Consider the following 56,135-nt stretch of genomic DNA (forward strand, 5'->3'; position numbering starts at 1 on the left):
CCGATCAGCAGATACGCGGCAGCTGCTCACCCAGCGGCAGATCCACCACCCGGGTCCCGCCGAGCCCGGTGGCCACCACCACCATCCCGGGGTGATCGGCGACGCACTCGCCGATCAGTGTGGCCCCGGCGCCCTGCGGGTGGGCGCGCATCGCCGCGAGGACCTCCTCCGCCTCCGTCGGCGGCACGAAGGCGACCAGCCGGCCCTCGTTGGCGACGTAGAGCGGGTCGAGCCCCAGGAAACCGCAGGCGTTCGCCACCGCGTCCGGCACCGGAATGGCCCGCTCCCGCAGCCGCACACCGGTTCCGGAGGCCCGCGCGATCTCGTTGAGCGACGCGGCCAGACCGCCCCTGGTGGGGTCGCGCAGCACATGGATGTCCGGGGTGACCGCCAGCATGGCCGCCACCAGGCCGGCCAGCGGCGCGGTGTCGCTGGCCACCTCCACCCCGAACTCCAGGCCCTCCCGCACACTCATGATCGCCACCCCGTGCAGGCCGATCGGCCCGCTGACGATGACGGCGTCACCGGGCCGGGCACGCTGGGGCCGGATGTCCACCCCGTCGGGCACGACTCCCACCCCGGCGGTGGTGACGTACACGCCGTCGCCGTGCCCGGACTCCACCACCTTGGTGTCACCCGTGGCGATCGTGACCCCGGCCGCCTCGGCCGCCGCGCCCATGGCCCGCGCGATCCGCTCGACCACGGTCAGCCCGACGCCCTCCTCCAGCACGAAGGCGGCGGACAGATACGCGGGCTCGGCGCCGCTCATCGCCAGGTCGTTGACGGTGCCGTTGACCGCGAGGTCGCCGAGGCAGCCGCCGGGGAAGAACAGCGGCCTGACCACGTAGGAGTCGGTGGAGAACGCCAGCCGCGCGCCGCCCAGTTCGAGGACTGCGGAGTCCGCGAGCCCGGCCAGCGTGGCATTGCCGTAGGCGGGGGTGAAGACCTGCTCCATCAGCTCCGCCGACAGCGCTCCGCCGCCGCCGTGCCCCATCACCACCACCCCCTGGTCGCGCAGCGGGGCGGGGCAGGACCAGTTGGCCGGGTCCACCGTCTCGGCGAGTTGTTCAGGCAACGGGGTTCATCTCCTCCCGCGCGGCCCGGTCGGCCTGCGGAGTCGGCGCGTTCATGCGGCGGTACAGGTAGTAGGCCGCGCAGGCACCCTCGCTGGAGACCATGGTGGCGCCGAGCGGAGTGCGCGGAGTGCAGGTGGTGCCGAACGCGGCGCACGCGGTCGGTTTGATCAGCCCCTGGAGGACCTCGCCGCTGCGGCACTCGGCGGGCTCCTCGGTGCGGATGCCGCCGACATCGAAGCGGTGCTCGGCGTCGTACGCACGGAAGGCGTCGGCCAGCCGCCAGCCGCTCAGCGGGATGCGCCCGATGCCGCGCCAGTTCCGGTCGGTGACCTCGAACACCTCCTCGATCATGCGCACGGCGGCCGGGTTGCCCTCCTCGCGCACGGCGCGCGGGTACGCGTTCTCCACCCGGTGCTCACCGCGCTCCAGCTGGCGCACCGCCCGGCGGATGCCCTCCAGGATGTCCAGCGGTTCGAAGCCGGTCACCACCATCGGAACGCCGAACCGCTCGGCGAGCCCCGGATACTCGCCCGTCCCCATCACGCTGCACACATGCCCGGCCGCCAGGAAGCCCTGCACCCGGCACTCCGGCGCCGTCATGATCGCCTCGATCGCCGGGGGCACCCGCACATGCGACACCAGCAGGCTGAAGTTGGTCAGGCCCAGCCGGCGCGCCTGGTGCACGGCCATCGCGTTGGCCGGTGCCGTCGTCTCGAAGCCGATCGCGAAGAACACCACCTCCCGGTCCGGGTTGCGGCGGGCCAGCTCCAGGGCGTCGAGCGGCGAGTAGACCACGCGTACGTCGCCGCCCTCGCCCTTGACCCGGAACAGGTCGCGGTCGGTGCCCGGCACCCGGAGCATGTCGCCGAAGGAGCAGAAGATCACGTCGGGCCGCGAGGCGATCTCCAGCGCCTGGTCGATGACGTCCAGCGGCGTGACACAGACGGGGCAGCCGGGGCCGTGGATCAACTCCACCTTCTCGGGCAGCAGTTGGTCGATGCCGTGCCGGATGATCGAGTGGGTCTGCCCGCCGCACACCTCCATCAGGGCCCAGGGCCGGGTGGCGGTGGCACGGATCTCGTCCAGCAGCCGCCGCGCGAGATCGGGGTCGTTGAACTCGTCGATGTACTTCACCGGGCCTCACTCCCGCTGTCCTGGCGGTCCGCCACCGCGGCCCCGCCCGCCTCCTTGGCCGCCTGCTCCCAGGCGTCCCCGAACTCCTCCTCCAGCAGCCCCAGTTCCTCGAAGAGCTTCAGGGAGGCCAGTGCCGACTCCTCGTCCAGGCGCTGGAGCGCGAAGCCGACGTGCACGATGACGTACTCACCCACCTGCACGTCGCTCACGTACTCCAGACACGCCTCTTTCTGCACCCCACCGAAGTCGATCAGCCCGGTGAGCGGATCCGCGGTGTCGTCGATGGACACGACCTTGCCGGGCACTGCCAAGCACATGGGTCACTCCTTCTGTCGTTCGTGCGCCGCGACCACCAGCTGGCCGAGGGCCAACCCGCCGTCGTTCGGCGGGACTTCGCCGTGCCGGAGCACCGTGACGCCGTCCCCGGTCAGCAGTCGCGTGCACTCCTCCTCCAGCAGCGCGTTGGCGAACACCCCGCCGCTCAGGGCGACGGTGGTCAGTCCGGTGTCCCGGCGCGCCCGCCGGCACACCGCCGCGACGGCCCGTGCCACGCCGCGGTGGAAGCGCGCGGCGAGCACGGGAGCCGGGGTGCCGCGGCGCAGATCGGCGACCAGCGCGCCGAGCACGGGCGCCGGGTCGTAGGCGCCGCCGGCGAGTCCGAAAGCGTATGCCGAGGTATCGGCGTCCCAGGCCGCCCCGGCGGCGGACTCCAGCTCCATGGCCGCCTGCGCCTCGTACTCAGCGCGATGACAGACGCCGACCAGTGACGACACCGCGTCGAAGAGCCGCCCCATGCTGGAGGTCGCCACACAGGCCAGACCGCTTGTCAACTGGCGTTCCAGCAAGGCAAGTTCGTCGGTGGCGCAGGCACCCACACTGGGCAGGTCCGTGTCCCATCGCAGACCTGCCGCCCACAGCCGGGCCAGGGCCAGGCGGCACGGGTTGGCCACGCCCGCGTCGCCGCCGGGGAGCGGGGCCGGGGTGAGCCGGCCGTAGCGCCGGAAGCCGTTGTAGTCGGCGAGCAGGATCTCGCCGCCCCAGACGGTGCCGTCGTCGCCGTAGCCCGTGCCGTCGAAGGCGACCCCGATCACGGGTGTGGTGCCGTCGAGGCCGTGCTCGGCCATCGCCGAGGCGATGTGGGCGTGGTGATGCTGGACGAACACGGGTGAGCGCGCGGGCAGTTGGGAGGCTCTCTGCCGGGCCCAGCGCGACGAGTGGTATCCCGGGTGCCGGTCGGCGGCGACGAGTTCGGGGCCGACGCCGGTCAGTGCCCGCATCTGGGACTCCGCCCGCCGGGCCGCCTCCAGGGTGGCCAGCTCACCCATGTCGCCGATGTGCGGCCCGAACCAGGCGTGGTCGCCCTCGCCGAGGCACAGGGCGTTCTTCAGGTCGCCGCCCACGGCCAGCGCGGGCCGCACCGCGACCGGCAGACGCAGCGGGCGGGGTGCATAACCCCGGGACCGGCGCAGCACCTGCTCCGTACCGTCGGGGCGTACCCGCAGCAGGGAGTCGTCGCACGGCGACGCGATGGGCCGGTCGTGGGCCAGCCAGGCGTCGGCGAGACCGGCCAGCCGGGTCAGGGCCTCGGCGTCGTCCGTGACGATCGGTTCCCCCGAGCGGTTGCCGCTGGTCATGACGAGCACCCGCGGGCCCGGCGGATCACCGGGCAGGCCGAACAGCAGGGTGTGTACGGGGGTGTAGGGCAGCATGACGCCGACGTGCGGGCTGCCGGGGCAGACGCCGGGCGCGAGGGTGTCGTGCTCCGTACTTCGACGCAGCAGGACGATGGGGCGCCGGGAGCCGGTGAGGGCGGCCGTCTCGGGCGTGGACGGTACGGCGATCCGCCGCACGACATCGAGGTCCGCGCACATCACCGCGAACGGCTTGCCGCCGCGCGCCTTGCGGGCGCGCAGCGTGTCGACGGCCCGCGCGTCGGTGGCGTCGCACGCCAGGTGGTAGCCGCCGAGGCCCTTGACGGCGACGATCCCTCCGGCGGCGAGCAGTGCCCGTGCCGCTGCCAGGGCATCGGCGTCGCGCGCGGGCCGGACGGCGCTCCCGGCAGCGGGCACCAGGCGCAGCCGAGGGCCGCAGTCGGGGCAGGCCACGGGCTGGGCGTGAAAGCGGCGGTCGCTCGGATCGCCGTACTCCCGGGCGCAGTCGGGACACATCGGGAAGCCGGCCATGGTCGTGACCGCCCGGTCGTACGGCATGCCCGTGGCGATCGTGAAGCGCGGCCCGCAGTGCGTGCAGGTGACGAACGGGTGCCGGTGGCGGCGGTCGGCCGGATCGGCCAGCTCCCGCAGGCAGTCGGCGCAGGTCGCCGTGTCGGGCGGCAGGAGCGTGCGGCCGGGGGAGCGGTCCGTGGAGCGGATGGTGAAGGCGTCGTCGGCACCCGTGACGGGCAGGTCCTCGAATCCGACGTTGGTGACGCAGGCCAGCGGCGGGGGCTGGGCGGCCAGCCGTTCGCAGAAGTCGACGACACCGTCCGGCGGGCCCTCCACCTCGATGAGGACACCGCTCGCCGTGTTGCTCACGAACCCCGCCAGGGCGAGGTCGGAGGCCAGGCGGTGCACGTACGGGCGGAAACCCACGCCCTGCACCGTGCCGCGCACGGTGACGCGGCGGCGCAACGCCTCAGTGGTGGGCGCCGTCACGAGACGCGGCCGGCCGCGAGGCCGGAAGCGGCGTCCTCATGCGTGTGGGTGTGGATGTGAGTGTCGCTCTGGGTGTGAGCGTGGCTGTGGGGGCGGGGCGCCAGCGGAGGGCGGTGGACCGCGGCCCCGTCCCGCACCGCGAGCACCCGGTCCAGCAGGGTGTCGACCCCGTCGCCGGTCCGGGCACAGGAGAACATCAGCTCCACCCCGGGGTTGACCCGCTGGATGTTGGCGGCGAAGGCGGCCTGGTCGAAACCGGCGGGCCCGGCCAGGTCGGTCTTGGTGAGCACCACCAGATGGGCGGAGCCGAACGCCGTGGGGTACTTCAGTGGCTTGTCCTCGCCCTCCGTCACCGCCATCAGCACGATCCGCAGGCTCTCGCCGAGGTCGTAGGAGGCCGGGCAGACGAGGTTGCCGACGTTCTCCACGAACAGCAGCGAGGTGCCCTCCGGCAGCCAGCTCTCCACATGGCCGCGCAGCTGCCGGGCCTCCAGATGGCACAGCCCGTCGGTCAGCAGCTGCTTCACCGGCGCCCCCGAACGGGCGAGCCGGTGGGCGTCGTTGTCGGTCGCCAGGTCGGCGGTGAGCGCGGCCACCGGGATGGCCCGCTCCACCGCCCTGGCCAGCACACGCCCGAGCAGTTCCGTCTTTCCGCTGCCCGGGCTGGACAGCAGGTTGACCACGCTCACACCACGCCGGGCCAGTTCCTCGCGCAGGCTCGCGGCCAGATCGTCGTTCTTCGCCAGGACGGCCTGAGTGACCTCGTCCAAGGAATCGCACATGAGCGCTGCTCCCAGCGGGGGATCGGGGGCTTCGGACCGCTATCGATCCTCCGCGCCCTCGGCCACCAGGCGCGGGAGACCGGCCGCGCACGGGTCCGTGGATTCCTCCGGGCGGCTCAACGAGGGCGTGGCCGCCGGGTCGGCGAGCAGCACCGGGACCATCGTGTGCAGGGCCGCGACCGCCCGCCCGATGGCGTCACGCACGGTCGCGCTGATGCCCGGCGCGATGTCCTCGTCGCCGCGCGCCCGCAGCTCGGGCTCGCAGGCGAGGACGAGGACGCGTGGGAGCGGCTCGTCGCCCAGGTGGCCGGCCAGCGCCAGGACCTTCGCCGGGTCCATGCCGTGCGCCTCGGGAACGGGCCCGCCCGCGGTGCCGTCGGGCAGCTCCGGCTCGATCAGCGACAGGGTGCCCGGCTCGTGTCCCCGTACGGACGCGTCGACAAGAACGGCCGTGTCGTAGCCGTCGAGCAGCTCGTACGCGAGGTCCATGCCGCGGATGCCGAAGTCCCGCACCCGCACCTCGGGCGGCAGCGGACGCAGGTCCAGGGCGCGGATCACCTCGGGGCCGAAGGCGTCGTCCGCGAGGAAGATGTTGCCGACGCCGGCCACCAGCAGGCGGGTGCTCATCGCGCACCCCCGGTGGCCAGCGGGTTGGCGGAGCCGCTCGGCTGCTTGCGGACAAAGGCCGAGCGCAGGGAGTGGTACGGGGCCCGCGGGTCGAAGAAGATGGCACGCATGCGGGCGAGTTCGTCCCGCCGGTACTCGCCGAGCGGCCGCCGCGCCTCGTCCGCCCGCCGCGCCGCGGCCTTCGCGGCGATCCGTGCCGTGAGGTCCGTGTCCTCGGCGAGGGCGGCAGCCATGTGCTCGACCTCCCCGGTGAACTCCCGCGCCGGGGCCGGCACCAGACGGTCCACCAGGCCGATCCGTGCGGCCGTCGCCGCGCTCACGGGCAGCGCCTCGGTCGTCAGCCGCGCGGCCGTCTCGGCTCCGACGCGGCGTGGCAGCGTGTACGTCCAGTACTCCGACCCGTACAGGCCCATGCGTCGGTAGTGCGGGTTGAGGACGCTGCCCGTGCGGCACCACACCTGGTCGGCGGCCAGGGCGAGCATCACACCGCCGGCGGCCGCGTTGCCGCCGAGGGCGGCGACCACCAGGCGGTCGGTCGTCCGCAGCACCGCCTCGACCAGGTCGTTCATGGCGTTGAGGTTGGCCCACGACTCGCCCGCCGGGTCGGCCGACGCCTCGATGACGTTCAGATGGATGCCGTTGGAGAAGAAGTCGCGGGTGCCGCCGAGCACCAGCACCGAGGTGGGGCGGGTGAGCGCCCGCCGGTACGCGGCGAGCAGCCTGCGGCACTGATCCGTGCTCATCGCGCCGCCGGGGAAGGAGAAGGACAGGAAGCCGACCTCGCCGTGCTGCCGGTAGCGGATGTCGGTCCAGGTGGCGCGGTCCGGGGTCAGTTCGAGCGGGACCGTGTCCTCCGGCAGCCAGTGCGGGCCGCCGTCATGGCGTGGCGTCCCCTGGCCGGTGCCGGACGGAGCCGGGAAGCCGGCGACCACCGAGGCCGCGGGGCGGCGGAACGGCGCCGGGTCGCCGGAGCTCTTGCGGGGGCGCAGCTCCGGGATCCACACCGCGCCGTCCCGGGTGGCCCGGCAGACCGCGCCGGACCGGGTCGCGAGCAGCTCGCCGGGGCGCCCGCGCAGGTGGTCCTCGCCGTGCCCGCCGTGCAGGAACACCTCCCGGCCGCACAGTTCGTCCAGGACACCCGGCTGCGAGTCGGCCCCACGGAGCTTGCGCAGCACCGTCGCCGTGCTGTCGTTCTCCCAGTCGATCCGTCGCCGCTCCTGGCGGAGGAAGTCGCGCCACACCACGGCAATCGTGGGATCGCTCTGTTCCTTCGGCTTGAACGATCCGTCGGCGAATCGTTCCACCGCCAGCAGGACGGCGGCCGAGGCGGCGTCGGAGACCTCGTTGCGGTACAGGTCGCTCTTGCCGGCCGCCGGCACCGGGAAGGCCCCGTCCGCCCAGATGGCGCCCGCGTCCATCGCCGCCTCGGCCTGAAGCACCGTCACACCCCAGTGGGACGCCTCCTCGGCGATCGCCCAGTCGAGGGAGGACGGGCCGCGGTCGCCGGGTGGGCCCGGATGCACGATCAGACAGGTGTGCTCCTGCCACACGTCCTCCGGCAGCGCCGTCTTCAGCATCGGAGCGACGACCAGCTCCGGACGCGTCGCGCGTACGGCGGCCCGGACCGCTTCGGGTCCGTGCGAGGCGAGTACGACCTCCACCCGGTGCCCCTGGTCGGACAGTTCGGCGTACACACGCTGGGACAGGCTGTTGAACGCGCTGGCGACGAGCAAGATGTCCATGACAGGCATGTTCGCCGGTCAGGGGAGGGCCGCGAAGGACCACGGCGGCGTTTCGCGGCTCGCCGCCGTTTCCCGTCCGCCATCCGGATCGCATTCCCGGCCGGTCGCGCGGCTGCCCGGCGCCGTCCGGCTACCCGAACGGGGTGGTCTCCAGCAGTTCGCCGGCCATCCGCCGCGCGGGCAGCTCGGTGTGCTCGGCGACGCGCCGGAAGGTCTCCTGGGCGGCGCGGGCCGGCCACTCGGGGGGAAGGTGCCTGGCGGGCAGCCTCGGGTCGGTGCGGATGGTCCACAGCCATTCGCTGACCAGCCGCAGCCGGGTTCCGATCGGGTCGTCCCCGGCCCCCGCGTCGAGGTGCGCCGTCCACCGCTTGTCGAACGTGACATAGCGAGCGGCGATGCTCTCCAGGTCCCAGGTGCCGTGGATCATCTGCGCGATGTCGGTGCTGTCGTCCGCCAGGGCGTGGAAGATCTTGACGTGGTCGGCGAGATCGAGCTCCGCGACCACCGCGGCGACGTCGACCTTCCCGGGGGCGATCCACAGCCCGCTGTACAGCGCGCCGAATCCGGACCAGGCCAGCCGGGAGCGCAGGTCGTGGCGCCGGCGATGCCAGGAGTCGGGGAGGGAGAAACCGAGCAGCGTCCAGGACCCGTCCCAGTCGTCGTTGACCGCGCCCTGCTTCCAGATGCGGGTACGGCCGTCCTCCAGGACCCGCGTCGCCTGCGGAGTCAGGCCGAAGAACATCTTGCGGCCCTCGCGCCGGCGCCGCAGCAGACCGCGGTTGACCATGCGGGTGAGCGTGGAGCGTACGGCCTGTTCACCCACCCCGACGCGGCCGAGTACCTCGATGATGCTGCCCGAGTAGACGCACAGGTCGCCTTCCTCCAGGACGTGATTGCCGAAGAAGGTGAGCATGAGCGACTGGGGCCGCGGCTGCGGGCCCTCCGCGGTGACCGGGGTGTCCAGGATGTCGTCGTCCTCCACGGTGCACAGCGTACGACCGCCCACCGTCGGCGTGGCGGGCGGTCGTACGGCATCACCGGCCGTCGGCTGGGTGGGCAAGGTCGTAGGGACGCGGGTAGGGGGCCGGACGGTACGGCACATAGCGCGTTGGTGAGGTCGGATCGGCCGCCGTGGCACGGGAGTTGAGGGACACCGGGTCGGTGCCGACCCACCTGCCGGCCGTGATGCGGTCCTCCAGGGTGTGCAGGGCGGCGAGCTGCTCGGCGGGGCTGAAGGTGCAGTGGCCGGCGTTGTCGGTGTACGCCTGCCGCAGCCGGGACGCCGACCCGGCCGCGGTGACGGCCCGCTGCAGGGCGCTCTCCGTCTGGACGGGGACGAGGGCGTCGCCGATGGTGTGGACGGACAGCTGCGGCTTGGTCAGCTTGCCGGTGAAGGAGCTGGTGCCGCCCATCCACGCCACGGCGTTCGGGGCGGCGCCGATGCGCGGGGCGCGCTTCAGGGTGGCGAGGTCGGCGCGCAGGGAAAGCCCGGCCTTCCGGTACAGCTCGGTGACCTCCTTGCGGACGGAGGACCGGCCGAGCAGCTTTGCGTATTCGACGCCGGTGTTCCAGGACATGTTGCCGCCCGCCCGCGCCTCCGCCTCCTGACGCCGGTTGAAGGCGGCGATCTTCAGCAGGCCCTTGACGGCCTCGTACTGGTTGGCCTGCTGGGCGTCCCAGTCGGTCGCGGCCGGCCGGGGCTGCGTGGGCTGGTTCCAGACGGGGATGTTGTGCAGGGCGGCGGCGAGGGCGATCCTGGCCCGCCCCGCGGCCGTCGCCTGCGCCGAGTCGACCACGGTGGTCAGGGCGTCGGCGGCGGCGTCGGCGGCCGACTGGTCGGCGATGTTCACCAGCGGGACGTCGGTGCCGGGCGCGAGGAGCGTCTTGATGGCGAAGACGGGGTCGAGGGTGTTGTTCCAGTTGGCCACCCCGCCGTGGACCAGGCCGCACAGGGAGATCGAACCGTCGATCCGGTCCGGGTTCCGCTCGGCGAGGGCGGTGGTGACGAGTCCGCCGTACGACCGCCCCCAGGCGACGGTGCGCGACGCCGTCCCGAAGCGTTCGGTGAAGGCGGTGAGGGTGGCGAGCTGATCGGGGACCGCGTCCGTCACCGCCCAGCCGGTGGTGGCGTAGGAGGAACCGGCGAGGGCGTAGCCGTTCTTCAGGAGCAGCGCCTTCGTGGCCTCGTCCGGGGCGTCCTGGGCGGGGTTGGCCGGGCCGGTCGCGTAGCCGTGGCTGAACAGCAGGACGGTGCCGTTCCAGCGGGCGGGGACGTCCATCATGTAGGTGGCGCCCGAGGGGAGTCGGCCGTCGACGTGGGTCGTGTCGGAGGCGGCGGCAGCGGTCGTGGTGGGCAGCGCGCCGGCGGCGAGCAGGAGGGCGGCCGCACCGGCGATACGGGTATGGCGGCGGACCCGGCGTACGTGCGTCCGTGAGGCCACGGTCTCGGTGGTCACGCGGAGATCCCCTCCGTCCGGCGGGAGTCGGGGCGTTCGGACGTCGGGCCGGACAGGGACGTACGGCTGGTCTCGCGCACGAACCAGACGGTCAGCGCCGTGATGAGCGAGCCCCCGCAGATCAGCAGGGCGACGGGGGTGCCGTTGCCGCTGCCGGCCACCAGGGTTCCGGCGAGCATCGGGGAGAAGCCGGCGCCGATCAGGGTGGCGCCCTGGTAGCCGAGTGAGGCTCCGGTGTAGCGGACCCGGGTGCCGAACATCTCGGTGAGCAGGGCGCCCAGCGGGCCGTACATCACGGACTGGGCGATGCCGTGGCCGAGGATGACGGCGAGGACGAGCAGACCGGGCGACTTCGAGTCGACCAGGGCGAGGACGGGGAAGGCGAGCGCGGCCGAGGTGAGGGCTCCGGCGAGGACGACCGGGCGGCGGCCGACGCGATCGGACAGCGCGGAGGCGCAGGGCAGGACGACCAGGGCGACGCAGGCGGAGACGGTGAGCGCGGTGAGCACCTGCGGGCGGGCGTATCCGATGCCGGTGGCGTACGCGATCAGGTAACTGGTCAGCAGGGACTGGGCGGTGAAGGCGCCGATGCCGACACAGCAGGCCAGCAGCAGCGGCCGGGGACGCCGCAGGACGTCGACGATCGGCAGCCGCGCCTCGGTGCGCTCCTTCTTCACCTCGGCGAAGAGCGGGCTCTCGACCACCTTCAGCCGGACGAAGAGGCCGACACCGAGCAGCACCACGCTCAGCAGGAACGGCACGCGCCAGCCCCAGGCCGTGAACTGGTCCCTGGGCATGGCGACCACGAAGGTGACGACGAGCGAGGAGAGCAGGGAGCCGAGCGGGGCTCCCATCTGCGTGAAGCTCGACCACAGCCCGCGGCGCTTCTCCCCGGCGTGCTCGACGACCATGAGCGTGGCGCCGCCCCATTCACCGCCGATGGCGATGCCCTGGACCACACGCAGGGTGATCAGCAGGACCGGCGCCCAGACGCCGATCGTGCCGTACGTGGGCAGCAGGCCGATGAGGAAGCTGGCGCCGCCCATCAGGCCCATCGTGAGCAGCAGCATGGACTTGCGGCCGAGCCGGTCACCGAAGTGCCCGAAGACGATGCCGCCGAGCGGGCGGGCGACATAGCCGGCGGCGAACGTGCCGAACGCGGCGATCGTGCCGACGGCCGGGTCGGCGCCCGGGAAGAACAGCTCGCCGAAGACCAGGGCGGCGACCGTGCCGTAGACGAGGAAGTCGTAGAACTCCACGGCGGTACCGAGCAGCCCTGAGAGGGCGACCCGGCGCAGCTGCCGGGCGCGTTCGGGGTTCGGGGACGGGGGTGGTGACGGTGATGCGACGGGGGACGGGGGCATCGCGGTCTCCCTTGACGGGGGGAAGGACAACGCGAAGGTAGGCTCTTTGGTTACTGCCGTCAATAAAGTGCACAACATTGACTTGTGGGTGTGCAGGCTCCGGCGCTGCAGGGACGCGCGCGTCAGGCGCAGGTGTTGAGCAGGACGATGTACACGGCCGTGCCGGCACCCACGCTGAGGACGGTGCGGCGGCCGAAGGCCAGATGGGCGCCGATGGTGACGGCGACGGACCGCCATTTCCACGAGCAGCAGTGCCAGGGAGCCGGCGAAAGCCGCGAGGAAGTGCTGGAGCTGCGCGGGCTCTTCGGGAGCCCCGACTATGTCGTCAAGCCGGGCCCGTAGCGGAGCCGGCCGGCGCGGCGGGGCGCATCCGGTGTCACCTCCAGCCGAAGCGGCGGTCCACCACCGCCGCGAACTCCTCCAGGGTCAGCACCGCGTCGCCGTTCTGGTCGGCTGCGTCGAACAGTGCCGACGAGGCGTACTCGTCTCCCACGGCCCAGATCGGCAGATCTCCCGAAGCGGCCAGCGACGGGCCCTTGCTGCGCAGAGCGATGATCACTTCTTCGCGGGTCAGGGTCCCGTTCTCGTCGAGGTCGAGTGCCTCGAACAGCTTCCGGGCCTTATCGCTCATCCTGTCACCCTCGTTCTTGTCGTCGGCCATCGGGCCGACCCACCCCGTTACCAGATGAGAACGCCTTTTCCCCCGCTCGGGTTCCCTTTCAGCGACGAAGGCGCGTGCGGGCGATGAGCCACATCAGATACGGCGCTCCGACGGCCGCCGTGAGGACACCCACCGGCAGCTCGACAGGGGAGAACATCCGTCGGGCCAGCAGGTCCGCGACCAGCACGATCGTGGCGCCGGTCAGGGCGGAGGACAGCAGCGGGATCTGGGCGGTGCGGGTCAGCCGGTGGGCGATCTGGGGGGCCAGCAGGGCCACGAAGTCGACCGGGCCGGCGGCGCCGGTAGCCACGGAGGCCAGCACGACGCCGAGCGCGGTCAGACCCAGCCGGACCGGACCCAGCCGCACGCCCAGCGCGGTCGCCGTGCTGTCGTCCAGGGACACCATGCGCTGCGCGTGCGCCGCCCACAGCAGGGCAGGGGCCAGGGCCAGCAGGATCCAGGCGAGCGGCGCGGCCTGGTCGTAGCCCCGGCCGTTGAGCGAGCCGGTCAGCCACACCTTGGCCTGCTGGGCGACCAGATAGTCGCCCTTGGTGAGGAACAGCCTGGTCAGCGAGCCGAGCGCGATGGACACGCCGATCCCGACGAGCACGAAGCGCGTCGCGTGCAGGCCGCCCCGCCAGGCGAAGGCGTAGACGAGCGCGGCGGCCGAGAGCCCGCCCAGGACCGAGACGTACGGCAGGACGGTGTACGACGTGAGCCCGAAGGTCATCGCGGTCACCGTCGCCGCACCCGCGCCGTGCGTGACGCCGATGACGTCCGGGCTGGCGAGCGAGTTGCGGGCGACGGTCTGGATCAGCGCGCCGGAAACGCCGAACGCGGCGCCGACCAGCAGGCCCGTCACCAGCCGGGGCAGCCGGAGCGTGCCGACGACGAGCTCGTCGGGGCTCGGCTGCCCGAGCAGCACCCGCACGACCTCCGTGGGGGAGACGTACGACTCGCCGACGCACAGGGACACGACGACCGTCACCGCGAGTACGGCTGCCAGCAGCACGGCGACGGCACACGCCCGGCGGTGCAGCAGAACGCTGCCGTCCCGCATGCGGACGACGGAGTAGCCGGAGGGCCGGAGGCCACGAGGTGCTGGGGCGGTTCGATCGAGGGGCTGGGTCACGCCGGCACCGTCGCCTTCCTGCGTACCAGCGCGACCAGGAACGGCACGCCGAGCAACGCGGTCATCACGGCCACCGGCACCTCCGAGGGCGCGAAGAGGACACGGCCGAGCACGTCCGACACGAGAATCACCGAGGGACCCAGCAGCGCGGACAGGGCCAGCACCCACCGGTGGTCGGCGCCCACCAGGGCCCGCGCGATGTGCGGGACGGCGAGCCCGACGAACGCGATCGGACCGGCGACCGCGACGGCGACCCCGGTCAGCACGGTCGCGGCGAGCGCGCCGACGGCCCGCAGCAGCGCGACCCGGTGACCGAGCCCCCTGGCCACGTCGTCCCCGAGCGCCAGGGCGTCAAGCCCTCGCGCCACGACGGCGACCAGCAGCAGCCCCACGAGGACGAACGGCCAGGTCTGCGCGACCACGTCACCGTCCCGGCCGCCGATCGAGCCGACGTCCCAGAACCGGAACTCGTCGAGGGCGCGGGCGTCGGTCGTGACGATCGCGGAGACGATGGAGGCGATGAACGCGTTCATCGCGGCCCCGGCGAGCGCCAGTTTGACCGGCGACGCGCCGTCGCGACCGCTGCCCGCCACCGCGTAGGCGGCCACCGCGGCCAGCCCCGCTCCGGCGAACGCGAACCAGACATAGCCGGCCGGCGAGTGCACCCCGAGGAACGCGATCGCGCAGACGACGCCCAGCGAGGCGCCCTGGCTGACCCCGAGGACACCGGGCTCGGCGATCGGGTTGCGGGTGATGCCCTGCATGACGACCCCGGCGACCGCGAGGGCGAGCCCGACCATTACACCGATGACCGTGCGGGGAACCCGTAGCGCCCGCACGACCTGCGCGTTGTCGCCGGTGCCGCCGTGCAGCAGGGCGTCGAACACCTGGGCCGGCGGGATCTGCCGGCTGCCGAGCGCGAGGCTCAGCAGGACGGCGACCAGCAGCAGGAGCATGCCCGCGACCGTCCAGGCGACACGACGCCGGGTGGCACGGGACATGCGGTTCCTCTTGCTGGTGCTCATGCCGTGTGGCAGCCGAATTCCCCTGTTCGTACAAGGGCCTTACTTGGTTCTGTGCAAGGGCCTTACTTGGTGAGGTACTTCTCCAGGTCCGCGAGGACCTCGTCGGCCGCGGTGACGCCCAGACCCAGGTACCAGGTCTCGTCCGGGACGTCGTACGCGTGCCCGGCCTTGACCGCCTTCAGGTTCTTCCACAGCGGGTTGCCCTGCGCGCGGGACTTGTCGGTGGCCTTCGCGTCGCCGTACACACCGGTGAAGATGTAGTCCGCGTCGGCCTGGTCGATGTTCTCGGCGCTGACCTCGGCGGCCAGGTCCTCGATGTCCTGGTTCTCGGGGCGCGGGATGCCGGCGTCCTTGAGGATGGTGCCGATGAACGAGGCGTTGGCGTACAGCCGGATCACACCGTCGGGCAGGTAACGCACCATCGACACGGTCGGCTTGTCGGCGCCCAGCTCGGCGTCGAGCGCGTCGACCTTCTTGTCGTAGGCGGCGAGCTTCGCCCTGGCGTCGGCGGTCTTGTCCAGGGCCGCGGCGTTCAGGAGGTAGTTCTCCTTCCACGTGAAGCCGGGCCGGATGGAGAAGACGGTGGGCGCGATCTTCGACAGCTCGTCGTACTTGTCCGCGGCGCGCAGCTGGCTGCCGAGGATCAAGTCCGGCTTGAGGCCGGCGATCGCCTCCAGGTTGAGGTTGTTGATCGTGCCGACGTTCTTGGGACTGCCGGCGTCCTTCTTCAGGTAGGAAGGCAGCTCGGGGGAGCCCTCGGTGGGGGCGAGGCCGACCGGCTCGATGCCGAGCGAGACGACGTTGTCGAGTTCGCCGACGTCCAGGACCACCACACGCTTGGGCCGGGAGTCGATGACCGTCTCGCCCATGGCGTGCTCGACGGTGCGCGGCCACTGGCCCGGCTTGGCGTCGGTGCCCATCGCGGCGGTCTTCTCGGCGGCGGACGCGAAGTCCTTGCCGCCCTTGGCCACGTCCTTCTTGTTTTCGGACCCGGCCGCGGAACCCGCGTCGTCCGAACCGTCGTTGGAGCTGCCACAGGCCGCGAGGGACAGTGCCGCGGCGACGGCAAGAGCGACGGCGGCTGTGCCGCGGCGCCGGTGAAGCATGACAGGGCTCCCTATGGTGCACATGTGACCTTCTATTAGGCCAGCCTCACCTTATCCGCACGGTCTCCGTGTGCCGTACACGGGGACTGTGTGGTTCCTGTCACGGTCCTGTGCCGTGGACGTGGGGCCTCCTTGGCGCCCTGACCTGCCAGGACGCCAGGCAGCGCGAGCGCGAGCGCGTGCGGGTCAGGGCAGGGAGCAGGCGGAGTCGTTCAGCGTGAAGGCGGCCGGGCTCGGATTGGCGCTGCCCTGCGCTGCCGTGAAGCCCAGGGTGACCGAACCTGCCGGGGCGATCGACGCCGTGTACGACGCGGAGGTGACGCTCGCGTCGGCGCCGCTCTGGGTCGCGGTGCCGCCCCACAGGTTGCTGACGCGCCGGCTGTCGGGGAAGGTCCAGCGCAACGTCCAGCCGTTGATCGCCGAGGTGCCGGTGTTGCGGATGACGATCTCGCCCTGGAAGCCGCCGGGCCACTCGCTCACCACCCGGTACGCGACACCGCAGGTCGCCGACGAGCCCGCGGACGACGTCGTGACCGCCACGGTGCCCGAGCGCTGCGAGCGGTTGCCCGCCGCGTCGCGCGCGTAGACGGCGAAGGTGTACGAGGTCGCCGGGGTGAGACCGGTGACCGCTGCGGAGGTGCCCGTCGTCGAGGTGGCGGCGGTCTCGGTCGTGCCGGCGATGCGGACGACGTCGTATAGCCCGTCACCCCGTTCGCGTCCGTGGACGCGCTCCAGTTCAGGGTGGCGGACGAGGACGTCACGGCGGAGGCGGTCGGCGTCCCGGGCGTGGTGGGGGAGTGGTGTCGCCGCCGGAGGAGGAGTAGACGGTGGCCTCCTCGGACGTGGCGGCGATGCCGTCCACGCCGTTGAAGATCCGCTGCCCCCACGACGTCAACTGGTTCGGGTCGAAGTTCGTGACCATGTCCAGGTACTCGACCCCGCCGCCGTTGCCGCTCCAGGACCAGCCGAGATATCCGAGACCGAGCTGCCGGGTCACCGCGAGGATGGTGTCCTCGTCGGGGTCGCCGTCCGAGTGGTCGTGGCCGAACTCGCCCACGACGATCGGGAGTTGGGCCGACACGAAGCGGTTGAGATAGTCGCTGATCTCGGCTGCCGTGTCGAAGACGCCGTACATGTGGATGGAGAAGACCGTGTTGGCGTCCGGGTCCGCCGCGAACACCGAGGCGGCGTTGTCGCGCATCGTGAACGCCCAGTCCTGACCCCAGTTGGGTGCGTCGACCATGATGGTGTGCCGAAAACCGGCGGTGCGCAGCTCCTGGACGGCAGCCTTGGTGTCGCCCGTCCACGCCGCGTAATTCGTGTTGCCGTACGGCTCGTTGCCGATGTTGACGATGACGTAGTCCTCTTGACCGAGCAACGCGTTCTGCACGCCGATCCAGTAGTCGGCGGCCCGGGAGAGGGTGACGGCGCCGCTCTGTTCGCCGTAGCCCGTGGTGTCGTGGACCTCCAGGACACAGATGAGCCGGTTCTGTTTGCACTGGGCGACGACGTTGGCCACGTCGCCGGTGTCGTTGCGGGTCCAGCGGTCCCCGCTGGAGAGGACCACCCGCACCGTGTTGGCGCCCTTGGCCTCGATGTGGGCGAGGGAGCTGACGCGGTCCGGATACCAGGTGTGGGCGTGGTTGACGCCCCGCATGACGAAGTCGTTCCCGTTCGCCTCCAGCAGCCGCCCGTTCGCGACACGGAAGCCCGGCGGCGTGGCATGGGCGGGCGTGACGGGGGCCGGCAGCGGGAGGAGAAGCCCCAGGAGTACCGCGGCTACGGTGACCGGCCGTGGGACGGCCGAGGTGCGTGATCTACTTGCGTCGGCCAACCGCCCTGAGCGTGGCAGGAGTTGTAAGCCTGATCGGCGAGTATCGCGCATGGTGTTCCCTTTCCCGAATGACAGTGGGAGCGCTCCCATGTCTCATCTAGCCCTGTTGTCAGTGACGCGTCAAGGGGTGGGAAATGCGGCTGCGATGCTGAAATGGAGAGACCGACCGAGGAGGCGTCCATGCCCGAGCCGTCCGTCCTTGCCGCGCTGGTGTCCGGGTTGCGGGGTGGATCGATCGAAGTCGTCGACCTCACCTCGCCCCTGTCGTCGTCCACACCGGTGATCCAGCTGCCGCCCCAGTTCGGGCAGACCGCCGTCTTCGAGCTGGAGGAGATCAGCCGGTACGACGACCATGGCCCCGCCTGGTACTGGAACAACTTCCGCAGCGGCGAGCACACCGGCACCCACTTCGACGCCCCCAACCACTGGGTCACCGGCAAGGACCTCGCCGACGTGGCCTCGGTGCCGGCCGGCAAGCTGATCGCACCCGCGGTCGTCCTGGACTTCACCGCCGAGGTGGCCAAGAACCCCGACTTCCTGGTCGAGGTCGACCACGTGAAGGCCTGGGAAGCCGAGCACGGCCCCTTGCCCGAGGGCGGCTGGCTGCTGCTGCGGACCGGATGGGACGCGCGCTCGCACTCCCAGGAGGCGTTCCTCAACGCCGACGAGAACGGCCCGCACACCCCCGGTCTGTCCGTGGAGTGCGCCCGTTGGGTCGCCGAGGAGTCGCCGGTGACCGGCCTCGGCGTCGAGACGGTGGGCACGGATGCCGGGGGCGCGCACTCGTTCGAACCCGCTTTCCCGTGCCACTCCTACTTCATGGGCAGCGGCAAGTACGGTCTGACGCAGTTGCAGAACCTCGCCGCGCTGCCGCCCACCGGCGCCGTCGTCATCGCCGGACCGCTGCCCATCGTCACCGGCTCCGGGGCTCCGGCGCGGGTGCTTGCCCTGGTGGAGCGCTCATGAACGTCGCGGAAGCGGTGGGCCGGGCGCTGTGCGCGGCCGGGGTCGGCCAGGTCTTCGGGGTGGTCGGATCGGGCAACTTCCACGTGACGAACGCGATGGTCGCGGCGGGCGCGCGGTTCGTCGCCGCACGCCATGAGGGCGGAGCGGCGACGATGGCCGACGCCTACGCCCGGACCAGCGGCACGGTCGCCGCCGTGAGCGTGCATCAGGGGCCCGGCCTGACCAACGCGATGACCGGAATCACGGAGGCGGCGAAGAGCCGTACGCCGCTCGTCGTCCTGGCCGCCGAGGTGACCGAGCCCCGGTCCAACTTCTATGTCGACCTGGAGGCGTTGGCCCGCGCGGTGGGCGCGGTCATGGTCCGGGTCACGTCGGCGGAGGAAGCGGTCGAGCAGGCCTGTGCGGCCGTACGGCTCGCGGTGGGGGAGCGGTGTACCGTTCTGCTCAGCCTTCCGCTGCCGGTGCAGGCGCTGGAGGTGCCCGATGGTGCCCTGGCGCAGGCGGCGCCCCCGCCGCAGCGGGCCGCGGTCGAGCCGGACGCCGACGAGGTGGCGGCCTTGTCCCGGCTGCTCGGGCAGGCACGACGGCCCGTCTTCGTGGCCGGCCGGGGAGCACGCGGGCCGGGCTGTCGCGAGGCTCTGGAGTCGCTCGCCGAGCGGCACGGCGCGCTGCTGGCGACCTCCGCCGTCACCCACGGGCTCTTCCACGGCAACCCCTGGTCACTGGGCATCTCCGGCGGCTTCGCCTCGCCCCTGGCCGCCGAGCTGCTCCAGGGCGCCGACCTGATCGTCGGCTGGGGCTGCGCCCTCAACCAGTGGACCATGCGGCACGGCAACCTCATCGCCGCCGACACCACCGTCGTACAGGTCGACGACGAGCCCTCCGCGCTCGGCGCGCACCGGCCGGTCCACCTCGGCGTCACCGGAGACGTCGGGCTCACCGCACGCCGGCTGCTCGCGGCGGGGGACGGACAGCAGCAGCAGGGGTATCGGATCGCGGAGGTCCGTGCGGCCATCGCCGCTCGGGTGCGGCTGCGTGACGTGCCGTTCGAGGACCGGAGCACGCGGGAGCGGATCGATCCGAGGACGTTGAGCATCGCGCTCGACGACATCCTGCCCGCGGAGCGGGTGGTCGGCGTGGACTCCGGCAACTTCATGGGCTACCCGAGCGCGTACTGGTCGGTGCCCGACGAGAAGGGCTTCTGCTTCACGCAGGCCTTCCAGTCGATCGGGCTCGGGCTGGCGACCGCGATCGGGGCGGCGCTGGCACAGCCGGACCGGCTGCCCGTGGCGGCGCTCGGGGACGGGGGTGCGCTGATGAGCGCCGTCGACCTGGACACCGTGCGCCGGCTCGGGCTGCCGATGGTGGTCGTCGTGTACGACGACGAGGCCTACGGTGCCGAGGTGCACCACTTCGGTCCGCATGGGCACCCACTGGACACGGTGCGCTTCCCGCCGACGGACATCGCCGCCGTGGGGCGGGGCTACGGCTTCGAGGCGGTGACCGTGCGGACGCGGGCCGACCTGAAGGCGGTGGTGGACTGGGTCGCCGGGCCGCGGACCGCGCCGTTGCTCGTCGACGCCAAGGTCGTCGCCGATCGAGGGTCGTGGTGGCTGGAGGAGGCGTTCCGCGGCCACTGAGGGCTCGGGCTCCGCGAACGTCGACCCGCCCGCCGCAGGTCAGCGCAGGGCGGGGGCAGGCGGGTCGACGTGGGCGGGATCAGACCGCCGGGGCCGGGTAGGTCGGGTACTCCACCCCGGAGACGTGCTGGACGACGCGGATGACCTGGCAGGAGTAGCCGAACTCGTTGTCGTACCAGAGGTAGAGGATCGCGTTGTCGCCCTCCACCTTCAGCGCGCCGGCGTCGATGATCGAGGCGTGGCGCGAGCCGATGAAGTCGCTGGAGACCGCGTCGGGGGCCGTGATGAAGTCGATCTGGCGGCGCAGCGGCGAGGTCAGCGACACGTCACGCAGGTGGTCGAGGACCTCCTCGCGCGTCGTCTCCCGCTTGAGCTGGAGGTTAAGGATCGCGATCGACACGTCCGGCACCGGGACCCGGATCGAGCTGCCGGTGATCCGCGCCTTGAGGTCGGGCAGCGCCTTGGCCACGGCGGAGGCGGCGCCGGTCTCGGTGATGACCATGTTCAGCGGCGCGGAGCGGCCGCGGCGCTCGGACTTGTGGTAGTTGTCCAGCAGGTTCTGGTCGTTGGTGAACGAGTGGACGGTCTCCACGTGACCGCGCAGCACGCCGTACTCGTCCTCCATCGCCTTCAGCGGCGGGACTATGGCGTTGGTGGTGCAGGAGGCGCAGGACAGGATCTGCTCGTCCGGCTTGAGGGTGTCGTGGTTGACGCCGTGCACGATGTTCGGGACATCGCCCTTGCCCGGCGCGGTCAGGACGACCTTGTCGATGCCGGGGCGCAGGTGCTCGGACAGGCCCTCGCGGTCGCGCCACTTGCCGGTGTTGTCGATGAGGATGGCGTTCTTGATGCCGTACGCCGTGTAGTCGACCTCGGAGGGGTCGTTCGCGTAGATCACCTTGATCGCGTTGCCGTTGGCGAAGATCGTGCTGTTCGCCTCGTCCACGGTGATCGTGCCCTGGAACTGACCGTGGATGGAGTCGCGGCGCAGCAGCGAGGCACGCTTGACGATGTCCTGCTCGCCGCCGCCGCGCACGACGATGGCACGCAGCCGCAGGCCGTTGCCCGAGCCGGACTTCTCGATCAGCAGACGGGCGACGAGGCGGCCGATGCGGCCGAAGCCGTACAGGACGACGTCGCGGCCCTCGCGGCGCTCGATCTTGTTGGCTCCGGTGGCACCGGCGACGGCCTCGGCGGTGAACGCCTCGACGGTCAGACCGCGGTCGTCGGCCTTGTACGTCGCGGCCAGCATGCCGATGTCGATCTGCGACGGGCCAAGGTCGAGCGCGGTGAGGGCCTGCACGAACGGCAGGGTCTCGGTGACCGAGAGCTCCTCACCGGCGATCTGCCGGGCGAACCGGTGCGTCTTCAGGATGCTGACCACCGACTTGTTCACCAAGGAGCGGCTGTGGAGGAGGACGGTGACGTCCCGCTCCCTGTGCAGCTTCCCGATGAGCGGGATCATCGACTCCGCGATCTCCTCGCGGGTCTTCCAGTTGGTGAACGAGTCGTCGTTGACAGTCACGGGGCCTATCTTTCGAGCTAGGTGGCGCTCATATGCTAACCGCAGGGTGCGACGATCGTTCAAAGGGGGGTCGGCGAGATGGGAAACTGTCCAAGTTTGCGGGCTTTTTCCCTGTGTATGGAGAAGGAGTGAGGGTGGAGCTGGAGCTACGGCATCTGCGCGTGCTGTGTGCCATCGCGGACGCGGGGAGCGTGGGCCGGGCCGCGGCCGAGCTGGGCTACTCGCAGCCCGCGATGAGCACCCAACTCCGGCGCATCGAGCGGTATTTCGGTGACGCGGTGTTCGAACGCGGGTCGGCCGGGGTGCGGTTGACCGCGTACGGCTTCGAGGTGGTCGCCCAGGCCCGCGACGTCCTCGCCCGTGCCGACGCGATCGGACGCCGGCCGGCCTCCGGCGCCGCGCCCTCGCGGCGGACCCTGCGGGTGGCGGCGACCAACTCTCCGATGCTCGCGGGCATGCTGTCGGGCGTCCGTGCCCGGCTGCCGGACGTCTCGCTCGCGGTGAACAGCGTGTACGCCTCCTCCCGGATCGTCGAACTGCTGGAGGAGGGCGGGGTGGACGTCGCCATCGCCGCGGACTACCCCGGCCGGGAACTGGAGCACTCCGACGCCGTGGCCCATCGCGGGATCGTCACCGAGCCGAACTTCGTCGCCCTGCCGTCCCGCCACCCGCTCGCACAGCGCGCTCAGGTCGCCCTCGCGGATCTGGCCGAGGAGGCCTGGTTCCTGACGCCTGACGACGGCGCCGGATGGCCGGGCGTCTTCCACGCGGCCTGCGCGGCGGCCGGGTTCAGCCCGTCGGCGGTGCACGAATTCCTGGGCGACCGGCTGGAGTTGCAGGGAATGATCGCCGACGGGCACGGCGTCGCCGTCGTGCAGGCGACGACGCGCCCCATCTCGGAGGTCGTCGTCAAGCCGCTGATCGGTACGCCGTTGTGGTGCCGTTACGTGCTGGCGTGGCGGCGTGACGTGGTCACCGAGGCGACCGCCGACGCCCTGCTGCAGTCCGCCACTGCCGCGTACCGTGAACTCGTCGGCCGCTCCCCGCACTTGAGGACGTGGGCAGCCCGCATGTGGAACGTGAGCGAGGCGTAGCTCCCGACTCCCCATCGGTCACGGCAACGACATGGCGCGTTATGGCCGAACAGTGCAATGTGCTATGTCACACGCCATTGTTGGGCCGGGCGGGCGTTGAGACAGTGCCACACACGCCTCAGCACCCGTAACGAGGCGCATCCATCCGTGGAGGAATCCAGATGCGCTACCGCTTCGTGCTGCCCAGACACCTGGCCGCCGCGCTCGTCGCATGCGTCACCCTGGCCGGCCTGCTGTCGACGCCCGCACTCGCGACACCCGCGGCCGAGACCACCCCGCTCCCCACCCGGTCGGGCAAGTCGACGCCACCCCCGCCCCCGACCGGATCGACCGCCGACGCCACCACCCACCCCGACGTACGCGACCGGCAGCGCACCCCCGCCCACCTGCCGCCCCTGGCACCGAAGCCCGAGCCCGACCACTCCGGCGCGCAGGTCGCCCCGAAGGCGGCCCCGTGTAGTCCCGCCGACTTCGGGAGCAGAACGGGATCCGCGCTGGTGGCCTTCGTCAAGGCCTCGACCACGGACTGCGTCAACAGCCTCTTCGCGGTCACCGGCACCGACGCGCGCGCGGTCTTCCGTGAGGCCCAGATGGTCACCGTCGCCGAGGCGTTCACGCGCACGGCACAGAGCTATCGCGGCGACAACTCCGCCCGCATCTGGCAGCTCGTGCTCTTCCTGCGCGCCGGCTACTACGTGCAGTTCAACAACCCCACCGACGTCGGCCCCTACGGCACACGCCTGGCCCGGAACACCGTCCGCGGCCTGGACACGTTCTTCGCCCGCACATCATCGAGGGACGTCACGGCGGCCAACGGCGACGTGCTGAGCGAGGTCCTCATCCTCACCGACAGCGCCGACCAGCAGGCCCGATATCTGAACGTCTACCGGCGGGTGCTGAACGGATACGGCCGCCCCCACGACGCCATCCCCAGCATGCTCGCGGCCGTCAACGCGGTCTACACCCCGCTGTGGCGCGGCAATTGGAACGCGGAGTACGTCAACGCCGTGGCCGCCGACCCGGCCATCGTCCGGACCCTCCACAGGTTCGCGCTCGACCATCTGGACCTGCTGCCCACCGACCGGGCGTATCTGGCGTCCAACGCCGGGATGAACCTGGCCCGTTACGTCGAACACCCGGCGCTGCGGGCCACGGTGCGACCGCTGACCAGGCAGCTGCTGAGCGCGTCACGGATCACCGGTCCGACGGCCGGGCTGTGGGTCGCGGTGGCGACGCAGGCCGAGTACTACGACACAGCCAACTGCTCCTACTACGCCGTCTGCGACCTCGCCGGCCAACTGACCAGGGCCGCCCTGCCGATCACCCACCCCTGCGACGCGACCCACACCATCCGGGCCCAGGCACTCACCGCGGCCGACCTCGACGCGGCATGCGACAGCGTGCTCGGCCAGGACGCGTACGTGCACGAACTCGTCAAGGACGACGGCCCCATACCCGGCCAGTACCTGTCGACCATCGACCTCGTCGTCTTCGCCGGCCCCGCCGACTACCGCACCTACGCCGGGGCGATCTTCGGGATCAGCACGGACAACGGCGGCATGACCCTGATCGGAGACCCGGCGGACCCCGCCAACCGGCCGTTCGCGGTCATGTACCAGAAGGAGCAGGACAACGGTCACGCCGCCCGCATCTGGAACCTCAACCACGAGTACACGCACTACCTCGACGCCCGCCACAACATGAAGGGCGACTTCGCCCAGCAGATCTCGGTTCCGGACGTCTGGTGGATCGAGGGAGTGGCCGAGTACGTCTCCTACGGCTACCGCGGCATCACCTACGACCAGGCGATCACGGAGGCGGGCAAGCACACGTACCGGCTGAGCACGCTGTTCCAGAACACGTACACCAACAGCGACGTGACCCGCACCTACCCGTGGGGCTACCTCGCCGTCCGCTACATGTTCGAGCGCCACCCGGCGGACGTCCACCGCATGCTCGCCCGCTTCCGCGTCGGTGACTACGCGGGCGGATACGCCGTCTACGCCTCCGACATCGGCACCCGCTACGACGCCGACTTCGACCAGTGGCTGACGGAGTGCGCGGCCGGGGCCTGTACGGCCGGTGCGGCCGTCGGCCGAGGCGGGTCCGAGGTATCCGCACGCGGCTTCTGAGCCCCGTCCCGTGACCCGCGCGGGGCGATCCGCGCGGGCCACGGGATCGCGGGCGTCAGCAGGTGGGGCGCTGGGCGTGGGCCGGGTCGAGAGCGTTGAGGACGAGGCGGGTGGCCAGGGCGTTGTAGCTGATGCCGACGTGGTCGGTCAGGTCGGCGGGACACAGGTCCTGGAGCTTGACGTTGGTGACGTTCGGGGCGGCGTCGAGATAGGCCGAGGTGTACGGCGTGACGACCTCGTCGTACCGGGTGGTGATCACCGTGTAGGTGATGTCAGGGTCGGTCTCGCCTGCCGTGTTGAGGTCCCGGAGGAAGTCCGAGCCGATGAGCTGCTGGCTGCACGCCTTGCAGTTCACTCCGAGGAGTTCGTCGCCGCCGGGTACCGCCAGGGCGAGCAGGCCGAGGCCGGAGAACGTGGTGCCGTGGTTGGACGGGGTGAGGGCGACGAGCTTGCCGACCTCGGCCGAGCCTCCGAGGTTCTTGATGTAGTGGCGCGGCATCATGCCGCCCTGCGAGTGCCCGACCAGGTCGGCCTTCGCGGCGCCGGTGGCGGCCAGCACCTGGTCGACGAAGTCCGCCAACTGCCGGGCCGAGACGGCCATGTCGCCGGTGCCGAGCAGGGCGCCGGAACTGCCGCCGTGGTTGAGCGCGAAGACGCAGTACCCGGCTTCCTCTAGCCGCGGGGCCAGGGCAGCCCAGTTGTCGTAGCGGTTCTCCATGGTGCCGTGCACGAGAACGACAGGTCGCGGATGCGCGGCTGTGGGGCGGCAGTTGAAGTCGTTGGCGCCGGAGGGCACGGCCGTCGGGTGGGCGAGGGAGTAGGCGAACGCCGACGCGAAGTCGGCCTGGGGAGGGCCGACCGGATCGGCCGCGGCCACCGGTGCGGCGTCGCTCGTGTCCGGTGTCGCCTGGGACCGGTCGATCCCTGCCACGCCGATGCAGACGGCCGCGGTGAGTCCGGCCAGGGACGAGGTCAGTAGGCGTCGGCGTCGGGTGCGCCGGAGTCTGCGGGTACGCATGAGGAAATCTCCTCTGCCTGGTCGTGGGGAGCGCCGGCGCATCCGTGAGGCCTGGTCACAAGGGGTTCGGTCAGGAGCGTGTGAAGCCTTTTCACAAGGGCGGGACATGGAAGCTACTGGCGCGTAACGTCGGATCCACACTCGCGTCGCCCGCGGGAGCCGACCAGGAGAGCCGCGGAGGAGAGGGGGAAGATGTCATGGGCGTGACACCTTTCCCGGGCTGTGCCTCACCAGGAGCAGTCTCCGTGCCCGCCACCACCGGCCACCCGCGGCAAGTCCGCCGCTCGGGACGGAGCCACCTCGATGACGTCACAGGCCGAGACGTTCACGCGTCAGCCCTGGCACGAGCTGCCCCAAGAGCTGGCCGCGCTGATCCGTTCGCGGGCCGAGAGCATCGTCCGCGACATGACCCGCGCGATCCGTGAAGAGGTGCCCGCCTATCGCCGCTCGCTCGGCTCCGCCGTCGGCCGTGACCTGACGGAGTCGATCCGGCGTGCCGTGCGGCAGTTCGCGGAGCTGATCGAGCACCCCGACAGCCCGCAGGACCATCACATCCGTCACTTCCGGCACCTGGGCCGTGTCGAGTTCCTCAACGGCCGTACGACGGACGGACTCCAGGCCGCCTTCCGCGTCGGCGCGCGCGTGGGCAGCCGGCGGTACGCCGAGATCGTGCAGGAGGCCTCGCTGCCGCCCGAGACGGTCCTGACGCTCCATTAAGCCGTGCTGATCCACATCAACGCCCTGTCCAACGAGTCGGTGAAAGGGTTCCTCACGGCCCAGTCGCGCTCGGAGGGCGAGGTGAAGCGCGCCCGCCGGGCCCTGGTGGAGCGGCTGCTGGAGCCACCGAGAGGGCAGGAGAGGGCAGCGCTTGGACCGCTGGCCGAGCGTGCCCGCTGGGCGCTGCCGGGTGCCGTCGCCTGTGTGGTGGTGCGGTCGGCGGGGCACTTCTCCGTTTCCGGGGCCGACGGTGAACTGCTCATCGTGAACCGGGGGAGCGACGTCGTCCTGATCGTGCCCGAGCCGGAGCCGGGCGGGCTGATCGAGCGGGTGCGGTCCGCCGCGCGGGGGCGTGTCACCGTCGTGGGCCCGGCGGTTCCCGTGCACGAGGCGTGGCTGTCCCTGCAGTGCGCCCGCCTCGCCCTCGACCGCCGTGCGGAGCGGCTGGCGGTGCCGGGCGCGGAACCGGGCGACGGTGTCTTCCTGCACGTCGACGACGAACTGGCGGAGCTGCATCTGCTCCGCGGCGCCCCCATCGGGCAGTTGCTCGGCCGGCGGGTGCTGGGCGTCTTCGCGGACCTGCCCCCGGGAAGGGCCACCCGGCTCGCCGAGACCCTGGACGCGCTGCTGATGTCCTGGGGGCGTACGGCTCCGGAAGTGGCCCAGGCGCTGGGCATCCATCCGCAGACGGCCCGCAAACGGCTGCGCCAGCTGGAGGAGCTGTTCGGTGACCGGCTCGCGGACCCGCGCTTCCGGTTCGAGGCCCTGCTGGCGCTGCGCACCCATGCGTTGCGGGCCAACGCCGGTTGAGCTGCGGTCAGTTACCAGTCGCGCGCGCTTCCCAGCAGGTGGTCGCGGACCAGTGCGACATGAGCACTTCCGGACGAGCCCGGGCGCTGGACGAGGAAACCGGTGTTGATCGGCGGATCGTCCGGGTCGTGCAGCAGGACCAGCGCGCCCGACGCCAGCTCGGCCGCGCACAGATAGCGGGGGAGCACGCTGAACCCGGCACCACCCGTCACCGCGGCCCTGACCCCGTTCAGGTCGGGCATCGTGACCGCCGGGTGACGCACCAGACGCTTGCCGAACACATGACGCCAGTAGCGCCGCACGATCGGTACGTCCTCGGCGTAGGCGACGAGCGGCACGCCGTGCAGCGCGGCGGGCCCGGCCGCGGCGATCCGTGTCGGTCCGCCGATGCGCTCCGCCCAGGAGGGAGCCGTGACCAGCACGAACTCCTCGTCCATCAGCGGCACCGAGGCCAGGGCGCGACCACGCGGCCGGTACGTCGACAGGACCAGGTCGTGGCGGCCCGCCCGCAGCTCCTCCAGGAGCGGCTCGGTCAGGCCGGGGGTGACGCGCAGCCGTACGCCCTTGTCGACCAGTGGCGCGAGAGCCGGCATGACGCGGTGGGTCAGCAGTTCGGCCGGACCGGCGAGATGCACCGGCTCCGCAGGCCGGACGTCGGCTGAGCCGCCCGGCCCGGTGACGCCGGCGAGGGCGTCCAGCGGCTCGACGATCCGGGAGGCGAGCTCGTCCGCGTGCGGAGCGGGGGCGACGCCGCGCGCGAGACGCTGGAACAGCTCCCTGTCCAGCTGCCGCTCCAGCGTGCGGATCTGCGTGGTGACCGTCGGCTGCGACAGGCCCAGCACCCGGGCGGCGGCGGTGAAGGAGCCGGTGCGGTAGACGGCCAGGAACGTGCGCAACAGGTTGAGGTCCACCGGCGCCGCACCGCTGAGCTGGGTGCTCTCCTCCACCTCATCGGAATCCCTATGTGTCATATGTGTGAGCCTATTGGATTCCAATGGCACGAGATGCGTACCGTCGAGACGTCGACTCACCGTCTCTCGAAAGAGCACTCCATGTCGAAGATCCTTTTCGTGCTGACCGGCTCCGACCACTGGACGCTGGCCGACGGCACCAAGCACCCCACCGGCTTCTGGGCCGAGGAGGCCGTCGCCCCGTACGAGGCCTTCACGGCCGCCGGGCACGAGGTCGTCGTGGCCACGCCGGGCGGAGTCGTCCCGCCGGTCGACAAGGGCAGCCTCGCGCCCGAGTTCAACGACGGTCAGGAGAACGCCGACCGGGTCGCCGCCGTACTCGCCTCGATGGCGGAGCTGCGGCAGCCGGTCCGGCTGGAGGACGTGAACCTCGACGACTACGCCGCGGTGTTCTACCCCGGCGGCCACGGCCAGATGGAGGACCTGTCCGTCAACGCCGAGTCCGGCAGGCTGCTGACCCTCGCGCTGGAGAACGGCAAGCCGCTGGGTGTCGTCTGCCACGCCCCGGCCGCACTGCTCGCCGCGACCAAGGCTGACGGCACCAACACCTTCGCCGGTTACCGGGTGGCCGCGTTCACCAATGCCGAGGAGACCCAGGCCGGCTTCGCCGACAAGGCCAAGTGGCTGCTGCAGGACCGGCTCACCGAGGCCGGCGTGCAGGTCCAGGTCGGCGAGCCGTGGGCCCCGTACGTGGTCGTCGACCGCAACCTGGTCACCGGCCAGAACCCGTCCTCCGCCGCCCCGCTCGCCGTCGAACTGCTCAAGAAGCTGGGCTGAATCACCTCGCCGCCCCCCCCCGCGCGCCCCGGCGCTGTGGCGGGCCGAGGGCTGCAACGGCCGAGGACGCCTCGTGCGCGACACGCATCGAGACGTCCTCGTCGGCTACGTCCGTCTACTGCAGGAACGAGCCCTCGGCGCCCTCGGCGTCACCGAAGCCCGCTCCCTCCTCCATGCCCTGGCTGCCTTCACTGCCGAAGGCGGCGCCGCCCTGGTCGTTGAACGTGGGCTCCTGCCAGCCCTGGCTCTCCTGGCTTCCGACGCCGAAGCTGCTCTGGTCGTCGACATCGGCGTGGGCAGCGGCGGCGCCGCCGAAGACGGTCAGAGTGCCGAGAGCGGCGGCAGCAAGCGCGGTGCGAATACGCATTCGTACTCCTGTGCAGTGGGTGCTGTTGTCACATGAACATCACCCTCGGAACGGAGCGGGTACACCAAGAGCCACTCGGATGAGTGACTGTCGCATGGCAACCAGCGCGACGGACACCGGCAGACGGTGTTCCGCAGCGGGGTGAGCGGTGCGACGATGCCGGAATGATCACATCCCCGGACCCACTCGACGGCCGGCCCGCGAGCCGAAAGCTCCAGCTGGAGACCCACGGCCTCGACGTGATCGCCGACGCCGAGCGCAAAGGCACGCCGCGCACCCTGTTCTGGCCCTGGTTCGGGGCCAACGTGTCCATTCTGGGCCTGAGTTACGGCGCCTTCGCGCTCGGCTTCGGCATCTCCTTCTGGCAGGCGCTGGTCGCCGGAGTCGTCGGCATCGTCTTCTCGTTCCTGCTGTGCGGGTTCGTCGCCGTGGCCGGGAAACGCGGGTCCGCGCCGACGATGGTCCTCGGCCGCGCCGCGTACGGAGTGCGCGGCAACCGACTGCCGTCGGTGATCTCCTGGGTCCTCACCGTCGGCTGGGAGACCGTGCTCTGCGCCCTCGCCACCATGGCCACCGCGACCGTCTTCGGACGGCTCGGCTGGGGTGGCGGCACCGAGACCAAGGTGGTCGCACTCATCCTGGTCGCTGCGTTGACCGTGGTCGTGGGGGTCATGGGCTTCGACCTGATCATGCGGCTGCAGACCGTGATCACCGTGGTCACCGGCGCGCTCACCGTCGTCTACGTCGTGCTCGTGGCCGACGACATCCACTGGTCCGTCGTCAGCGCCGTACCCACGGGCTCCGCCCAGGAGTTCATCGGTGCCCTCGTCTTCATGATGACCGGCTTCGGACTCGGCTGGGTCAACGCGGCCGCCGACTACTCCCGCTATCTCCCGCGCACCGCGTCGAGCCGTGGCGTGATCGGCTGGACCGCCTTCGGCGGTTCCCTGGCCCCACTGCTCCTGCTGGTTTTCGGCCTCCTGCTGGCCGGCTCGTCCAGCAAGCTGGGCGAGGCCGTCGCCGCGGACCCGATCGGCGCCCTGACGACGATCCTGCCGACCTGGTTCCTGGTCCCGTTCGCCGTCGTCGCGGTCCTCGGCCTGGTCGGCGGCGCGGTCCTCGACATCTACTCGTCCGGCCTGGCCCTGCTGTCGGCGGGCCTGCCCGTGCCACGCTATGTGGCCGCGCTGGTCGACGGTGTCCTGATGATCGCGGGCGCGATCTACATCGTTTTCGTCGCCGACGACTTCCTCGGCCCGTTCATGGGTTTCCTCACCACGCTCGGCGTCCCCATCGCCGGCTGGTGCGGCATCATGCTCGCCGACCTGGCCCTGCGCCGCCGCGACTACGACGAGCCCGACCTCTACCGCCCGACCGGCCGCTACGGCGACGTACCGCTCACCCCACTCCTCCTGACCGTCACCGCCACCGCCCTCGGATGGGGCCTGGTCACCAACTCGACTGCGAACTGGCTGGACTGGCAGGGCTATCTGCTGACCCCCCTGGGCCTCGGCGGCAGGTCCGGCTCCTGGGCCTACGCCAACCTCGGCGTCCTCGCGGCCCTCGCCCTCGGTTTCCTCGGCACCCTGGTGCTGCGTCGCGGACGCGTCCGTGCGCAGGAGGCGCAGGAACCGAGCGACGCCGCGGACGAGGGGGCGACGGCCGCATGACCGCGGGGCTGCTCACCGTCATCGACATGCAGCGCGTCTTCGCCGACCCCGACAGCCCTTGGGCGACCCCGCGATTCGCAGAAGCGGCAGCGGGCGTACGCCGGCTTCTGCCGGCCTTCGGGGACCGGGTCACGTTCACCCGGTTCGTGGCACCCGAGAGCCCGAAGGGCGCCTGGCGGGCGTACTACGAGCAGTGGCCCTTCGCCCTGCAACCGCCGGACGCTCAACTCTGGCAGCTCACGGACGAGTTCGCGCCCCGCGCACGGCACGTGCTCGACGCCACCACCTTCGGAAAATGGACCCCCGAACTCGCCCGACGCGTCGCCCCGGAGGGCCCCCTCGTCCTGGCCGGCGTCAGTACCGACTGCTGCGTCCTGTCGACGGCCCTGGCCGCCGCCGACACGGGCGTCGAGGTGCTGGTCGTCGCCGACGCCTGCGCGGGTGCGGACGACGACTCGCACGCCAAGGCGTTGCACGTACTGGACCTGTACCGGCCGTTGATCCGGGTGACGACGGTCGCCGAAGTCGTTGAGGAGACGGCCTGAGTCAGCCCCCCGTGCCCAGCTCACCTCCCTGAGGTCACGGCTCCGAGGTCTCGGACTCCAGTGCGGTCCGGGTCGCCGTGGCGTAGACGCCGGACTGTTCGCTGAGGATGACGCGCGTGAGCTGGTAGGTACGGACCGAGCCCTCCACCGAGCGGTCGTAGTCGCCGTCGATGTCCCCGGCGTAGAGGCCGATCTGCCGCAGGCGCAGCTGGAGTTCGGTGACTTCCGGTCCCTCGTCGCCGAGGCGGAGAACCGGGGGCTGACCTTCCACGGCTGGGGGTTCTGGGGCGGCGGCGCTGGTGCCGGCGCCCGCGGTGGGGGCCGCCGCGGTGGGGGTGGGGGAGGAGTTGGCCGGGGTCGCCGAGCTGTCGGTGGGGCGCTTGCTGGGCGAGGATGCCGGGTCTGAAGCCGGCGATGCGGTGGCCGTAGCGGCGGACCGGCCCTCGGGGGATGTGCCGTCCTGGGTGGAGCTGTCCGGGACGGGCGGCCGTACGTCGTCGGATGCGGCCCTGGCCCTGGAGGGGCTGTCGTAGAGGTGGAGCCCGCCCAGGACGGCACCCGTCAGCAGGACGACCAGGGCGGTGCCTGCTCCGGCGATCAGCAGGGGGCGGTGTTTGCGTGGGGGGCCTTGCGGAGGTTCCGCGTCGAGGGCGGGAGACGCGGGGCTGTCGTCTGCGTCTCCCGCCTCCTCTTGTGTCGCCAAGTCCCTAGGTATCTCCAAGTCCCTTGCTTCCTGCGGGACTTCCTCCACGATCGCCGGGCCCACCGCCCCGGCATCGTCACCGAGCTCCACGAAGGGCCGAATACGCAGCGGAGCGAAGTCCTCCGCTGCCGCCGCCTCTGCCGTGCGCGCGTCGCGGCGGGCGTCGGAGGCGAGGCGGGCGCAGGAGCAGGCCGGAGTTCCGTCCGATGCCCGGGGTGCGTCGCACTCCGGGCAGACGGGGCCGTTCGGTTCGCTCACGTGGGGTCCCTCTCCGTGCAGGATCCTGAGTCCAGGCATATGTCCTGCACATAATCTCCATCCGTGTGCGCGTGGGCGGAACCGGGGCCTCCGAACCGACCGGATCAAGCCGCGCGGGACAGTGGTCGCTACTGTGACCGCCGCCGCGACGTCCCCGCGGTGGGCCGGTCGAGGTGGGCGGTGAACCAGTCGCGGGCCAGTTCGGCGACGGTGGTGAGGGTGCCGTGTTCCTCGAAGAGGTGGGTGGCGCCCGGGACGACGGCGATCCGGTGCTCGCAGTGCATCCGGTCGGCGGCCAGGCGGTTGAGGCTGAGTACCTGGGTGTCACGGCTGCCGACGATGAGCAGGGTCGGCGCCCGCAGGCGGGTCAGCGCCGCCGGGGTCGCCAGGTCGGGCCGGCCGCCACGGGAGACGACGGAGCGGATGCCGGAGCCGGACAGCGCGGCGGCCTCCAGCGCGGCGGCGGCTCCGGTACTGGCCCCGAAGTAGGCGACGGGCAGGCCGGTTTCGCCGCGCAGCCACAGGGACGCGGCGTGCAGGCGGCGGGCGAGCAGGAAGATGTCGAAGACGTTGTGCCGGTCGTGCGCCTCGTCGTCGCTGAGCAGGTCGAGCAGCAGCGTGGCCAGGCCGGCGCGGTTGAGGGCGGAGGCGACGTAGCGGTTGCGCGGGCTGTGCCGGCCGCTGCCGCTGCCGTGCGCGAAGGCCACGGCCGCGGGTGCCCCGTCCGGCACGACCAGGTGGGCGCCCAGCCGGGCTCCCGCGGCGGGGATCAGCACATCCCGGCTCGGCCCCGATGAGAGTGTCCCCTCGGGGGACTGCCCGGCGGGGGAGCGCGGCGTGGCGCGGGCGGCCTCGGCGAGCAGGTACGTGACCTCGGCATCCGAGGTCTGGGCGAAGTTCCGGTACCAGGCGCCCACCGAGCCGAGGGCCCGCAGCGGCTGCGGACACACCACCTCGTCGGCGGCCCGCCGCAGCCGGGCCATGCTGTGGGTGGGCCCGACGGGCACGGCGAGCACGACCCGGGCCGCGCCCTGGCCCCGTACGACCCGACAGGCCGCCTCGGCCGTGGCGCCGGTGGCAACCCCGTCGTCCACCACGACCGCGACACGCCCGGCGACCGGCATTGCGGCCCGGCCCTGCCGGTACTCGTGCAGACGCCGGTCCAGCTCGGCCCGCTCCGCTCGCTCCACGGAGTCCTGCTCGGCGGAGTCCAGCCCCGCTTCACTGATCACGTCCTGGTTGAGGACACGGACCCCGTGCTCGCCGATCGCACCGAACCCCCACTCCGGCTGCTGGGGCACGCCCAGCTTGCGCACCACCAGCACATCCAGCGGGGCGCCGAGATGCCGGGCCACTTCGGCCGCCACGGGCATCCCGCCGCGCGGCAGCCCCAGCACCACCACGTCCTGACCGCGCCATTCCTCCAGCGCCTCGGCCAGCAGCCGCCCCGCCGCCCTGCGATCGTCGTACCGCATACGCCGCCTCCCGCGCCCACGAGGGCGGGAGCCTGTCCTTACCTCTTCAGGCTACGACTGTTCGCCCGCCGTGGACGCCTGCGTGCGGCCCGCGCGCGGACGGCACACGCACGAAGCCCCAGGCGCAGTCGTCCCCTGGGCGAGCAGGGCCAATTTCGATTGCGCTCGCCGCCCGGACCGCGGCATCGTTCCCGCACACTTCCCGGCCGCGAGGAGGTCCACAGGTGGTCGACGTTCCGCCTCGCCGCCTGGCTCTCCTCGGAGGCGGCTTCTCCACCGAGGACGACGGTCTGCCCGACGACTGGCTCCTCGGACAGGCGCGCACACCTCGGCCGAAGGTCTGCTTTCTGCCGACCGCGAGCGGAGACGCCCTCGCCTACGCGGAGAGGTTCCTGACCGCGTTCCGGACGCGCCCCACCTGTGTTCCCTCTGTCCTGTCACTGTTCCAACGGACACTCGACGACGAGGCCCTGCGCGCGTTCCTGCTCGCCCAGGACGTGGTCCACGTCGGCGGCGGAAACACCGCGAACCTGCTCGCCGTATGGCGCGTACACGGAGTGGACCGGCTTCTGCGCGAGGCCTACGACCGCGGCACCCTCCTGTGCGGCATCAGCGCGGGCGCCAACTGCTGGGCCGAGGCCTCCCACACCGACTCCTTCGGCCCGCTGACGTCCCTGCCGGACGGCTTGGGGCTGCTGCCGGGCTCGGTCTGCCCGCACTACAACAGCGAACCGGGACGCCGGTCCTCCTACCACTCGGCGGTGGGCAGTGGAGCACTACCCGCGGGGTGGGCCCTGGACGACGGGACAGGGGCCCTCTTCACGGACGGCCGCCTGACGGAGGCGGTGACGCATGCGCCGGGTGCGCATGTGTACCGGGTGCAGGCGGAGGAAACGGGCGGTGGCGTCCAGGAGCAGGCTCTGCCCTGCCGTCGTCTGCCCCGCACTCCGGATGCGGGAGGCTTGCTGCCGTGACCGAATCCAGAGCCTCCTCGCGCTTCAAGGTGTGCTCCGCGAGCTGATTCCAGGGCAGGACCGGGTGTCGTCGGTTGTGGCCGCCGAGTTCGAGGGAGCCCTCGGTGCTGTCCGGCGGGAACAACCGCTGTACGGCAACCGTCGTACGGCAACCGTCGTGGCCGCCCGCTCACGAGGAGCCGCTCCTGTTTGCCGTCCGCTTCGGTGACGGCCCACTCCGCGGGACCTTCGCCTTCACCCCGCAAGTCCCTCGGCTGCCGTCGGCCGCGGAAGGCGGTGCTGAGCCGGTTCCGCCGGGGCCTCGGCAGCTTGGCGATTTCCGGTCGGTACCTCGTCATGTTCCTGAACGCGGGCCGCATGACCTGGGACGTCCTCCAGGGCAGCCTCTTCCGCACCGCCGGCTCCAGGCACGCGCGCGACGGCGAGCGGATGCAGCGCTACTTCCGGGATGCGGCCACGTACTGGACCCACGTGGGTCCCAGCATGGCCGAGCCCCTGGCCCGCCGTGTCGGCTGCGACCGCTTGGGGCAGCCGTCCGCCCACATCCCGTTGATCCCCTGAGCCCTACGCCTGTTCCCCTGCGGCAGACCCCTCTGAGCAGCATTCCCATCCCCTGCACGGCAATAGGAATGCTCAGGTCCGGATCGGGTACGCGAGCAGGGCCGCACCAGGGTCGATCACGTCCCGGGCGGCCCGCACTACCGCCGCTACCAGGGGATCTGTCATGGAGACACCAGCGAACGACAACACCGCCACACCGGCCCGGCGTGCGCTGGACGCGCTGGCCGGGAACAGCGAGGACACGGCGGCGATGGACACGCTCGCGAGCAGCGACGTCCTCGTCCCCGTCCCCGACGACGCCAATGAGCAGGACGCCATCGACCCGGGCGCCGTGGCGCTGCCGGTCATCGAGCGGTCGGACGGCGAGCCGGTCGTCCCCGTCTTCACCTCCGAACCCGCGATGGCCGAGCTGCTGCCCTTCGTCTCTCGTTACCGCCTGGTACCACTGGGCGCACTCGCCTCGCAGTGGCCGTCGGAGGACCTGGCCCTGACCATAGACGCCGGCTCCTCACACCCGCTGACCCTGACGTCAGAGGGGGTGCGGACCCTGCTGGCACGGCCCTAGCGCCGGCGAAGATCGGCCGTACCTCGCCGTCGACGAAGTGAGCACATGAAGGGGACGAGTGGCACCCGAGCCGCTCGTCCCCTTTGTGTCGCCGGTGAGGACCGGTCGGTGAAGTCGGCCGGTGAAGGTCGGCCTGAACTGCTCCCCGCCTCAGGGTGCTTCGGCCGTACGGAGAGGGAAGATCCCACCAGGAGGGTCGACGCGAAAAGGGTGGGGTCGTCTTGAGGTTCGTCCTGCTCGGTACCGGCGCCGGAGGCGGATTCCCACGCTGGAACTGTGCCTGCGCGCGATGCGCCGCCGCCCGGGACGGCAAGCTGCCCGCCCGCGGCCCGGAATGCGCGGCCGTCACCGGCAACTCCCGCGACTGGTGGCTGCTGAACACCTCGCCCGACATCCGCACCCAGCTCACCGCGGCCTCCGCCCTGTGGCCCAGCCCTCGGCACACTCCCGTGCGGGGAGTGCTGCTGACCGATGCCGAGGCCAGTCACGTGGCGGGCCTGGCCGTGCTGCGTGATGTGCCCGGACTCAAGACATACGCCGCGCCACCGGTCCTCGCCGCCCTGGCCCCGGCGCGGGCGGCCCTCGACCGGCACGACCCGTGGGAGTGGGCGGACAGTCTGACCGAGGGCGGGTTCGTGCTGGCCGGCGGTCTGGTCGTCACGGCACACCCCGTCGCCGGGGCACCTCCGGCGTACGTACCGACCCGGGCGTCCGACGAACGCTGGGTGACGGCGTACCGCATCGAGGACCTGGCGACCGGCTGCGTACTCGTGTACGCGCCCCGCGTGCACACCTGGAGCCCGATGCTGGACGACCTGATCGAGACGGCCGACTGCGTCGTCATGGACGGCACGCACTTCGCGGCCGACGAGACGCCGCAGGCCAAGCGCCGACTGTCCGTCTCGGGACCGGCCGGCAGCCTCGCCGCCCTCACCCGGCACCCGCACGCCCGCCGGATCTACACCCACCTGACCGACACGAACCCTCTGCTCGACCCCGCCTCTGCGGCTCGTGCGCAGGTGACCGAGGCGGGCGTGGAAGTGCTTCCCGACGGGGCCGAGTTCGTGATCTAACGACCCGATGCCCGATGCCCGATGCCCGATGCCCGATGCCCGATGCCCGATGCCCGATGCCCGACGGTAGTCCGTCGTCCGAACCCCGGCCTCAGTCGCTCAGCATCCGCGCCAGCGCGTCCCGCTGCAGCGGCAGCACCTCGGCGTGCAGATCACGCCCCTTGCGGGTGAGCGTGACGTACACGCCGCGTCGGTCCTCCGCGCAGACGGATCGCTCCACCAGGCCGTCCTTCTCCAGCCGCCCTATCAGCCGGGACAGGGCGCTCTGGCTGAGATGGACCCGTCCGACCAGGTTCTGCACCCGGCACTGCTCGCCCTCCTTGGGGGCCGCCGTCGCGAGGATGTCGAGTACCTCGAAGTCGCTCGCGCCCAGGCCGTGCGGGTGCAGCACGCGGTCGATCTCGCACATCGTGCGCGCGTGCACGGAGAGGATGTCCCGCCAGCGTTCCTCGAGCCCGGCGTCGGCCGTCTTCACTGCCATACCTGGCACCGTAGCACCGATCCGGCCATTTGTTGCCTATGCAACTACTGCACGCGCAACGGAATCGTGGGCAAGCTCGGGGAGCGGGTCTCAACCGGCCGCGTCCTGAAGCAGCCCGACGAGATTGCCATCCGCGTCCTTCACGGAGGCGATCAGCCGGCCGCCACCGACGTCGTGGACGTCCTGCAGCGCCTCGGCACCCGCCTCCAGCAGGGCGGCGAGGGTCGTCCTGATGTCGTCGACGTGCCAGTAGGGGACCGGACCGGTCATGCCCTTCGCGTGTCCGTTGGGGTCGAGGCCGACGTCCTGCCCGGCGTCCTTGAAGCCGACGTAGTACGGCTCGTCCGCATACGGGTCCGTGCCCAGCAGGGCCTTGAACAGGGCCTTCGCCCGGTCCAGGTCCTTGACGGGGTAGATGATCGTGTTGACTCCGGCGGTCATGACGGTCTCCTGACGTGACGTGTGCTCGACGGTTTTCGTCGGTGGTTTCACGCTAGGGCGGGGGAGTCCCGGGCCGCTTCTTCATTCCTGACCGGTCACTGACCGGTCGCAGACGGAGGGCGCGCTGCACGGCTGCCGCGTCACCGTGCGGCGCGCCCCCGCGACCCGCCCCCGCGACCCGCTCACGCGACTACGTCGACTCCCGTTTCACCAGCACCGTCGGCAGGATCACCGCAGCCGGGTCCTCGCCGCCGATCTGCGCCAGCAGCAGCCGCACCATCTCGGCGCTGATGCGGTCGTAGGGCTGGTGGATCGTCGTGAGGGCCGGGGTGGCTTCCGTCGCCGCGGCGGAGTCGTCGAAGCCGCCGACGGCCACGTCCTCGGGCACCCGGCGGCCGGCCCGGTGGAGCGCGGCCAGGGCACCCTGGGCCATCAGGTCGGACGCCACGAACAGGGCGTCCATGTCGGGGGCCTGTGCCAGCAGCCGCTCGGTGCCCGCCTCGCCACTCGCACGGCTGTAGTCGCCGGAGACGATCAGCCGATCCTCGATCTCGACGCCCGCCTCCGTGAGCACCTCCTTGTAGCCGGCGAGTCGGTCGACACCGCCCGGCGTGTCCAGCGGGCCGCTCACCACCCCGACCCGGCGGCGGCCCACGGACAGCAGGTGGCGCACCATGTCACGGGCACCGTCCCGGTCGTCCGCCGCCACGTAACTCACCTTGGAGCCGGGCCCCATGGGCTTGCCGCACTGGACGAGCGGCACACCGGCCTCGCGCAGTTCCTCGGCGACCCGGTCTCCGGAGTGGCTGGACACCAGCAGCACCCCGTCCACGTGCCCGGCCGTGATGTACCGCGTGATGCGTCGCCGCTCGTCCTTCGTGCCCGCCAGCATCAGCAGCAGGGGGATGTCGTGCGCGGCCAGCGCCTGCGTGCAACCGCTCAGCAGGACATTGAAGTTGGGGTCCTCGAAGAACCTCTCCTGCGGCTCGGTCAGCAGGAAGCCGATCGAGTCCGAACGTCCCGTGATCAGTGAGCGGGCATGCCGGTTGACGACGTAACCCGTCTTGCGGATCGCTGTGTTGACCGCCTCCTGCGCGGTCGGGCTGACGTAGTGCCCGCCGTTGAGCACGCGCGAGACCGTGCCCCGTGAGACCCCGGCCTCGCGCGCCACGTCGTGGATCGTCGGCGGCTTGCGTCGGCCCCCCGTGTTGCTCATGGTCATGACTTTACGGCCCCGGAGAGCAGATCCAGGCTCCAGAACCGCTGGATGACCAGGAAGAGCGCGACCAGCGGGAACACCGCGAGGAACGCGCCGGTGATCACCAATGTGTACAGGGCCGGGGTGTTGGCGCCCTGTTCGAGGAGCGTGTACAGACCGAGCGTGATCGGGAACTTCTCGTCGTCGCTCAGCATGATGTACGGCAGCAGGAAGTTGTTCCAGATCGCCACGAACTGGAACAGGAACACCGTCACCATGCCGGGCACCATCATCGGCAGCGCGACCCGCGTGAAGATCCGCCACTCGCTCGCCCCGTCCATCCGCCCGGCCTCGACCACGTCGGAGGGGACCGTGGCGGCCGCGTAGATCCGCGAGAGGTAGACGCCGTACGGCGAGAGGATCTGCGGCAGCAGCACCGACAGGTACGAGTCCGTGAGATCGGCCTTCGCGAGCAGCAGGTACTGCGGGATGGCGAGGATGACCGGCGGCATCAGCACGCCCGCCAGCAGCACGCTGAAGATCGTCTCGCGGCCCGGGAAGCGGTAGATGGCGAGCGCGTAGCCGCTGAACGCCGAGACGACCGTCGACAGCAGGGCGCCGAGACCGGCGTACAGGGCGGAGTTGCCCATCCACTCCCAGTAGACGCCGTCGCGGTAGGCGCTCAGGTCCGCGAAGTTGTCGGCGAAGCCCGTGCCCGGCAGGAAGGTGAAGGTGGAGAACAGCTCGCTGCCGGACTTCGTCGCCGCGATCACCACCCAGGCGACCGGCAGCAGGCAGTACACCGCGCCGAGCAGCAGTGTGACCGTCGGGATGAGCGCGATCCGGCGGCGCAGTGGCGGGCGGCGCTGCGTGGTGCCGGGGGCCGTGTCGGTGGCCGGCCCGGTCTTGCTCACAGCAAGAGAACTCATCGTGCCGCCTCCTGCTTGTTACGACGGTTCGCGGCTCGCAGGAAGCCGAAGGACAGCAGCAGCGTGGCCAGGGCGATGATCGTGGCCTGGGCGGCAGCCGCGTAGATGTCGCCCTTGCCGAAGGCGTCCTGGTACACCTTCATCAGCGGACTCCACGTCGTGGACACGGAGTTGGTGAGCGGCTTGAGGGTGGTCGGCTCGTTGAACACCTGGAGTGTGGCGATGATCGAAAAGAAGAAGGTCAGCACCAGCGAGGGCGCCACCATCGGGATCTTGATCCGCAGTGCGATCTGCAGCGGCGTGGCACCGTCCAGCTTGGCCGCCTCGTAGACCTCGGCCGGGATGGCCCGCAGCGAGGTGTAGATGACGATCATGTTGAAGCCGGTGCCGCCCCAGACCGCTATGTTCGACAGGGCTAGATAGAGCGGACCGCCGTCCAGCAGGTCCGGCTGCGGCAGGCCCAGCCTGTCGAGCACGAAGTAGAACGGGCTGACGTCCGGCAGGTACAGAAAGCCCCACAGCAGCGCGGCCACCACGCCCGGGATGGCGTACGGCAGGAAGATCGCGAGCCGGGTGAACGGTGCCAGTCGCACCTCCTCGGAGTCCAGCATCAGCGCGAACAGCAGGGCGAGGCCCAGCATCACCGGCACCACGATGCAGCCGTAGCCGAGCACGCGCAGCGCGCCGTCCAGCAACTCGCTGTCGGTGACGGCGTCGGTGTAGTTCTCCAGGCCGGCCCAGACCTCCTTGCGGGCGCCGGAACCGAGCCCGAGTCCGGAGACCTGCACCTTGCGGAAGCTGAGCCAGATCGCGTAGCCGATGGGCAGGGCGAAGAACAGCAGGAAGAGGATGCCTGCGGGGAGGAGGAAGGCGTACGGGGCCCCCTTCACCCCGTACGCCCTCCGGCTTGTGCTGGTCACTCGGAGACCTCGAAGCCCTGCTTCTTCAGGTCGGCGACCGTGTCGTCCTGCATGGCCTTCAGGGCGGCGCCGAAGTCCGACTTGTTCTTGGCGGCGGAGCCGAAGGCGTCCTTGAAGGTCGTGTAGGCGACGTTCACGTTCGGGCCCCAGGCCGAAGGAGCCGTGCTCTCCGCGATCTCGGCGGCCTTCGTGTAGAAGTCGGGCTGGTTGGAGAAGTAGCCCGGCGGTGTGGTGAACGCGCCGCTGAGCTGGGCGGAGGTCGAGGCCGGGTAGATGCCGCTCTCCTTGGCGAGCGCGTTGAGGGCATCGCCGTCGGTGTTCAGCCAGGCGGCGAACTTCGCTGCGGCCGCCTTCTGCTTTGAGTTGGTGGTGACGGCGGTGGAGGAACCGCCCCAGCTGCCGGTGACGTTGTCCGAGTCGGACCACTGGGGGAGCGGGGCCATGGCCCACTTGCCCTTGGTGTCGGGCGCTGCCGTGGTCAGGGTGCCCGGGGCCCACACGGCGCTGACCCAGGCGATCTGCTCGCCGGTGTTGAGCGCCTTGTTCCAGGCCGGCGTGTACATCGGCTGGTTGTCGACGGCGCCCTCCTTGACGAGGTCGCCCCAGAACGCGGCGACCTTCTGGGAGGCCGCGTCATTGATGCCGACCTGCCACTTGTCGCCGGAGGTCGTCCACCACTTGGCGCCGGCCTGCTGGGCCAGGCCCGCGAAGAGGCCGGAGTCATTGGCCGAGAAGGTGGTCAGATCCTTGTCCGGGGCCTTCTTCTTCAGCGTGCGCGCGGTCTCGGCGAACTCGTCCCAGGTGGCCGGCACCTCCAGGTCGTACTGCTTGAAGAGGTCCTCGCGGTAGTAGAACATCATCGGCCCGATGTCCTGCGGGACCGCGTAGACCGCGTCCGTGCCCAGCGTCGTCTGCTGCCAGACACCGTCGGCGAACTCGCCCTTCGCGTCGCCGACCTCGCCCGCTATGTCGGCGACCGCGTCATTGCTGACCAGCGTCGGCAGTGCCTGGTACTCGGCCTGGACCAGGTCGGGCGCCTTGCCCGCCTTGTGGGCGGTGAGGATCTTGGTGACCAGCGTGTCGCCGGACGCCTGCTTCTTCACCGTGACCGTGATCCGGTCCTTCCTGCCCTGACCCTGGTTCCACAGGTCGACGACCTTGTCCATCCCGGGCGTCCAGGTCCAGTACGTCAGCGAGACCGGCCCCGACGGGTCGTCACTGGCGTCTTCGGAGCCGCAAGCGGCGAGGGCGGTGGCGCCGAGCGCGAGGGCGACGGACGTGGCCGCGCTTCTGACGAAGAGCCGCCGACGCTTCGTGATGGGCATGGATCTCTCCCCTGACCTGGGGTCTCCGCCTGCCGCGAAGACCTGCCATGCTTCTGTGAGCGTTCACAGTAGAGAAACATCCCGGACACTTGTCAATGGTTGATGCTGTGCGGTTATGTTGGGCTCGCGCCGCTGATGATGTGTGTGCACGTTCCCAACTGATCGAGCAATCGGGAGACATTCCATGCCGGAGACCACCCCCAGGGGCCTCACGAGGCTCGCCTTCGGTGGGGACTACAACCCCGAGCAGTGGCCGGAGGCCGTCTGGCAGGAGGACGTCCGGCTGATGCGGGAGGCCGGCGTCACGATGGTGAGCGTCGGGATCTTCTCCTGGGCCCTGCTGGAGCCGTCACCGGGCTCGTACGACTTCGGCTGGCTGGACCGCCTGTTCGACCTGCTGCACGAGAACGGCATCCGTGTCGACCTGGGCACCCCCACCGTCTGCCCGCCGGTGTGGTTCTACCGCGCCCACCCCGACGCCCTGCCCGTCACGGCGGAGGGTGTGCGGTACGAGTTCGGCTCCCGCGCCGCCATCTGTCACAGCAACACCGACTACCGCGCGGCCGCCGCGAGCATCACCACCAAGCTCGCCGAACGCTACGGCCACCACCCGGCGCTCGCGATGTGGCACGTGCACAACGAGTACGGCGCCCCCGTGTCGGCCTGCTACTGCGACTCCTGCGCGGCACACTTCCGGCGCTGGCTGGAGTCGACGTACGGCACGGTCGAGTCCGTCAACGAGGCCTGGGGGACGGCCTTCTGGGGGCAGCGGTACTCCGAGTTGGAGGAGATCAACCCGCCGCGCCTGACGCCGACGGCCGTCAACCCGGCCCAGGCGCTGGACTACAAGCGGTTCGCCGACACCACCATGCGCGAGAACTTCCGTATGGAGCGGGACATCCTGCACCGCCTCTCACCCGGCGTCCCGGTCACGACCAACTTCATGACCGCCCTCAGCCAGTGCGACTCCGTCGACTACTGGGCCTGGGGCCGCGAGGTTGACATCGTCACCAACGACCACTACCTGATCACCGACGGCCGCCGCACCCACGTCAACCTCGCCATGGCCGCCGACCTCACCCGCTCGGTCGCCGGCGGAGCGCCCTGGATCCTGCTGGAGCACTCCACCTCGGGCGTCAACTGGCAGCCCCGCAACCCCGCCAAGGCCCCCGGCCAGATGGCCCGCAACTCCCTCGCCCACGTGGCGCGCGGCTCCGAGGGCGCCATGTTCTTCCAGTGGCGGCAGTCCCGGCGCGGCTCCGAGAAGTTCCACTCGGCCATGGTCCCGCACGGCGGCACCGACACACGCGTGTGGCGTGAGGTCGTGGAACTCGGCGCCGCTCTCGACTCGTTGGGCGCCGTGCGCGGCACCCGCACGCAGGCCGACGTGGCGATGCTGTGGGACTGGCACTCCTGGTGGGCGCAGAGCCTCGACTGTCGCCCCAGCGAGGAGCACGACGCCCGCGAGCGCGCCGACGCCTTCTACGAGGCTCTCTACGACCGCCACCTCACCGTCGACTTCGCCCACCCCGAAGCGGACTTGTCGAGGTATCCCCTTGTCGTCGTACCGGCCTCGTACCTGCTGACCGAGGCGGCCGGGCACAACCTCACGGAGTACGTCGAGAACGGCGGCACCCTCGTCGTGTCGTACTTCTCGGGCATCGTCGACGAGCACGACGCCGTGCACGAGGGCGCCTGCCCCGGGCCGCTGCGGGACGTCCTCGGCCTGACCGTCGAGGAGTTCTCGCCGCTGCTCCAGGACCAGCTGGTGCGCATCACCGGCCCGGACGGCTCCGAGCTCAGCGGCGATGTGTGGAGCGAGTTCGTCGTCCCGCGCGGCGCCGAGACCGTCTGGACGTATGCCGACGGCCTGACCGCCGGCCACCCCGCCGTCACCCGGCACCGCCTCGGCGAGGGCACCGCCTGGTACGTCTCCACGCGCCTGGGCGCCGAGGGCCTCGACGCGCTGCTGGGCTGGGCGACCGAGGACGCGCAGGTCGCCCCGCGTGTCGACCTGCCCCGCGATGTCGAGGTCGTGCGCCGTGACGGCGAGTCGGGCAGCTACCTGTTCGCGATCAACCACACCGCGTCGGACACCAAGGTGCCGCTGGAGGCGCCCGGCACCGAGCTGCTGACCGGCGAACGAGCCGCGGGCCGCCTCGAGGTCCCCGCGGGTGCCGTACGGGTCGTGCGACTCGACGGCTGAGCCGACTCCCCTGCGCCCGCGCGTGCCACGAGCCGCGGGCGGAGGGGCGCCTCACCGCAGTTTCCCCACCGCGGCGGTGAGGGATCCCCTCCCCATACGTCGAAGGGACGACGGACGACGATGTTCCATCCCAGACGCACTCTCCGAGCCCTGCTGCCGCCGCTCGCCGCGGGACTCGCCCTCACCGCCCTGCCCGCGCAGACCGCTGCGGCGGCGAGCACGCTCACCAACGGCGGATTCGAGTCCGACGGCACCGGCACCGCGACGCCGGCCGGCTGGTCCACGTACTCGGCGGCCGGCCAGAGCGCGGCCTCCTTCACCGAGGCCGGTGGTCACGCCGGGAGTTACCGACTCACCCACTGGGCGTCCTCCGCCTACAAGGTGGAGACGTACCAGTACCTGTCCGGGCTGACCAACGGGAGCTACCGGCTCACCGCCTGGGTCCGCTCCGGTGGTGGCCAGAACTCGGCGTACCTAGCGCTGAAGAACTGCGGCGGCGCCGAGCAGCGCACCGACCTTCCGGTCTCGGCGAGCGGTTGGATCCGTGTCGTCGTGCCGGTCACCGTGACCACCAACCAGTGCAGCATCAGCATCAACAGTGACGCGAACGCGGGCAACTGGATCAATGTCGACGACCTGACCTTCGCGGCCGGCACGGGCGGCACGTCGATCCACGGCGCGGACATCTCCTCCCTCGCCAAGAGCGAGGCCAAGGGCGGCGTCTACAGGACCGGCTCCGGCACGACCGGCGACGCGCTCACCATCCTGAAGAACGCCGGCATGAACTACGCGCGCCTGAAGGTCTGGGTCGACCCGGCCGACGGCTACAACAACAAGACACGCGTGCCGGCCATGGCCAAGCGCGTCAAGGCGGCCGGCATGAAGCTGCTGGTCGACTTCCACTACTCGGACACCTGGGCCGACCCGGGCGCCCAGAGCAAGCCGGCCGCCTGGGCCGGTCACTCGTACAGTCAGCTAAAGACCGACGTGTACAACCACACCTACGACGTGCTGAACGAGTTGAAGGCCCAGGGCACCACCGCCGACATGGTCCAGGTGGGCAACGAGATCAACGGCGGCATGCTGTGGTCCGAGGGGTCCACGGACAACTGGTCGCAGCTCGCCGGTCTGCTCAACTCCGGCTATGACGCGGTCAAGGCGGTCAACTCGGCCACCACCGTCGCCCTGCACCTCGCCAAGGGCGGAGACCTGTCCGGCACCCGCTGGTGGTTCGACAGCGCCGCCGCGAACGGCGTGAAGTTCGACGCGATCGGCCTGTCCTACTACGGCTACTGGCACGGCTCGCTCTACGACTTCCAGACGACCCTGGACGACGCGGCCGCCCGCTACGGCAAGCCGGTCTTCGTCGCCGAGACGGCCTACCCGTTCCGGCTGGACAGCGAGGACTCGCACGAGGAGATCATCAACACCACCGGCGAACTCGTCTCCGGCTACCCGGCGAACACGGCCGGGCAGCGCCGCTGGATGAACGACGTGACGAGCATCGTGGAGGCCGTCCCGAACGGCCGCGGCCTCGGAGTCTTCTACTGGGAGGCGACCTGGACCGCCGTCACCGGCAACGGCTGGGACCCGACCGACCCCTCCTCCGGCAACGGCTGGGAGAACCAGGCCCTGTTCGGCTACGACGACACGGCCCTGTCGTCGATGGCGTGGTTCAGCCACCGATGACAGCTTGAGTGCGTTGAGTTCGTGACGGAGGGCCCGGCCGCACCCCCGCGGCCGGGCCTCATCCCCTCGGGGCCGAACAGCCCTATGCCGTACGGCCGTTCGGTACCGGACAACGGTCCGCGAGTCCCGGACACCACGGCTTCGACTGCGGGACAGTGGGAATACGCGTTACGACGCGGTCCGACGGAGGGGGGACGAGATGCTGAGGACTCCCGTCAGCGCAACGCGCCTGGACATCCTGGAGTGGCTGAAGGATCCGGTCGCGCACTTCCCGAAGCGGCGGCATGGCGATCCCGTCGAGGACGGCGTCACCGCGGACGCCGTGGCCGCGAAGCTCGGTGTGCCGCGCAAGGTCGCCGAGACCCATCTCGGCCTGCTCGCGGGCCTCGGCCTGCTGCGCACCAAGCGGATCCGGCGGCGTGTGTACTACCGTCGCGACGACATGCGGATCGCCGAGGTCGCGCGCGTGTTTGAGAAGGGCTGGTAGGCGCAGACCCGAGGACACGGAGCAGGGAGCCGGGGGGTCATGGCGCAGCACGGCGGCGAAGGGAACACACACATGCAACGCCCGGGGGCGCTCGTCCCGCACCGCTACGTCGCGATCGGCGGCCGGGGCCCGGAGGACGTGGTCGCCGACGCCCGCGGCCGTGTGCTGACCGGTGTCGAGGACGGTCGTATCCTGCGCCTCGACGGCCTGGCGGACTCCTCCGAAAGCCGTGCCGGGGTCCGCGTCGAGGTGCTCGCCGAGACCGGCGGCCGGCCACTGGGCCTCGAACTCCTCCCGGACGACGCCCTGTTGGTGTGCGACGCCGAACGCGGACTGCTCCGCGTCGACCTCACCGACGGCGCCGTACGCGTCCTCGCCGACTCGGCGGCGGGGGAGCGGCTGCGGTTCTGCAGCAATGTCGTCGCCCTGCCCGACGGCAGCATCTACTTCACCGTCAGCAGCCGCCGGCACCCCCTGGAGCACTGGATCGGCGACGTCGTCGAACACACCGCGACGGGCCGCCTCCTGCGTCTCGCCCCCGGCAGCGACACCCCCGAAGTCCTCCTGGACGGGCTCCAGTTCGCCAACGGCCTCGCGCCGAGCGCCGACGGTTCCTTCCTGGTCCTCGCCGAGACGAGCGCGTGCCGTCTCACCCGCTACTGGCTCACCGGGCCCCGCGCCGGCCACAGCGAGCCCTTCGCCGAGAACTTGCCGGGCATGCCGGACAACCTCTGGCGCGGCACACCCGACGGCCCGATCTGGGTGGCGCTGGCCGGCCCGCGCGTGCCCCCGCTGGACCTCCTCCACCGCGCCGCCCCTGCCGTACGCCGCACCGCCGCGCGCGTCGCCGTTCGCGCTCCCTTCCGTCCCACGGGCACGATCGGCGTGCTCGCCGTCGACGACACCGGTCGGGTCGTCCACCACCTGGCCCGCCGCCACTCCGGCTTCCGCATGGTCACCAGCGTCTGCGAGACCGGCGGTCACCTGGTACTCGGGAGCCTGTGGGAGCGGGGCGTGGCGCTCTGCGAGCCGCCCCAGTCGAAGTGACCCGCCTTCGCGCCCGGGGTTAGGCTGTTCCACGGCCGTGATCACCCTCGCGGCGCGGCGGTGGGGCCCGCCGTACCCGAACCGCGGCGCACCTGCCGCCAACGGTCCCTACTTGCGACCGCGCCCGTCTGCCCGGGCGCCGGCGAGTAGGAGACGTACGACCATGACAGCCCCGGACACCGAGAGCGTCAGCGCCCCGCGGCAGCCCGCATGGCGGACTCGGGGGACGCAGGCGCAGATCGTCGCCGTCGTGGCACTCGGCGGAGCCATCGGCGCCACGGCCCGGTACGCGGCTTCCCTGTGGTGGCCCGCCCAGCCCGGGGGCTTCCCCTGGGCGACGTTCTGGATCAACGTCGTCGGCTGCGCCATGATCGGCGTGCTCATGGTGATCATCACCGAGGTCCGGCCCGCCCACCGCCTCGTCCGCCCCTTCGTCGGCACCGGAGTGCTCGGCGGCTTCACCACCTTCTCCACCTACGCCGTCGACATCCAGCACCTCGTCGACAGCGGCCACCCCGGCACCGGACTGGCCTATCTCGCCGCCACCCTGATTGCGGCACTCACGGCGGTCTGGCTCGCGACGGCGGCGACTCGCCGCGTCCTGAAACGGAGGCAGCCATGACCAGGCCGACCGCCGGCGCCCTGCGCCTCACCGTCCTCGTCGGCGAGCACGACACCTGGCACCACAAGCCCCTGTACTCGGAGATCGTGCACCGCGCCCACGCGACCGGCCTCGCGGGCGCCGGCGTCTTCCGTGGCATCGAAGGCTTCGGCGCCTCCTCGCTGATCCACACCGCACGGTTGCTGTCCCTGAGCGAGGATCTGCCGGTCGCGATCGTGATCGTCGACACCGAGCAGCGCGTACGCGCCTCCCTGCCGCAGCTCGACGAACTTGTCACCGAAGGGCTCGTCACCCTCGACGACTGCGAGGTCATCCGGTACACGGAAGGTGAGAAGGCGCCGTGAACTGGCTCCTCGTGATCGCCGGTGCCGTCGTGGGCGCGCCGCTGCGCTACCTCACCGACCGGGCGGTGCAGTCCCGGCACGACTCGGTGTTCCCCTGGGGCACCTTCGTCGTCAACGTCAGCGGCTGCCTGGTCCTCGGACTGCTCACCGGCGCCGCGGCCGAGGACGCCGCGAGTTCCCACCTCCAGCTGCTGCTAGGCACCGGGCTGTGCGGGGCCCTGACCACCTACTCGACCTTCTCGTACGAGACCCTGCGGCTGACGGAGACGGGGGCCGGGCTGTACGCCGCCGTCAATGTCGTGGGGAGCGCGATCGCGGGCCTGGGTGCCGCGTTCGCGGGCGCGGCGATCGCCCAGGCGGTGTGGTCCTAGGTGACGACACCGCCGCTGTTGGCGCAGGAACCACACCCTCGCCTGGTAGGACAGAGCGCGCCACTGCTGTCACGCCGACCCCGGAACTGGATCCCATGAGCGCCATCAGCGTCGGTCAGGCCGTCGTCCTCGGAGCCGTCGAGGGGGTGACCGAGTTCCTGCCCGTGTCCTCGACCGGGCATCTGAAGATCGCCGAGGGGCTCATGGGCATCCCCGTCGACGACGACGCGGTCATCGGGTTCTCGGCCGTCATCCAGGTCGGCGCGATCGCCGCCGTGCTCGTGTACTTCTTCAAGGACATCGTGCGGATCGTCTCCGCATGGCTGCGCGGGCTGCGGGACAAGGAGGAGCGGTACCACCACGACTACCAGTTCGCCTGGTGGGTGATCTGCGCGACGATCCCGATCATCGTCGTGGGCCTGGCCGCCAAGCCGCTCATCAAGGGGCCGCTCGCCTCGCTGTGGGTGGTCGCCGGTTCGCTGATCGTCGGCAGCGGTGTGATGTGGGCCGCGGACCGGATGGGCCGGCACAAGCGAGGGGAGGACGACACCTCGTTCAAGGACGCGATGCTCGTCGGCAGCTCCCAGATCCTCGCCCTGCTCTTCCCGGGTTTCTCGCGCTCCGGCGCCACGATGTCCACCGCGCTGATGCTCGACCTGGACCGGGTCGCCGCCACCCGGCTGTCCTTCTTCCTCGGCATCCCGGCCCTCACGGGCGCCGGCATCTACGAGCTGAAGGACGCCCTCGGCACGACGGGCACCGCCGTGCTGCCCCTGGCCGTCGGCACCGCCGTCTCCTTCGTCGTCGCCTACGCCTCCATCGCCTGGCTGCTGAAGTACGTGGCCAAACACTCCTTCAACGCCTTCGTGATCTACCGGATCGTGGTCGGGCTGCTCCTCTCCGGGCTGCTGGGCGCAGGTGTGATCAACAGCTGACGCAGGCGCCCACCAGTCGGCCGGCCGGGCGGCGCGCCGCCCGGCTTCGCGGGTTCACATCCGGTGAACCTCACCCACCGGCTCCCCTTGACACCACCCACACCTCACCCGGAGTATCACTCCCGTGAACCTGTCAGACAGCCGGACAGCCGGACAGCCGCCGCGTCGGGTCAGCGCCATGGAAGCCGTCCTGGCGCACCTCCGCAGTGCCATCGAGCGGGGCGAGTACACCATCGGCGACAAGCTCCCGTCCGAGGCGGAGCTCTGCCGCACCCTGGAGGTCAGCCGGCCCGTGCTGCGCGAAGCCCTCAGGGCCCTGCAGACCATGGGCCTGACCGTCTCCAAGACCGGCAAGGGCACCTTCGTCGTCGCCAGCGCGGTCGAGGACCCGACCTTCGGCGACTACGCGGCCAGCGACCTGCTGGAGGTGCGCCGGCACGTCGAGATCCCGGTCGCCGGGTACGCGGCACTGCGCCGCACCCCGGAGAACCTCGACCACCTGGCGCACCTGCTCGACCGCATGGAGCGGGAGACGGACACCACCGCGTGGGTCGCGATGGACACCCTCTTCCACCTGGCCGTGGCCGAGGCCGCCCAGAACCCGGTCTTCCGCCGGGTGATCGAGGAGATCCGCGACGCACTGGCGCGTCAGTCGGCCTTCCTCAACGAACTGGGCGGCCGGCGCGAGCAGTCCAACCGCGAGCACCGGGCGATCGTCGAGGCGCTGATCGACGGTTCCGAACTCGACGCCACCGATGCCATGGCCCACCACCTGGACCGCGTCGAGACGACCCTCACCGACATCGTGCGCCCCGCGCGCACGGACAGCACCACGGAAGGCGGACCCGAGGCGTGAGTGAGCAGTCCCTGCACGAGGGCGTGCAGAAACGTTCCATCCATGTCGACGCCGGAGACGCCGGCTACAGCAAGTCGCTGAAGTCGCGGCACGTCAACATGATTGCCATCGGCGGAGCCATCGGCACCGGCCTGTTCCTCGGCGCGGGCGGCCGGCTCGCCGACGCCGGACCGTCCCTCTTCATCGCCTATGCGGTCTGTGGCGTCTTCGCCTTCCTCGTCGTGCGCGCCCTCGGCGAACTCGTCCTGTACCGGCCGTCCTCCGGCGCCTTCGTGTCGTACGCCCGGGAGTTCATGGGAGAGAAGGGCGCGTACACCGCGGGCTGGATGTACTTCCTGAACTGGGCGACCACCGGCATCGCCGACATCACAGCGGTGGCGACGTACACGCACTACTGGGGCATGTTCTCCGACATCCCGCAGTGGGTGATCGCGCTGATAGCCCTCGCGGTCGTCCTCACCGTCAACCTGATCTCCGTGAAGATCTTCGGCGAGCTGGAGTTCTGGTTCGCGATCATCAAGGTCGGCGCGCTCGTCGTCTTCATGTGCATCGGCATCTTCCTGCTGGTGACCCAGCAGCCGGTGGACGGCCACACCCCCGGCCCGTCCCTGATCACCGACAACGGCGGCCTCTTCCCCAACGGCCTGCTGCCGATGCTGCTGATCGTCCAGGGCGTCGTATTCGCGTACGCCTCCGTCGAGCTGGTCGGCGTCGCCGCCGGTGAGACCGAGAACCCCGAGAAGATCATGCCGAAGGCGATCAACTCGATCATGTGGCGCGTGGGCCTCTTCTACGTCGGCTCGGTCCTCCTGCTCTCGATGCTGCTGCCCTGGTCGTCGTACAAGGCCGGTGAGAGCCCCTTCGTCACCGTGCTGTCCAACATCGGCATCCCGGCGGCCGGCGGCGTGATGAACCTGGTCGTGATGACCGCGGCCATGTCCTCGCTCAACTCCGGTCTGTACTCCACCGGCCGCATCCTGCGCTCCATGGCGATGTCCGGCTCCGCCCCGAAGTTCACCTCGGTGATGAGCCGCAGCCAGGTCCCGTACGGCGGCATCCTGCTGACCAGCGGTATCTGTGTCCTCGGCGTCGGACTCAACTTCGTCGTCCCGGCCGATGCGTTCGAGATCGTGCTGAACTTCGCCGCGATCGGCATCCTCGCCACCTGGGGCATGATCATGATCTGTCACCTGCTCTTCTGGCAGAAGACCCAGAAGGGCGAGCTCGACCGGCCCGGCTACCGACTGCCGGGCTCCCCCTGGACCGAACTCGTGACGCTGGCGTTCCTCGCCTCCGTGCTGGTCCTCATGTACGCCGACGGAGGCGCCGGCCGCACCACCGTGCTGTGTCTGCCGCTGATCGTCGGGGCGCTGGTCGCGGGCTGGTACGCCATCCGCGGCCGGGTCGCCCGCACCGCCACCAGGACCGACGCGTAAGACCCGTGTCGGTCGACGAACCCTCATCGACCCACGAAACCAGGCAGTGATGTACAGCAGTTCCATGGCGGACGCACCCCTTGTCCGCGAACCCCTCCACGCGCCCGTCGCCCACCTCATACGCGGCGGAATGATCGAAGGCACCCACTACGGCTCCGTCGTCGTCCTCGGCGCCGACGGCAAGGTGGAGTTCCAGCTCGGTGACATCGAGGCCGCCTTCTACCCGCGCTCCGCGCTCAAGCCCGTCCAGGCCGTCGCCATGGCCCGGGCTGGGCTGCCGCTCGACGGCGAGCTCCTCTCGCTCACCGCGGCGAGCCACTCCGGCGAGGAACGCCACCTCGCCGGGACCCGGCGCATTCTCGAACTCGCCGCGCTCACCGAGGACCATCTGCGCAACGCCCCCGACATGCCGTACGACCCCGTCGTCCGGGACGCCTGGGTGCGGGAGGGCCGCCTGCCCTCCCGGCTCGCCCAGAACTGCTCCGGCAAGCACGCGGCGATGCTGTACACCTGCGCCCTCAACGGCTGGTCCCTGGACGACTACCTCGACCCCGGGCACCCGCTGCAGCAGGCGATCGCCGAGATCGTCGAGGACCTCACAGGGCAGCGGATCGCGCGGGTGACGGTCGACGGGTGCGGGGCGCCGCTGTTCTCCGTCTCGCTGCATGGCCTCGCCCGTGCCGCCGCCCGAATCACCACCGCGGTGCCGGGCACGCCCGAGGCCCGGGTCGCCGACGCGATGCGGGAGCATGCGGAGATGGCGTCCGGGTCGGGGAGGGATGTGGCCGCGCTGATGCGGGCCGTGCCGGGGCTGCTCGCCAAGGACGGGTTCGAAGGGGTGCAGGTCGCTGCGCTGCCGGACGGGCGTGCCGTCGCCGTGAAGATTGCCGACGGGGCGAATCGGGCTCGGGTGCCGGTTGCCGCCGCCGCTCTTGCGTGGGCCGGGATTGATCCGGAGGTGCTCGCCGAGTTCCAAGGAGAGGCGCTTCTTGGGGGCGGTCAGGCGGTCGGGTGTGTGCGGCCCGTTCGTTCGCTGGAGCCGGTTGCTGTTTCGGCTTGCGCCTAAGGATGTGCCGGATCCCGAATACGGCGGCTGCGGGTTGTATGTGGCTTGTCGCGCAGTTCCCCGTGCCCCCTTCAGGGGCGCTGTCCCTCACCCTCTCTGAAAGAAGAACCGTTCCCTCATGAACGCCGTCACCCGCAGCGAGCACGATCTGCTTGGCGACCGTGATGTCCCCGCCGACGCCTACTGGGGTGTTCACACCCTGCGCGCCACCGAGAACTTCCCCATCACCGGAACGCCGATCTCCGCTTACCCGCACCTGATCGACGCCCTCGCCGCCGTCAAGGAGGCCGCCGCTCTCGCCAACGAGGAGCTCGGGCTGCTGGAGGCTCAGAAGGCCGCCGCCATCGTCGCCGCCTGCCGGGAGATCCGGTCCGGCAAGCTGCACGACCAGTTCGTCGTGGACGTCATCCAGGGCGGCGCCGGCACGTCGACCAACATGAACGCCAACGAGGTCGTGGCCAACCGGGCGTTGGAGCTGCTGGGGTTCGAGAAGGGGCAGTACCAGCACCTGCACCCCAACGAGGACGTCAACCTCGGCCAGTCCACCAATGACGTCTATCCGACCGCCGTCAAGATCGCGACGGTGTTCGCGGTGCGCGGGCTGCTCAAGGCGATGGCTGTCCTTCAGGACGCGTTCGCCCGTAAGGCCGTCGAGTTCCGCGACGTGCTCAAGATGGGCCGAACGCAGTTGCAGGACGCGGTGCCGATGACGCTCGGGCAGGAGTTCTCCGCCTATGCCGTCATGATCGACGAGGACCGGTCCCGTCTCGCCGAGGCGGTCGAGTTGATCCACGAGATCAACCTGGGTGCGACGGCCATCGGTACGGGGCTGAACGCCCCCGCCGGGTATGCCGAGTCGGCCCGCCGTCACCTCGCCGAGATCACCGGGCTCCAGTTGGTCACCGCCGCCAACCTGGTCGAGGCGACCCAGGACTGCGGTGCGTTCGTCCAGATGTCCGGCGTGCTCAAGCGCATCGCCGTCAAGCTCAGCAAGAGCTGCAACGACCTGCGGTTGCTGTCCTCGGGGCCGCGCGCGGGCCTCGGCGAGATCAACCTGCCTCCGGTGCAGGCCGGTTCGTCGATCATGCCCGGCAAGGTGAACCCGGTGATCCCGGAGGTCGTCAACCAGGTCGCCTTCCAGGTGATCGGCAACGACGTCGCCATCACCATGGCCGCCGAGGCCGGACAGCTTCAGCTCAACGCGTTCGAGCCGATCATCCTGCACTCCCTGTCGGAGTCGATCACCCACCTGCGGGCCGCCTGCCTGACGCTCGCCGAGCGCTGCGTGGACGGCATCACCGCCAACACCGAGGCGCTGCGCCGGACCGTGGAGAACTCCATCGGCCTGGTCACCGCCCTGAACCCGCACATCGGCTACACGGCGGCCACCGACATCGCCAAGGAGGCCCTCGTCACCGGCCGCGGCGTCGCCGAACTCGTCCTGGAAAAGGGCCTGTTGCCCGCCGAGACCCTCGCCGACCTGCTGCGCCCGGAGATCGTCGCGGGCAGCGGCCGGATGCTGGCCTGAACCGGCCCTGATCCGCTGAAGCGCACCGGGACCGGCAGGGAGGCACAATGGTGATCATGGCAGCGTCGACGTCGTCACTGACCTTCCAGCCGATCCTGGAGCGCATCGCGGAGGAGATCGAGCGGACCCCCGGCCGCGGCCGGCCCGCCGACTACATCCCGGCGCTCGCGGCCCGCGACCCGCGCAGCTTCGGCATGGCCGTCGCGGAACTCGACGGCACGGTGTACGGGGTGGGGGACTGGCGCGAGCCGTTCTCCACGCAGTCCATCACCAAGGTCTTCACCCTCGCGCTTGACCTGGCCCGCGAGGGCGACGAACTCTGGGAACACGTGGGCCGCGAGCCCTCCGGCAACGCCTTCAACTCCCTGATCCAGCTGGAATACGAGGACGGCATCCCACGCAACCCGTTCATCAACGCCGGTGCCCTCGTCGTCACCGACCGACTCCAGACCCGTACCGGAGACGCGGCGGGTGAACTCCTGGCGTTCCTGCGTGCCGAGAGCGGCAATGCCACCCTGGACTTCGACAAGGACGTCGCCGCCTCCGAGTCCATGCACGGGGACCGCAACGCCGCGCTCGGCCACTTCATGGCGTCGTACGGCAACATCGACAACCCCGTGCCGGTCCTGCTCGACCAGTACTTCCGCCAGTGCTCCGTCACGGCGTCCTGTGCCGACCTCGCCCTGGCCACCACCTTCCTGGCCCGCCACGGCGTCCGCGCCGACGGCACCCGCCTGCTCACCCTCAGCCAGGCCAAACAGGTCAACGCGGTCATGCTGACCTGCGGAACGTACGACGCGGCGGGCGACTTCGCGTATCG

53 protein-coding genes and 1 pseudogene (1 of these 54 only partly in view) are annotated in these 56,135 nt (G+C 71.0%); 27 read left to right on the forward strand and 27 right to left on the reverse strand.

The features are described 5' to 3' along the window. Positions 1–4: 4 nt before the first annotated feature. The 10 genes from hypE to ACZ7L5_RS28225 all read right to left on the reverse strand — a co-directional run bounded on the left by hypE (position 5) and on the right by ACZ7L5_RS28225 (position 11,835). The gene (hypE, locus tag ACZ7L5_RS28180) at positions 5–1,075 is read right to left on the reverse strand and encodes a hydrogenase expression/formation protein HypE (RefSeq protein ID WP_471519827.1); all 1,071 of its coding nucleotides are present in this window, start codon (positions 1,073–1,075) and stop codon (positions 5–7) included. Next, positions 1,068–2,210 carry a hydrogenase formation protein HypD gene (hypD, locus tag ACZ7L5_RS28185; protein WP_471519829.1) on the reverse strand — a complete coding sequence of 381 codons (1,143 nt, stop codon included), beginning with the start codon at positions 2,208–2,210 and terminating at the stop codon, positions 1,068–1,070. Before hypD ends, hypE begins: the two co-directional genes overlap by 8 nt. Continuing rightward, positions 2,207–2,527 (reverse strand): HypC/HybG/HupF family hydrogenase formation chaperone, encoded by a 321-nt coding sequence (locus ACZ7L5_RS28190; RefSeq protein ID WP_328883635.1) that lies wholly within the window; start codon positions 2,525–2,527, stop codon positions 2,207–2,209. The genes hypD and ACZ7L5_RS28190 overlap by 4 nt, the downstream gene beginning before the upstream one ends. A 3-nt stretch (positions 2,528–2,530) precedes the next feature. Further along, positions 2,531–4,864 carry a carbamoyltransferase HypF gene (gene hypF / locus ACZ7L5_RS28195; protein WP_471519831.1) on the reverse strand — a complete coding sequence of 778 codons (2,334 nt, stop codon included), beginning with the start codon at positions 4,862–4,864 and terminating at the stop codon, positions 2,531–2,533. Next, positions 4,861–5,646 carry a hydrogenase nickel incorporation protein HypB gene (gene hypB / locus ACZ7L5_RS28200; RefSeq protein WP_471519833.1) on the reverse strand — a complete coding sequence of 262 codons (786 nt, stop codon included), beginning with the start codon at positions 5,644–5,646 and terminating at the stop codon, positions 4,861–4,863. Before hypB ends, hypF begins: the two co-directional genes overlap by 4 nt. Positions 5,647–5,685: 39 nt before the next feature. Further along, positions 5,686–6,273 carry a hydrogenase maturation protease gene (locus ACZ7L5_RS28205; protein ID WP_471519835.1) on the reverse strand — a complete coding sequence of 196 codons (588 nt, stop codon included), beginning with the start codon at positions 6,271–6,273 and terminating at the stop codon, positions 5,686–5,688. Further along, a complete protein-coding gene (locus ACZ7L5_RS28210; RefSeq protein WP_471519837.1) occupies positions 6,270–8,015 on the reverse strand; it encodes a hydrogenase maturation protein in 1,746 nt (581 codons plus the stop codon). The genes ACZ7L5_RS28205 and ACZ7L5_RS28210 overlap by 4 nt, the downstream gene beginning before the upstream one ends. A gap of 130 nt (positions 8,016–8,145) precedes the next feature. Then, complete coding sequence (locus ACZ7L5_RS28215; protein WP_471520198.1) at positions 8,146–8,997, reverse strand: PaaX family transcriptional regulator; 852 nt, start codon at positions 8,995–8,997, stop codon at positions 8,146–8,148. Positions 8,998–9,049: 52 nt separating this feature from the next. After that, positions 9,050–10,471 carry an alpha/beta hydrolase family protein gene (locus ACZ7L5_RS28220; RefSeq protein ID WP_471519839.1) on the reverse strand — a complete coding sequence of 474 codons (1,422 nt, stop codon included), beginning with the start codon at positions 10,469–10,471 and terminating at the stop codon, positions 9,050–9,052. Then, positions 10,468–11,835: an MFS transporter gene (locus tag ACZ7L5_RS28225; protein WP_471519841.1), complete on the reverse strand. Its 1,368-nt coding sequence runs from the start codon at positions 11,833–11,835 to the stop codon at positions 10,468–10,470. The genes ACZ7L5_RS28220 and ACZ7L5_RS28225 overlap by 4 nt, the downstream gene beginning before the upstream one ends. Positions 11,836–11,970: 135 nt before the next feature. On the opposite strand from ACZ7L5_RS28225, the gene ACZ7L5_RS28230 reads away from it, so the two are divergent. Further along, a complete protein-coding gene (locus ACZ7L5_RS28230) occupies positions 11,971–12,177 on the forward strand; it encodes a hypothetical protein (protein ID WP_471519843.1) in 207 nt (68 codons plus the stop codon). Between the two features lie 34 nt (positions 12,178–12,211). Here ACZ7L5_RS28230 and ACZ7L5_RS28235 read toward each other — a convergent pair whose 3' ends face one another. From ACZ7L5_RS28235 to ACZ7L5_RS28255, 5 genes and pseudogenes are all read right to left on the reverse strand, one after another. After that, positions 12,212–12,466 carry an EF-hand domain-containing protein gene (locus tag ACZ7L5_RS28235; protein ID WP_471520200.1) on the reverse strand — a complete coding sequence of 85 codons (255 nt, stop codon included), beginning with the start codon at positions 12,464–12,466 and terminating at the stop codon, positions 12,212–12,214. Positions 12,467–12,554: 88 nt separating this feature from the next. Further along, positions 12,555–13,556 (reverse strand): FecCD family ABC transporter permease, encoded by a 1,002-nt coding sequence (locus ACZ7L5_RS28240; protein ID WP_471520202.1) that lies wholly within the window; start codon positions 13,554–13,556, stop codon positions 12,555–12,557. A 68-nt stretch (positions 13,557–13,624) separates the two neighbouring features. Further along, positions 13,625–14,629, reverse strand: coding sequence for a FecCD family ABC transporter permease (locus ACZ7L5_RS28245; RefSeq protein WP_384194263.1), 1,005 nt, complete (start codon positions 14,627–14,629; stop codon positions 13,625–13,627). Positions 14,630–14,715: 86 nt separating this feature from the next. Then, positions 14,716–15,759 carry an ABC transporter substrate-binding protein gene (locus tag ACZ7L5_RS28250; RefSeq protein WP_471519845.1) on the reverse strand — a complete coding sequence of 348 codons (1,044 nt, stop codon included), beginning with the start codon at positions 15,757–15,759 and terminating at the stop codon, positions 14,716–14,718. A gap of 186 nt (positions 15,760–15,945) precedes the next feature. Beyond that, positions 15,946–17,644, reverse strand: a pseudogene (locus ACZ7L5_RS28255) (cellulase family glycosylhydrolase). A 129-nt stretch (positions 17,645–17,773) separates the two neighbouring features. On the opposite strand from ACZ7L5_RS28255, the gene ACZ7L5_RS28260 reads away from it, so the two are divergent. Both ACZ7L5_RS28260 and ACZ7L5_RS28265 read left to right on the forward strand, forming a co-directional pair. After that, positions 17,774–18,559, forward strand: coding sequence for a cyclase family protein (locus tag ACZ7L5_RS28260; RefSeq protein WP_471519847.1), 786 nt, complete (start codon positions 17,774–17,776; stop codon positions 18,557–18,559). After that, the gene (locus ACZ7L5_RS28265) at positions 18,556–20,199 is read left to right on the forward strand and encodes a thiamine pyrophosphate-binding protein (RefSeq protein WP_471519849.1); all 1,644 of its coding nucleotides are present in this window, start codon (positions 18,556–18,558) and stop codon (positions 20,197–20,199) included. Before ACZ7L5_RS28260 ends, ACZ7L5_RS28265 begins: the two co-directional genes overlap by 4 nt. A 79-nt stretch (positions 20,200–20,278) precedes the next feature. Here ACZ7L5_RS28265 and ACZ7L5_RS28270 read toward each other — a convergent pair whose 3' ends face one another. After that, positions 20,279–21,724: a glyceraldehyde-3-phosphate dehydrogenase gene (locus ACZ7L5_RS28270; RefSeq protein ID WP_328883649.1), complete on the reverse strand. Its 1,446-nt coding sequence runs from the start codon at positions 21,722–21,724 to the stop codon at positions 20,279–20,281. A gap of 134 nt (positions 21,725–21,858) precedes the next feature. Between ACZ7L5_RS28270 and ACZ7L5_RS28275 the strand changes: the two genes are divergently transcribed. Then, positions 21,859–22,818 carry a LysR family transcriptional regulator gene (locus ACZ7L5_RS28275; protein WP_471519851.1) on the forward strand — a complete coding sequence of 320 codons (960 nt, stop codon included), beginning with the start codon at positions 21,859–21,861 and terminating at the stop codon, positions 22,816–22,818. A 161-nt stretch (positions 22,819–22,979) separates the two neighbouring features. Continuing rightward, positions 22,980–24,950 (forward strand): collagenase, encoded by a 1,971-nt coding sequence (locus tag ACZ7L5_RS28280; RefSeq protein ID WP_471519853.1) that lies wholly within the window; start codon positions 22,980–22,982, stop codon positions 24,948–24,950. A 55-nt stretch (positions 24,951–25,005) separates the two neighbouring features. Here ACZ7L5_RS28280 and ACZ7L5_RS28285 read toward each other — a convergent pair whose 3' ends face one another. Further along, positions 25,006–25,968: an esterase/lipase family protein gene (locus tag ACZ7L5_RS28285; RefSeq protein ID WP_471519855.1), complete on the reverse strand. Its 963-nt coding sequence runs from the start codon at positions 25,966–25,968 to the stop codon at positions 25,006–25,008. Positions 25,969–26,271: 303 nt separating this feature from the next. Between ACZ7L5_RS28285 and ACZ7L5_RS28290 the strand changes: the two genes are divergently transcribed. After that, complete coding sequence (locus ACZ7L5_RS28290) at positions 26,272–26,685, forward strand: PucR-like N-terminal domain-containing protein (RefSeq protein ID WP_471519857.1); 414 nt, start codon at positions 26,272–26,274, stop codon at positions 26,683–26,685. Between the two features lie 3 nt (positions 26,686–26,688). Next, positions 26,689–27,495: a helix-turn-helix domain-containing protein gene (locus tag ACZ7L5_RS28295; RefSeq protein WP_471519858.1), complete on the forward strand. Its 807-nt coding sequence runs from the start codon at positions 26,689–26,691 to the stop codon at positions 27,493–27,495. 11 nt (positions 27,496–27,506) lie between these two features. Here ACZ7L5_RS28295 and ACZ7L5_RS28300 read toward each other — a convergent pair whose 3' ends face one another. After that, a complete protein-coding gene (locus ACZ7L5_RS28300; protein ID WP_471519859.1) occupies positions 27,507–28,466 on the reverse strand; it encodes a LysR family transcriptional regulator in 960 nt (319 codons plus the stop codon). Between the two features lie 81 nt (positions 28,467–28,547). On the opposite strand from ACZ7L5_RS28300, the gene ACZ7L5_RS28305 reads away from it, so the two are divergent. Beyond that, positions 28,548–29,243: a type 1 glutamine amidotransferase domain-containing protein gene (locus ACZ7L5_RS28305; protein ID WP_471519860.1), complete on the forward strand. Its 696-nt coding sequence runs from the start codon at positions 28,548–28,550 to the stop codon at positions 29,241–29,243. A gap of 115 nt (positions 29,244–29,358) precedes the next feature. Here the strand turns inward: ACZ7L5_RS28305 and ACZ7L5_RS28310 are convergent, their stop codons facing one another. Continuing rightward, positions 29,359–29,610 (reverse strand): hypothetical protein, encoded by a 252-nt coding sequence (locus ACZ7L5_RS28310; protein ID WP_363032204.1) that lies wholly within the window; start codon positions 29,608–29,610, stop codon positions 29,359–29,361. Positions 29,611–29,774: 164 nt separating this feature from the next. Here ACZ7L5_RS28310 and ACZ7L5_RS28315 point away from each other — a divergent pair, with 164 nt between their 5' ends. Both ACZ7L5_RS28315 and ACZ7L5_RS28320 read left to right on the forward strand, forming a co-directional pair. Continuing rightward, positions 29,775–31,280 (forward strand): purine-cytosine permease family protein, encoded by a 1,506-nt coding sequence (locus ACZ7L5_RS28315; protein ID WP_471519861.1) that lies wholly within the window; start codon positions 29,775–29,777, stop codon positions 31,278–31,280. Further along, on the forward strand, positions 31,277–31,825 hold the full coding sequence (locus ACZ7L5_RS28320) for a cysteine hydrolase family protein (RefSeq protein ID WP_471519862.1): 549 nt from the start codon (positions 31,277–31,279) through the stop codon (positions 31,823–31,825). Before ACZ7L5_RS28315 ends, ACZ7L5_RS28320 begins: the two co-directional genes overlap by 4 nt. A gap of 34 nt (positions 31,826–31,859) precedes the next feature. Here ACZ7L5_RS28320 and ACZ7L5_RS28325 read toward each other — a convergent pair whose 3' ends face one another. Beyond that, complete coding sequence (locus ACZ7L5_RS28325; RefSeq protein ID WP_471519863.1) at positions 31,860–32,786, reverse strand: peptidoglycan-binding domain-containing protein; 927 nt, start codon at positions 32,784–32,786, stop codon at positions 31,860–31,862. 128 nt (positions 32,787–32,914) lie between these two features. Further along, positions 32,915–34,261, reverse strand: coding sequence for a phosphoribosyltransferase family protein (locus ACZ7L5_RS28330; RefSeq protein WP_471519864.1), 1,347 nt, complete (start codon positions 34,259–34,261; stop codon positions 32,915–32,917). 224 nt (positions 34,262–34,485) lie between these two features. On the opposite strand from ACZ7L5_RS28330, the gene ACZ7L5_RS28335 reads away from it, so the two are divergent. From ACZ7L5_RS28335 to pqqB, 4 genes are all read left to right on the forward strand, one after another. Then, positions 34,486–35,235, forward strand: coding sequence for a Type 1 glutamine amidotransferase-like domain-containing protein (locus ACZ7L5_RS28335; protein ID WP_471519865.1), 750 nt, complete (start codon positions 34,486–34,488; stop codon positions 35,233–35,235). A 309-nt stretch (positions 35,236–35,544) separates the two neighbouring features. Beyond that, positions 35,545–35,796 carry a hypothetical protein gene (locus tag ACZ7L5_RS28340; protein ID WP_471519866.1) on the forward strand — a complete coding sequence of 84 codons (252 nt, stop codon included), beginning with the start codon at positions 35,545–35,547 and terminating at the stop codon, positions 35,794–35,796. 163 nt (positions 35,797–35,959) lie between these two features. After that, a complete protein-coding gene (locus ACZ7L5_RS28345; RefSeq protein ID WP_328883660.1) occupies positions 35,960–36,361 on the forward strand; it encodes an SseB family protein in 402 nt (133 codons plus the stop codon). A 221-nt stretch (positions 36,362–36,582) separates the two neighbouring features. Next, complete coding sequence (gene pqqB, locus ACZ7L5_RS28350; protein WP_471519868.1) at positions 36,583–37,434, forward strand: pyrroloquinoline quinone biosynthesis protein PqqB; 852 nt, start codon at positions 36,583–36,585, stop codon at positions 37,432–37,434. Positions 37,435–37,525: 91 nt separating this feature from the next. Here pqqB and ACZ7L5_RS28355 read toward each other — a convergent pair whose 3' ends face one another. The 6 genes from ACZ7L5_RS28355 to ACZ7L5_RS28380 all read right to left on the reverse strand — a co-directional run bounded on the left by ACZ7L5_RS28355 (position 37,526) and on the right by ACZ7L5_RS28380 (position 42,728). Then, positions 37,526–37,915: a MarR family winged helix-turn-helix transcriptional regulator gene (locus ACZ7L5_RS28355; protein ID WP_362379651.1), complete on the reverse strand. Its 390-nt coding sequence runs from the start codon at positions 37,913–37,915 to the stop codon at positions 37,526–37,528. Between the two features lie 90 nt (positions 37,916–38,005). Then, complete coding sequence (locus ACZ7L5_RS28360) at positions 38,006–38,356, reverse strand: VOC family protein (RefSeq protein ID WP_471519871.1); 351 nt, start codon at positions 38,354–38,356, stop codon at positions 38,006–38,008. Between the two features lie 190 nt (positions 38,357–38,546). Beyond that, positions 38,547–39,578, reverse strand: a complete 1,032-nt coding sequence (locus ACZ7L5_RS28365; RefSeq protein WP_471519873.1) for a LacI family DNA-binding transcriptional regulator — start codon at positions 39,576–39,578, stop codon at positions 38,547–38,549. Next, positions 39,575–40,483, reverse strand: a complete 909-nt coding sequence (locus ACZ7L5_RS28370; protein ID WP_471519875.1) for a carbohydrate ABC transporter permease — start codon at positions 40,481–40,483, stop codon at positions 39,575–39,577. The genes ACZ7L5_RS28365 and ACZ7L5_RS28370 overlap by 4 nt, the downstream gene beginning before the upstream one ends. Beyond that, entirely contained in the window at positions 40,480–41,403 is a 924-nt protein-coding gene (locus ACZ7L5_RS28375; RefSeq protein ID WP_471519877.1) for a carbohydrate ABC transporter permease, read from the reverse strand. Before ACZ7L5_RS28375 ends, ACZ7L5_RS28370 begins: the two co-directional genes overlap by 4 nt. After that, a complete protein-coding gene (locus ACZ7L5_RS28380; RefSeq protein WP_471519879.1) occupies positions 41,400–42,728 on the reverse strand; it encodes an extracellular solute-binding protein in 1,329 nt (442 codons plus the stop codon). Before ACZ7L5_RS28380 ends, ACZ7L5_RS28375 begins: the two co-directional genes overlap by 4 nt. A gap of 184 nt (positions 42,729–42,912) precedes the next feature. On the opposite strand from ACZ7L5_RS28380, the gene ACZ7L5_RS28385 reads away from it, so the two are divergent. The 13 genes from ACZ7L5_RS28385 to ACZ7L5_RS28445 all read left to right on the forward strand — a co-directional run. Beyond that, positions 42,913–44,934 carry a beta-galactosidase gene (locus ACZ7L5_RS28385; protein WP_471519881.1) on the forward strand — a complete coding sequence of 674 codons (2,022 nt, stop codon included), beginning with the start codon at positions 42,913–42,915 and terminating at the stop codon, positions 44,932–44,934. Positions 44,935–45,054: 120 nt separating this feature from the next. Beyond that, positions 45,055–46,623, forward strand: coding sequence for a glycoside hydrolase family 53 protein (locus ACZ7L5_RS28390; protein ID WP_471519883.1), 1,569 nt, complete (start codon positions 45,055–45,057; stop codon positions 46,621–46,623). Positions 46,624–46,822: 199 nt separating this feature from the next. Next, a complete protein-coding gene (locus ACZ7L5_RS28395) occupies positions 46,823–47,110 on the forward strand; it encodes an ArsR family transcriptional regulator (protein ID WP_471519885.1) in 288 nt (95 codons plus the stop codon). 72 nt (positions 47,111–47,182) lie between these two features. Beyond that, entirely contained in the window at positions 47,183–48,157 is a 975-nt protein-coding gene (locus ACZ7L5_RS28400) for an SMP-30/gluconolactonase/LRE family protein (protein WP_471519887.1), read from the forward strand. 163 nt (positions 48,158–48,320) lie between these two features. Continuing rightward, the gene (crcB, locus tag ACZ7L5_RS28405) at positions 48,321–48,779 is read left to right on the forward strand and encodes a fluoride efflux transporter CrcB (RefSeq protein WP_471519889.1); all 459 of its coding nucleotides are present in this window, start codon (positions 48,321–48,323) and stop codon (positions 48,777–48,779) included. Beyond that, on the forward strand, positions 48,776–49,123 hold the full coding sequence (locus tag ACZ7L5_RS28410; RefSeq protein WP_471519891.1) for a DUF190 domain-containing protein: 348 nt from the start codon (positions 48,776–48,778) through the stop codon (positions 49,121–49,123). The genes crcB (ACZ7L5_RS28405) and ACZ7L5_RS28410 overlap by 4 nt, the downstream gene beginning before the upstream one ends. Further along, the gene (gene crcB / locus ACZ7L5_RS28415; protein ID WP_471519893.1) at positions 49,120–49,494 is read left to right on the forward strand and encodes a fluoride efflux transporter CrcB; all 375 of its coding nucleotides are present in this window, start codon (positions 49,120–49,122) and stop codon (positions 49,492–49,494) included. Before ACZ7L5_RS28410 ends, crcB (ACZ7L5_RS28415) begins: the two co-directional genes overlap by 4 nt. A gap of 95 nt (positions 49,495–49,589) precedes the next feature. After that, entirely contained in the window at positions 49,590–50,429 is an 840-nt protein-coding gene (locus tag ACZ7L5_RS28420) for an undecaprenyl-diphosphate phosphatase (RefSeq protein WP_471519895.1), read from the forward strand. Between the two features lie 178 nt (positions 50,430–50,607). Continuing rightward, positions 50,608–51,285, forward strand: coding sequence for a FadR/GntR family transcriptional regulator (locus ACZ7L5_RS28425; protein ID WP_471519897.1), 678 nt, complete (start codon positions 50,608–50,610; stop codon positions 51,283–51,285). Continuing rightward, the gene (locus tag ACZ7L5_RS28430; RefSeq protein ID WP_363043075.1) at positions 51,282–52,721 is read left to right on the forward strand and encodes an amino acid permease; all 1,440 of its coding nucleotides are present in this window, start codon (positions 51,282–51,284) and stop codon (positions 52,719–52,721) included. Before ACZ7L5_RS28425 ends, ACZ7L5_RS28430 begins: the two co-directional genes overlap by 4 nt. A gap of 49 nt (positions 52,722–52,770) precedes the next feature. Beyond that, positions 52,771–53,787 carry an asparaginase gene (locus tag ACZ7L5_RS28435; protein ID WP_471519899.1) on the forward strand — a complete coding sequence of 339 codons (1,017 nt, stop codon included), beginning with the start codon at positions 52,771–52,773 and terminating at the stop codon, positions 53,785–53,787. Between the two features lie 118 nt (positions 53,788–53,905). Further along, a complete protein-coding gene (gene aspA, locus ACZ7L5_RS28440; RefSeq protein ID WP_471519901.1) occupies positions 53,906–55,315 on the forward strand; it encodes an aspartate ammonia-lyase in 1,410 nt (469 codons plus the stop codon). A gap of 47 nt (positions 55,316–55,362) precedes the next feature. Further along, a protein-coding gene (locus ACZ7L5_RS28445; protein ID WP_471519903.1) for a glutaminase crosses the window boundary here: on the forward strand, positions 55,363–56,135 show its 5' portion. 169 nt of this gene lie beyond the right edge of the window; the window shows 773 of its 942 coding nt (coding positions 1–773); the start codon lies at positions 55,363–55,365; its stop codon lies beyond the right edge, outside the window.

It is taken from the genome of Streptomyces sp. NPDC107528 (assembly GCF_055639295.1).

What these genes read in the sequence shown, in the direction of transcription:
- ACZ7L5_RS28320 (WP_471519862.1), top strand. Translation starts at nt 31,277, where the DNA reads ATGACCGCGGGGCTGCTCACCGTCATCGACATGCAGCGCGTCTTCGCC.
- ACZ7L5_RS28435 (WP_471519899.1), top strand. Translation starts at nt 52,771, where the DNA reads ATGTACAGCAGTTCCATGGCGGACGCACCCCTTGTCCGCGAACCCCTC.
- ACZ7L5_RS28385 (WP_471519881.1), top strand. Translation starts at nt 42,913, where the DNA reads ATGCCGGAGACCACCCCCAGGGGCCTCACGAGGCTCGCCTTCGGTGGG.
- ACZ7L5_RS28240 (WP_471520202.1), bottom strand. Translation starts at nt 13,556, where the DNA reads ATGCGGGACGGCAGCGTTCTGCTGCACCGCCGGGCGTGTGCCGTCGCC.
- ACZ7L5_RS28235 (WP_471520200.1), bottom strand. Translation starts at nt 12,466, where the DNA reads ATGAGCGATAAGGCCCGGAAGCTGTTCGAGGCACTCGACCTCGACGAG.
- ACZ7L5_RS28420 (WP_471519895.1), top strand. Translation starts at nt 49,590, where the DNA reads ATGAGCGCCATCAGCGTCGGTCAGGCCGTCGTCCTCGGAGCCGTCGAG.
- ACZ7L5_RS28280 (WP_471519853.1), top strand. Translation starts at nt 22,980, where the DNA reads ATGCGCTACCGCTTCGTGCTGCCCAGACACCTGGCCGCCGCGCTCGTC.
- ACZ7L5_RS28305 (WP_471519860.1), top strand. Translation starts at nt 28,548, where the DNA reads ATGTCGAAGATCCTTTTCGTGCTGACCGGCTCCGACCACTGGACGCTG.
- ACZ7L5_RS28410 (WP_471519891.1), top strand. Translation starts at nt 48,776, where the DNA reads ATGACCAGGCCGACCGCCGGCGCCCTGCGCCTCACCGTCCTCGTCGGC.
- ACZ7L5_RS28245 (WP_384194263.1), bottom strand. Translation starts at nt 14,629, where the DNA reads ATGTCCCGTGCCACCCGGCGTCGTGTCGCCTGGACGGTCGCGGGCATG.
- ACZ7L5_RS28370 (WP_471519875.1), bottom strand. Translation starts at nt 40,483, where the DNA reads ATGAGTTCTCTTGCTGTGAGCAAGACCGGGCCGGCCACCGACACGGCC.
- ACZ7L5_RS28400 (WP_471519887.1), top strand. Translation starts at nt 47,183, where the DNA reads ATGCAACGCCCGGGGGCGCTCGTCCCGCACCGCTACGTCGCGATCGGC.
- ACZ7L5_RS28310 (WP_363032204.1), bottom strand. Translation starts at nt 29,610, where the DNA reads ATGCGTATTCGCACCGCGCTTGCTGCCGCCGCTCTCGGCACTCTGACC.
- ACZ7L5_RS28365 (WP_471519873.1), bottom strand. Translation starts at nt 39,578, where the DNA reads ATGACCATGAGCAACACGGGGGGCCGACGCAAGCCGCCGACGATCCAC.
- ACZ7L5_RS28390 (WP_471519883.1), top strand. Translation starts at nt 45,055, where the DNA reads ATGTTCCATCCCAGACGCACTCTCCGAGCCCTGCTGCCGCCGCTCGCC.
- ACZ7L5_RS28260 (WP_471519847.1), top strand. Translation starts at nt 17,774, where the DNA reads ATGCCCGAGCCGTCCGTCCTTGCCGCGCTGGTGTCCGGGTTGCGGGGT.
- ACZ7L5_RS28225 (WP_471519841.1), bottom strand. Translation starts at nt 11,835, where the DNA reads ATGCCCCCGTCCCCCGTCGCATCACCGTCACCACCCCCGTCCCCGAAC.
- hypB (WP_471519833.1), bottom strand. Translation starts at nt 5,646, where the DNA reads ATGTGCGATTCCTTGGACGAGGTCACTCAGGCCGTCCTGGCGAAGAAC.
- ACZ7L5_RS28395 (WP_471519885.1), top strand. Translation starts at nt 46,823, where the DNA reads ATGCTGAGGACTCCCGTCAGCGCAACGCGCCTGGACATCCTGGAGTGG.
- ACZ7L5_RS28345 (WP_328883660.1), top strand. Translation starts at nt 35,960, where the DNA reads ATGGAGACACCAGCGAACGACAACACCGCCACACCGGCCCGGCGTGCG.
- ACZ7L5_RS28330 (WP_471519864.1), bottom strand. Translation starts at nt 34,261, where the DNA reads ATGCGGTACGACGATCGCAGGGCGGCGGGGCGGCTGCTGGCCGAGGCG.
- ACZ7L5_RS28425 (WP_471519897.1), top strand. Translation starts at nt 50,608, where the DNA reads ATGGAAGCCGTCCTGGCGCACCTCCGCAGTGCCATCGAGCGGGGCGAG.
- ACZ7L5_RS28285 (WP_471519855.1), bottom strand. Translation starts at nt 25,968, where the DNA reads ATGCGTACCCGCAGACTCCGGCGCACCCGACGCCGACGCCTACTGACC.
- ACZ7L5_RS28190 (WP_328883635.1), bottom strand. Translation starts at nt 2,527, where the DNA reads ATGTGCTTGGCAGTGCCCGGCAAGGTCGTGTCCATCGACGACACCGCG.
- ACZ7L5_RS28210 (WP_471519837.1), bottom strand. Translation starts at nt 8,015, where the DNA reads ATGGACATCTTGCTCGTCGCCAGCGCGTTCAACAGCCTGTCCCAGCGT.
- ACZ7L5_RS28205 (WP_471519835.1), bottom strand. Translation starts at nt 6,273, where the DNA reads ATGAGCACCCGCCTGCTGGTGGCCGGCGTCGGCAACATCTTCCTCGCG.
- crcB (WP_471519889.1), top strand. Translation starts at nt 48,321, where the DNA reads ATGACAGCCCCGGACACCGAGAGCGTCAGCGCCCCGCGGCAGCCCGCA.
- ACZ7L5_RS28250 (WP_471519845.1), bottom strand. Translation starts at nt 15,759, where the DNA reads ATGCTTCACCGGCGCCGCGGCACAGCCGCCGTCGCTCTTGCCGTCGCC.
- ACZ7L5_RS28380 (WP_471519879.1), bottom strand. Translation starts at nt 42,728, where the DNA reads ATGCCCATCACGAAGCGTCGGCGGCTCTTCGTCAGAAGCGCGGCCACG.
- ACZ7L5_RS28315 (WP_471519861.1), top strand. Translation starts at nt 29,775, where the DNA reads ATGATCACATCCCCGGACCCACTCGACGGCCGGCCCGCGAGCCGAAAG.
- ACZ7L5_RS28300 (WP_471519859.1), bottom strand. Translation starts at nt 28,466, where the DNA reads ATGACACATAGGGATTCCGATGAGGTGGAGGAGAGCACCCAGCTCAGC.
- ACZ7L5_RS28265 (WP_471519849.1), top strand. Translation starts at nt 18,556, where the DNA reads ATGAACGTCGCGGAAGCGGTGGGCCGGGCGCTGTGCGCGGCCGGGGTC.
- ACZ7L5_RS28355 (WP_362379651.1), bottom strand. Translation starts at nt 37,915, where the DNA reads ATGGCAGTGAAGACGGCCGACGCCGGGCTCGAGGAACGCTGGCGGGAC.
- ACZ7L5_RS28360 (WP_471519871.1), bottom strand. Translation starts at nt 38,356, where the DNA reads ATGACCGCCGGAGTCAACACGATCATCTACCCCGTCAAGGACCTGGAC.
- aspA (WP_471519901.1), top strand. Translation starts at nt 53,906, where the DNA reads ATGAACGCCGTCACCCGCAGCGAGCACGATCTGCTTGGCGACCGTGAT.
- ACZ7L5_RS28290 (WP_471519857.1), top strand. Translation starts at nt 26,272, where the DNA reads ATGACGTCACAGGCCGAGACGTTCACGCGTCAGCCCTGGCACGAGCTG.